This window comes from Rothia sp. HMSC066G02, from assembly GCF_001813145.1.
Classification (GTDB): domain Bacteria; phylum Actinomycetota; class Actinomycetes; order Actinomycetales; family Micrococcaceae; genus Rothia.
Window position 1 is genome coordinate 250,568 of record NZ_KV811593.1, and the last position, 57,671, is coordinate 308,238.

The 57,671-nt window shown below is 61.3% G+C and carries 40 protein-coding genes, 3 tRNA genes and 1 pseudogene (1 of these 44 cut by a window edge); 8 read left to right on the plus strand and 36 right to left on the minus strand.

The window, feature by feature from the left end:
- Nucleotides 1–299: 299 nt before the first annotated feature.
- From HMPREF2894_RS05450 to glnA, 7 genes are all read right to left on the minus strand, one after another.
- On the minus strand, nt 300–1,673 hold the full coding sequence (locus HMPREF2894_RS05450) for a hypothetical protein (protein WP_070678138.1): 1,374 nt from the start codon (nt 1,671–1,673) through the stop codon (nt 300–302).
- Nucleotides 1,674–1,836: 163 nt separating this feature from the next.
- Nucleotides 1,837–2,829: an HNH endonuclease gene (locus tag HMPREF2894_RS05455; protein ID WP_070678140.1), complete on the minus strand. Its 993-nt coding sequence runs from the start codon at nt 2,827–2,829 to the stop codon at nt 1,837–1,839.
- 629 nt (nt 2,830–3,458) lie between these two features.
- Nucleotides 3,459–3,530: transfer RNA gene (locus tag HMPREF2894_RS05460), tRNA-Val, on the minus strand.
- A gap of 24 nt (nt 3,531–3,554) precedes the next feature.
- A tRNA-Cys gene (locus HMPREF2894_RS05465) sits at nt 3,555–3,625 on the minus strand.
- 47 nt (nt 3,626–3,672) lie between these two features.
- Nucleotides 3,673–3,745, minus strand: a tRNA-Gly gene (locus HMPREF2894_RS05470).
- A 356-nt stretch (nt 3,746–4,101) separates the two neighbouring features.
- Nucleotides 4,102–7,455, minus strand: a complete 3,354-nt coding sequence (locus HMPREF2894_RS05475; RefSeq protein WP_210399403.1) for a bifunctional [glutamine synthetase] adenylyltransferase/[glutamine synthetase]-adenylyl-L-tyrosine phosphorylase — start codon at nt 7,453–7,455, stop codon at nt 4,102–4,104.
- Between the two features lie 159 nt (nt 7,456–7,614).
- Nucleotides 7,615–8,955, minus strand: a complete 1,341-nt coding sequence (gene glnA, locus HMPREF2894_RS05480) for a type I glutamate--ammonia ligase (protein ID WP_012903787.1) — start codon at nt 8,953–8,955, stop codon at nt 7,615–7,617.
- 432 nt (nt 8,956–9,387) lie between these two features.
- Here glnA and HMPREF2894_RS05485 point away from each other — a divergent pair, with 432 nt between their 5' ends.
- Both HMPREF2894_RS05485 and panB read left to right on the plus strand, forming a co-directional pair.
- Entirely contained in the window at nt 9,388–11,229 is a 1,842-nt protein-coding gene (locus HMPREF2894_RS05485; protein WP_070678141.1) for a geranylgeranyl pyrophosphate synthase, read from the plus strand.
- Between the two features lie 66 nt (nt 11,230–11,295).
- Entirely contained in the window at nt 11,296–12,210 is a 915-nt protein-coding gene (panB, locus tag HMPREF2894_RS05490; protein WP_070678143.1) for a 3-methyl-2-oxobutanoate hydroxymethyltransferase, read from the plus strand.
- A gap of 167 nt (nt 12,211–12,377) precedes the next feature.
- Here the strand turns inward: panB and HMPREF2894_RS05495 are convergent, their stop codons facing one another.
- Entirely contained in the window at nt 12,378–12,635 is a 258-nt protein-coding gene (locus HMPREF2894_RS05495; RefSeq protein ID WP_083309910.1) for a hypothetical protein, read from the minus strand.
- 281 nt (nt 12,636–12,916) lie between these two features.
- Here HMPREF2894_RS05495 and map point away from each other — a divergent pair, with 281 nt between their 5' ends.
- Together map and ppgK are read left to right on the plus strand one after the other, a co-directional pair.
- Nucleotides 12,917–13,828: a type I methionyl aminopeptidase gene (gene map, locus HMPREF2894_RS05500; protein WP_005506520.1), complete on the plus strand. Its 912-nt coding sequence runs from the start codon at nt 12,917–12,919 to the stop codon at nt 13,826–13,828.
- Between the two features lie 145 nt (nt 13,829–13,973).
- Nucleotides 13,974–14,825 (plus strand): polyphosphate--glucose phosphotransferase, encoded by an 852-nt coding sequence (gene ppgK, locus HMPREF2894_RS05505; RefSeq protein WP_049340710.1) that lies wholly within the window; start codon nt 13,974–13,976, stop codon nt 14,823–14,825.
- A 176-nt stretch (nt 14,826–15,001) separates the two neighbouring features.
- Here the strand turns inward: ppgK and nrdR are convergent, their stop codons facing one another.
- The 24 genes and pseudogenes from nrdR to dinB form a co-directional block, all read right to left on the minus strand.
- A complete protein-coding gene (nrdR, locus tag HMPREF2894_RS05510; RefSeq protein WP_005506525.1) occupies nt 15,002–15,457 on the minus strand; it encodes a transcriptional regulator NrdR in 456 nt (151 codons plus the stop codon).
- Nucleotides 15,458–15,632: 175 nt separating this feature from the next.
- Nucleotides 15,633–19,175, minus strand: coding sequence for a DNA polymerase III subunit alpha (gene dnaE, locus HMPREF2894_RS05515; protein WP_070678145.1), 3,543 nt, complete (start codon nt 19,173–19,175; stop codon nt 15,633–15,635).
- Nucleotides 19,176–19,302: 127 nt separating this feature from the next.
- Nucleotides 19,303–20,289, minus strand: a complete 987-nt coding sequence (locus HMPREF2894_RS05520; RefSeq protein ID WP_070678146.1) for an RluA family pseudouridine synthase — start codon at nt 20,287–20,289, stop codon at nt 19,303–19,305.
- A gap of 88 nt (nt 20,290–20,377) precedes the next feature.
- Nucleotides 20,378–20,980: a signal peptidase II gene (lspA, locus tag HMPREF2894_RS05525; RefSeq protein ID WP_141754530.1), complete on the minus strand. Its 603-nt coding sequence runs from the start codon at nt 20,978–20,980 to the stop codon at nt 20,378–20,380.
- Nucleotides 20,981–21,268: 288 nt separating this feature from the next.
- On the minus strand, nt 21,269–21,811 hold the full coding sequence (locus HMPREF2894_RS05530; protein ID WP_049352995.1) for a DivIVA domain-containing protein: 543 nt from the start codon (nt 21,809–21,811) through the stop codon (nt 21,269–21,271).
- Between the two features lie 461 nt (nt 21,812–22,272).
- On the minus strand, nt 22,273–22,572 hold the full coding sequence (locus tag HMPREF2894_RS05535) for a YggT family protein (protein WP_070678148.1): 300 nt from the start codon (nt 22,570–22,572) through the stop codon (nt 22,273–22,275).
- Between the two features lie 10 nt (nt 22,573–22,582).
- Nucleotides 22,583–22,891: pseudogene (locus tag HMPREF2894_RS09250) on the minus strand (cell division protein SepF); the annotation flags it as partial.
- A 792-nt stretch (nt 22,892–23,683) separates the two neighbouring features.
- Complete coding sequence (locus HMPREF2894_RS05545) at nt 23,684–24,517, minus strand: YggS family pyridoxal phosphate-dependent enzyme (RefSeq protein ID WP_070678150.1); 834 nt, start codon at nt 24,515–24,517, stop codon at nt 23,684–23,686.
- Between the two features lie 36 nt (nt 24,518–24,553).
- Nucleotides 24,554–25,402 carry a purine nucleoside phosphorylase YfiH/LACC1 family protein gene (locus tag HMPREF2894_RS05550; RefSeq protein WP_070678152.1) on the minus strand — a complete coding sequence of 283 codons (849 nt, stop codon included), beginning with the start codon at nt 25,400–25,402 and terminating at the stop codon, nt 24,554–24,556.
- A 149-nt stretch (nt 25,403–25,551) separates the two neighbouring features.
- Entirely contained in the window at nt 25,552–26,736 is a 1,185-nt protein-coding gene (gene ftsZ, locus HMPREF2894_RS05555) for a cell division protein FtsZ (RefSeq protein ID WP_049354877.1), read from the minus strand.
- 196 nt (nt 26,737–26,932) lie between these two features.
- Entirely contained in the window at nt 26,933–28,549 is a 1,617-nt protein-coding gene (locus tag HMPREF2894_RS05560; RefSeq protein WP_246827023.1) for a cell division protein FtsQ/DivIB, read from the minus strand.
- A 9-nt stretch (nt 28,550–28,558) separates the two neighbouring features.
- The gene (murC, locus tag HMPREF2894_RS05565; RefSeq protein ID WP_070678156.1) at nt 28,559–30,058 is read right to left on the minus strand and encodes a UDP-N-acetylmuramate--L-alanine ligase; all 1,500 of its coding nucleotides are present in this window, start codon (nt 30,056–30,058) and stop codon (nt 28,559–28,561) included.
- The gene (gene murG, locus HMPREF2894_RS05570) at nt 30,058–31,158 is read right to left on the minus strand and encodes an undecaprenyldiphospho-muramoylpentapeptide beta-N-acetylglucosaminyltransferase (RefSeq protein WP_070616581.1); all 1,101 of its coding nucleotides are present in this window, start codon (nt 31,156–31,158) and stop codon (nt 30,058–30,060) included. The genes murC and murG overlap by 1 nt, the downstream gene beginning before the upstream one ends.
- A gap of 210 nt (nt 31,159–31,368) precedes the next feature.
- Nucleotides 31,369–33,525, minus strand: coding sequence for an FtsW/RodA/SpoVE family cell cycle protein (locus tag HMPREF2894_RS05575; RefSeq protein WP_070678158.1), 2,157 nt, complete (start codon nt 33,523–33,525; stop codon nt 31,369–31,371).
- A gap of 149 nt (nt 33,526–33,674) precedes the next feature.
- Entirely contained in the window at nt 33,675–35,261 is a 1,587-nt protein-coding gene (gene murD / locus HMPREF2894_RS05580) for a UDP-N-acetylmuramoyl-L-alanine--D-glutamate ligase (protein WP_049337565.1), read from the minus strand.
- Nucleotides 35,261–36,466 carry a phospho-N-acetylmuramoyl-pentapeptide-transferase gene (gene mraY / locus HMPREF2894_RS05585; RefSeq protein ID WP_005507747.1) on the minus strand — a complete coding sequence of 402 codons (1,206 nt, stop codon included), beginning with the start codon at nt 36,464–36,466 and terminating at the stop codon, nt 35,261–35,263. Before mraY ends, murD begins: the two co-directional genes overlap by 1 nt.
- Before the next feature lie 6 nt (nt 36,467–36,472).
- Nucleotides 36,473–38,092: a UDP-N-acetylmuramoyl-tripeptide--D-alanyl-D-alanine ligase gene (gene murF / locus HMPREF2894_RS05590; RefSeq protein ID WP_070678160.1), complete on the minus strand. Its 1,620-nt coding sequence runs from the start codon at nt 38,090–38,092 to the stop codon at nt 36,473–36,475.
- Nucleotides 38,085–39,830 carry a Mur ligase family protein gene (locus HMPREF2894_RS05595; protein WP_070678164.1) on the minus strand — a complete coding sequence of 582 codons (1,746 nt, stop codon included), beginning with the start codon at nt 39,828–39,830 and terminating at the stop codon, nt 38,085–38,087. Before HMPREF2894_RS05595 ends, murF begins: the two co-directional genes overlap by 8 nt.
- A 168-nt stretch (nt 39,831–39,998) precedes the next feature.
- Nucleotides 39,999–41,864 (minus strand): peptidoglycan D,D-transpeptidase FtsI family protein, encoded by a 1,866-nt coding sequence (locus tag HMPREF2894_RS05600; protein WP_049345236.1) that lies wholly within the window; start codon nt 41,862–41,864, stop codon nt 39,999–40,001.
- Nucleotides 41,865–41,926: 62 nt separating this feature from the next.
- A complete protein-coding gene (locus tag HMPREF2894_RS05605) occupies nt 41,927–42,934 on the minus strand; it encodes a cell division protein FtsL (protein ID WP_070678166.1) in 1,008 nt (335 codons plus the stop codon).
- A 20-nt stretch (nt 42,935–42,954) separates the two neighbouring features.
- Nucleotides 42,955–44,019 carry a 16S rRNA (cytosine(1402)-N(4))-methyltransferase RsmH gene (gene rsmH, locus HMPREF2894_RS05610; protein ID WP_070678168.1) on the minus strand — a complete coding sequence of 355 codons (1,065 nt, stop codon included), beginning with the start codon at nt 44,017–44,019 and terminating at the stop codon, nt 42,955–42,957.
- Nucleotides 44,020–44,123: 104 nt separating this feature from the next.
- Nucleotides 44,124–44,555: a division/cell wall cluster transcriptional repressor MraZ gene (gene mraZ / locus HMPREF2894_RS05615; RefSeq protein ID WP_005507741.1), complete on the minus strand. Its 432-nt coding sequence runs from the start codon at nt 44,553–44,555 to the stop codon at nt 44,124–44,126.
- A gap of 529 nt (nt 44,556–45,084) precedes the next feature.
- Nucleotides 45,085–45,486 carry a DUF3040 domain-containing protein gene (locus HMPREF2894_RS05620; RefSeq protein WP_049350360.1) on the minus strand — a complete coding sequence of 134 codons (402 nt, stop codon included), beginning with the start codon at nt 45,484–45,486 and terminating at the stop codon, nt 45,085–45,087.
- Nucleotides 45,487–45,725: 239 nt separating this feature from the next.
- Complete coding sequence (dinB, locus tag HMPREF2894_RS05625) at nt 45,726–47,135, minus strand: DNA polymerase IV (protein WP_070678170.1); 1,410 nt, start codon at nt 47,133–47,135, stop codon at nt 45,726–45,728.
- 185 nt (nt 47,136–47,320) lie between these two features.
- Between dinB and HMPREF2894_RS05630 the strand changes: the two genes are divergently transcribed.
- Complete coding sequence (locus tag HMPREF2894_RS05630; RefSeq protein ID WP_070678172.1) at nt 47,321–48,553, plus strand: polyprenyl synthetase family protein; 1,233 nt, start codon at nt 47,321–47,323, stop codon at nt 48,551–48,553.
- 112 nt (nt 48,554–48,665) lie between these two features.
- Here HMPREF2894_RS05630 and HMPREF2894_RS05635 read toward each other — a convergent pair whose 3' ends face one another.
- A complete protein-coding gene (locus tag HMPREF2894_RS05635; protein WP_005506572.1) occupies nt 48,666–49,034 on the minus strand; it encodes an Rv2175c family DNA-binding protein in 369 nt (122 codons plus the stop codon).
- Between the two features lie 248 nt (nt 49,035–49,282).
- On the opposite strand from HMPREF2894_RS05635, the gene HMPREF2894_RS05640 reads away from it, so the two are divergent.
- On the plus strand, nt 49,283–50,971 hold the full coding sequence (locus HMPREF2894_RS05640; protein ID WP_239669200.1) for a serine/threonine protein kinase: 1,689 nt from the start codon (nt 49,283–49,285) through the stop codon (nt 50,969–50,971).
- Between the two features lie 149 nt (nt 50,972–51,120).
- On the opposite strand, the gene HMPREF2894_RS05645 is transcribed toward HMPREF2894_RS05640, so the two are convergent.
- Nucleotides 51,121–52,485 (minus strand): class II 3-deoxy-7-phosphoheptulonate synthase, encoded by a 1,365-nt coding sequence (locus tag HMPREF2894_RS05645; protein WP_070678174.1) that lies wholly within the window; start codon nt 52,483–52,485, stop codon nt 51,121–51,123.
- Nucleotides 52,486–52,789: 304 nt separating this feature from the next.
- Nucleotides 52,790–53,539 carry a lysophospholipid acyltransferase family protein gene (locus HMPREF2894_RS05650; protein WP_070678176.1) on the minus strand — a complete coding sequence of 250 codons (750 nt, stop codon included), beginning with the start codon at nt 53,537–53,539 and terminating at the stop codon, nt 52,790–52,792.
- 225 nt (nt 53,540–53,764) lie between these two features.
- On the opposite strand from HMPREF2894_RS05650, the gene HMPREF2894_RS05655 reads away from it, so the two are divergent.
- Nucleotides 53,765–54,631 carry an alpha/beta hydrolase gene (locus HMPREF2894_RS05655; RefSeq protein ID WP_070678180.1) on the plus strand — a complete coding sequence of 289 codons (867 nt, stop codon included), beginning with the start codon at nt 53,765–53,767 and terminating at the stop codon, nt 54,629–54,631.
- A 151-nt stretch (nt 54,632–54,782) separates the two neighbouring features.
- A complete protein-coding gene (locus HMPREF2894_RS05660) occupies nt 54,783–56,951 on the plus strand; it encodes an AMP-dependent synthetase/ligase (protein ID WP_049340757.1) in 2,169 nt (722 codons plus the stop codon).
- A gap of 127 nt (nt 56,952–57,078) precedes the next feature.
- Here HMPREF2894_RS05660 and HMPREF2894_RS05665 read toward each other — a convergent pair whose 3' ends face one another.
- Nucleotides 57,079–57,671: the final stretch of a mycothione reductase gene (locus HMPREF2894_RS05665; RefSeq protein WP_049340759.1), read on the minus strand. Its footprint extends 865 nt past the window's final position; 593 of the gene's 1,458 nt are visible here — the last part of the coding sequence; the start codon falls outside the window, past its right edge; its stop codon occupies nt 57,079–57,081.

The following is a 57,671-nucleotide window of genomic DNA, read 5'->3' on the forward strand; positions in this document are numbered from 1 at the left end:
TACGCAGGGGCACCCGTCACCCGGACGCTCCGTCCTCTCCTTGCTTCGCTGTGGAGAGCGTCCGGGGTGACACCCTGAGGGCGCTTCCGGAAAACACGGCTGCACCTGCAGCACAAGCAAAGAGCCCCCACACGAGGTAATCGTGTGGGGGCTCTTTGCCGTTCACAGCGCAAGCTAAGCCGGGAACCTAGCGCGGAAAGGCGGTGTCGTCCGTAGCGACATCAGGGTGCCCGAGCTCTGCGAGGGCGGGTGCCCCTGTAGGAGCGAGGACGAACACCGCCTCTCAGCGTGAGAAACGGTTAGGCAGCCGCCTCGCAAAAGGTCACCGTCACGGAGCCGTTACCGCGCTCGCGCATCCACTGCGGCGCGTTCTCAGCCGAAACAATCGCACCCTCACTCACGGACGGGGCGATGTACGAGCCGCCCGCGCCACCGGCGCCGCCCTGCATCGTGTAGCCCAGGCCCTGGCGCACACCGGTCGCGGTCGGGCTGTTCAGCCACTTCTGGGTCAGCACAATCGAGGAAACGGACTGTGCCGCGCCGGAACCGCCGCCTCCGTAACCTGCGCCGCCACCGCCGGACACCACGGACTGGTAGCCGTTGAAGTTCTGCGCGTACGCACCCTCATCGTTGTAGATGTCCAGGTCCCAGCTGCGGTCCTCGTAGGTGCCCTTCTCGTGCACGCTGGCGGGGTTCTCATCCAGCTGGTAGGAGTATGCGCCCGCACCATCGCCGCCGTTGCCCGCGAAGCCGCTCGTGCCCGCGTTACCGGCAACAAACTGGCTGAATAGCACCTGGTTGTTGGTGGTTTCAAAGCCGATGATGGGGCCGCTAGCCGGCAGAGTGCCTGCCGCGCCGCCTGCACCGCCTATACCCGCTGCGCCGCCGAAGCCGGAGTTGTAGGTCAGGACCTTGGAACGTTCCGCATTGTAGACTTCGTAGCCGGGGGTGCCGTTGGAGCCCGCCGCTGCGGAGGCGCTACCCGCCGCATCGAACTGCGGGGATGCGTCCGAGCCGAGGGGCGCCACACCGGCGTCGATCTGGCCGTTGAAGTTGGAGTACCAGGGGTCTGCGTAGGACACGGCGGAGGTGGTCATGCCCGCGCCGCCACCGCCGCCTGCTACAGCTACGACGACGCCGTCGATGAGCAGCGCGGAGGAGCCGCCGCCGGATGCAGCGTACACCTGGCTCTTGGAGTTTGCCGGGTCCGCATACTTGGCGTCGACCTGCGCGGTGATGGTGGCGGGGATGGTGTAGGCGGGTACGGAGCCGCCGTTGCCGTATCCTTCACCACCTGCGGTGGGGGTGAGGGAGCCGTCACCGATACCGCCTGCCGCGGCGATAATCTGCACGGTGGAGCCGGGGGTGACGGCGATGATGCCGCTGACCTTCGCGCCGGAGCCGGCGGGGGTCATGCGGTTGTTGGTGCCGCCTGCGCCGCCGACCAGCTCGAAGCGGAGCTTGTGGACGTTGTCGGGCACGGCGAAGCTCTGAACGGTCTTGGTGCCTTCTTCGGTGCCGGAGATGTTGTACGCCGGGCTAGCTGCCAGGATGCAGTCGTTCGTAGCGGCGACGGACGCTGCGTAGGAGGGGATGGTTGCGGAGGCTGCGACGACGGGTGCCGCCCAGGCTGCACCAGCGACGAGCTTGCGGCGGGTCAGGGATGTAGACATGGTATGCCCTTTATTTAGGTGGGGTGATGTGTTTGCGGCGCGGCGATATTTGATTCCAAACAAGCCTCGAATTGCTTGCTGTGGAAAGAAAATCGGCGCCGCTCAAAAGAATACCCTGAACCTCAGCTTTAACGTAAATTTCACCGATTATCGCTCAGTGGATCTATGCGAGCCGCAGGTTCCGTCCGCGCACGCAACGCCAGCAGAGGGTCTGCAGGTTTTCGGGCTCGTTGTTACCGCCTTCGGATAGCGGGACCTTGTGAACGACCTCGAGGATGAGGATTCGTTCACGCATGATAGAGTTGCCGCATCCGGGGTTTTGGCAGGTGTAGTTGTCGCGTTCTTTGATGCGTTGGCGTAGCTGCGCGGTCAGGAGGGTGCGTTCGCCGCCTTCGGGCCATGCCCAGCGTATTTTGCGTTCGAGGGTTTCGGAAAGCGCGTCGAGGGTTGGGGTGTCGAGGGTGACGGTGACAGCGCGGTTTTCTTTGCCTCCGATCGAGGTGTATTCGAAGCGGTAGACGGGGTACGGCACGGTCAGCCCCACGTGGCAGACGTTGAGTTTGTTCCAGAACTCGTCGGCGTAGTTCTTGGTGATAAATTGGGGCGGGCTGATATGTGCAATCATGTCCTCTTCGCGGCGTCGCACGTTGTCGATTGCGGTTTCGAGGCGCGCGATATCGTCGGAGAGGCGCTGTACGTCTTTGAGGGTTTGCAGGTCGGCTTCGATGTGGAAGTATTTGGTGAGGCTGCCGATGGGGTCCCGTTCGGCTTCGAGAACGACCTGTTGGGAGGAGTTATAGACGTGCGGGTGGCGTTCTTCGGGTTTCTTCCGCAGTAGCGTCTGCCAGGTTTTGGGTTGTTGAACTTCGACGGTGGCGAGGTGGCCATACATGCCGTTGGTGGAGGTGCCGAGTTCGAAGATTCCGTGGGTGTAGATGTCGTGCACGTAGCTGGCGACTTCGTTGTATTCGCTGGCGAGTGTGGCGGTGCGTTGCCGGTGCGTCTGGAATTCGGGGGATGCGAAGTACCGGTTTTTGCGGATGGTCAGGATGATGCCCACGATGAGCACGATGATGGCGGCGCCGAGGATGACGTACCAGAGGGAGAAGGCGAGGCATACGGCGAAGAAGATGCCGAGCCCTTTGAGGAATTTCATGGGTGTTCCTTTGTGATACGGCGGTGTATCTGTGAGTGATAGATTTCCTCCATTAGGGTATCGGAGGTATTCGCGGCGTGCAAAGCGTTTGGTCACGTTGGAGGTGTATAGGCTTCCGCACCGCTCCCTTCCTGCGCTCCTGCAGGGGAACCCGCCGCACCCGGACGCTCCGCTCTTCCTTGCTTCGCTGCGGAGAGCGCCCGTGCGGGCACCCTGATGTCGCTTCCGGAAGGTGCGGCGCTGAGCCGCAATTTCAACCCACCTATTTGGCGGAGCCAGCAAAAGATTGAGAGGGCGACAGCCCCTCCCCCTTAAGTTCGTTATGCCGGTATCGCGCGCACAAGCCCTGCGCTTACTGAACCGGGGTCGAGTGTTTTACCTACGGGGCAGAGGGATGGTGTCCTCCGCAGTGACATCAGGGTGCGGAGCGGTGCACGTATTTTCCGGAAGCGCCCTCAGGGTGCCCGAAGCGGAGCGAGGGCGGGTTCTCTGCGACGGCGCGGAGGAAACATACGGAGCGCCGCCTCCAGAACAAACACGAGTCAGCAGAGGAGCACCATTCCCTCCTAAACCAAAACCAAAAAGTTAAACACAAAAGCCCTGATTCCGAAGAATCAGGGCTTCATTTGTGCGCGATACTGGGATCGAACCAGTGACCTCTTCCGTGTCAGGGAAGCGCGCTACCGCTGCGCCAATCGCGCTCACAAAACAGTTGTTTTGTTGCGAGGTGAGGACGGGATTCGAACCCGCGTACACGGCTTTGCAGGCCGCTGCCTAACCACTCGACCACCTCACCGCATACGCTCCACGAGGGAACGCGTTCGAACTCTTGGAGTCCTTACGAGCGGTTGACGAGACTTGAACTCGCGACATCCACCTTGGCAAGGTGGTGCTCTACCAACTGAGCTACAACCGCATATCAGCGTATTCAATTTGAATCATTCCGTTGGAGTTTTTCGCTCCGTCGTGCTGACAGGTAAATACTATACGGGGTTTTTGAGTGTTTGCCAAATCCCTTGTTGGACACCCAGTGTTCCGCGTGTTTCCGGGGCAGAACGGGGTATTTTGTCTCTTTTTTGAGACATGTTGACAAAATTTATTTTCATGGTGCCGGTCACATTTTCGGGGTTTTGGGGTGGATATGGCTCTGGTTGGGGTGAGGTCCGGGAGGGCGTTGCCCACAAAAAAAATTTCGATAGGGCACGGAAAAGAGGGGCGGGGAGCCACAATTGGTTCCCCGCCCCTCCCCTATGAAATCCGCGCCTGTGATTTTTAGAGTTCTTCGAAGAAGAGTCGCTCGTAGACTTTGCGGGCGTTGCGGGTTTGGCGCAGGTAGTCCTCTTCGAGGGCGCGCGCGCTGCCGGCGGGGTATCCGCACCAGCGGGCGATTGCTTCCAGGTCGGCACGACCCGAGGGCAGGGTGTCGGATTGGCGCACACCGCGTAGCACGTTGCCGCCGCGGATCTTGGTGGCGAGCAGCCAGGCGCCGCTGAGGATTTCCGCGTCGGCAGCATCAACCAGTCCCGCTTCGACCGCCGCATCCAGCGCCTTCAACGTGGAGGTGGTGCGTAGCCCCGGCACGGCGTGTGCGTGGCGCAGCTGCACGAGCTGGACGAGCCATTCCACGTCGGAGAGGCCACCGCGGCCGAGCTTGAGCTGGCGGGTGCGGTCGGCACCGTGCGGCATACGTTCGTTTTCCACTCGCGCCTTCATGCGGCGAATCTGCTGCACCTGCTCGGGCGTGAAGGTTACCGGGTAGCGGTACGGGTTGATGAGCTCCACAAAAGCCTCGCCAAGCTCCTCGTCGCCGGCGATGGGGCGGGCGCGGGTGAGTGCCTGGAACTCCCAGGTTTCAGCCCACCGCTCGTAGTAGGAGCGGTAGGAGTCCAGGGAGCGCACGATGGCGCCCTGCTTGCCTTCGGGGCGCAGGTCGGCGTCTACTTCGAGGGGGCGCTCGGCGCGAATCGGGGGCTTGACGGGCTGCTTGAGCAGGGCGAGGGTGCGGTTGACGATGCGCGCCGCCTGTTCCTGCGCGGCGTCTTCGTCTGCGCCGTCGAGGGGTTCGTGCACGAACATGACGTCCGCGTCGGAGCCGAAGCCGTTCTCAGCGCCGCCGAGGCGGCCCATGCCGATGACGGCGATGCGGGTGAGCAGCTTCTCCCCCGTTGCTTCCTCAGCTTCCGTACCCTCAGCGCCTTCTGCCGGTCCCTGGAGCTCACGCAGGGCAATCTGCAGCGCCGCACCGATCGTGCACTCGTCAATGGCGGCAAGACCGGCGCAGGTGTCTTCAATGTCGACGATACCCAGAGTCCAGCCCATGGCGGTGCGCAGGGTTTCGCGGCGGCGCAGGTAGCGCACGGCGCGCATCGCCTCGGCGGCGTCCTCGTGGCGTGCCAGCAGGGAGGAAACCTCGGAAGCAAGCGCCTCCTCCCCCAGCGGTTTGAGGTCGGCAACCTTGTCCAGCCAGGCGATGGAGGCGGAAGCGTCCTCGAGCAGGTCGGTCATGGGGCGTGAGCTGGAGAGCAGCTGGCTGAGGCGTTCGGCGGCTGCGGGCGAGTCGCGGAGCATGCGCAGGTACCAGCTGGTGCTGCCGAGCGATTCGGAGACGATGCGGAATCCGAGCAGACCGGCGTCCGCGTCCACGCCGCGGGCGAACCAGCCCAGTAGCACGGGCATGAGGTGCCGCTGAATGTCTGCGCTACGGGAAAGTCCCGTGGTGAGTGCCTTGATGTGGCGCATGGCGCCGCGCGGGTCGCGGTAGCCGAGGGCGGCAAGACGGTCCTGTGCCGCCTGTTCGCTGAGCACCACTTCGTCGCGGCTGAGCGTGGAGACAGCGGCGAGTAGCGGGCGGAAGAAAATCCGCTCATGCAGTGAACGGACGTTCCGTTTAATTTTCTGCCATGCCTTGAGCATCTGCTCGGCGGAGAGCGTGCCGTTGCGTTCCGGGGACAGGATCGAGCGGGCGAGGGCGCGCTGTTCGGCATCCTTCTCGGGCATCAGGTGGGTGCGGCGCAGCTGCTGCAGTTGGATGCGGTGCTCCAGTACGCGCAGCTTCTTGTAGTCGCGGCTGAACGCTTCGGCGTCGGTGCGGCTAATGTAGCTGACGGCGGTCAGCGCCGCGAGAGAATCCACGGTGGACTTGGTGCGCACGGCGGGGTCAGTTCGACCGTGCACGAGCTGCAGCAGCTGCACGGTGAACTCAATATCGCGCAGGCCGCCCGGACCCAGCTTAATCTGGCGGTCTACCTGGTGTGAGGGAATGTTGTCGGTCACGCGGGCGCGCATCGCCTGCACGGATTCCACGAAGGATTCACGGCCGGCGGACTCCCACACGAAGGGGTCAATTGCGCGGGCGTAGCGGGCACCCAGCTGCGCCGAACCGGCGATGGGACGCGCCTTGAGAAGTGCCTGGAACTCCCAGTTTTCTGCCCAGCGCTTGTAGTACTGAACGTAGGATTCGACGGTGCGAACGAGCGGGCCGTCCTTACCTTCGGGGCGTAGGTTCGCGTCGACCTCCCAGAGGGCGGGTTCGGGTGCGGGGCCCATGATGGCGCGGGTGAGGGCGTGCACGAGCTCCGTGCCGATGGTGGAACATTCGTTCTCGGTGAGCTTGAGCGGGGCGCTCTCCCCTTCTGCCCCGGCGCTGGGTGCGGTGCCAGCGGCGGCGGGTTCCACGGGCGCAACCACGTACACCACGTCAACATCAGAGATGTAGTTCAGCTCGCGGGCACCGCACTTACCCATGCCGATAATCGCCAAGTCCAGGGCGTCTACGGCTTCACCTCGGCGAGGAGCCGCCAGTCCGGGGCCCAGCCCCTCCGCCACTTCGGTGCGGGCAATGGCAAGCGCACCCTCCAGCGCGGCGGCAGCCAGATCGGCGAGGTGACGACCGATGGTGGGCATCATTTCGACCGGGTCTTCGCAGCATACGTCGAGCAGGGCGATGCGCGCCAGGGCGGCACGGTAGGCGACGCGCAGGGTCACGTAGCCGTCTTTGCCGGTCTGTTCGGCGGCAGCGCGCGGACGCTCCGCGTGGGGGTCGGCGCCGAGGGCGGTGAGGATGTCACGGCGGTAGGGGGTGTCCAGCGGTGCGATGGGGGTCAGGAATTCCCCGTCGGTTTCCGGCAGAATCGATGCGGGGTGCTGGGAGCGAATCAGCGCGCTCTCCGCCGGGTACACCTGCGTGTCGAAGAGCGGGTCAATGTGTTCGGGGCGGCGATAGAGAAAATCGCCAATCGCCTGGGATGCGCCGAGCAGGCGGTACATGCCGAATTCTTCTTCGCCGCGGTTGGCGCGTTCGGCGACCGCCGGGTGCTTCTCGATGAGACGCACGAGGGCGGGCAGGGCAATATCCGGTGAGGGTGCGAGGCGCAGCCCGGCAAAGAGCGCATCCTGCGAGACGTGCTTCAGTTCGGGTGCGTTGAGCCAGCGTTCTGCCTTGGACGGGTCGTGGAAGCCGGTGGCAATCATGCGGGTGTGCAGGCGCAGCTGTGCTTTGCGTTCGGCTTCGGCGCGCTGTTCGTCGTCGAGCGCATCGGGGGCGATGTCGGTCAGCGGCTTGGGTTCTTTGGCGGGGTCAACAATGCGGATGAGCCCGGTGACCGGGTAGTGAGAGCTGTCAGTCATAGCGTGAGAACTGTGGGTAGAGAGTATAAATTTCGGCGGGATAAAAAGCGATGCTGATACACCTGTGGGCGGTACCCGCCGGCGTGTTACCGGTAGCGGGTACCGCCCTGAGGCTGTCAGCGCTCACTCATCCTGTGAGGAGGTGAGAGGATCCAGCCGTTAGAGGATTCCGAGGTTGTGCTTGAGCTCGTAGGGGGTCACCTGAGCCTGGTACTGGTCCCAGTCGGCGCGCTTATTGCGCAGGAACTGCTCGAAGACCTGCTCGCCCAGAACCTCCGCCATGAACTCGGATTCTTCGGTGATATTGATGGCTTCACGCAGGGACGCGGGCAGCGGGTTGTAGCCCATGGCGCGGCGTTCGGCGTTGGTCATGGCGGCGAGGTCTTCGGTCACGGCGGGCATGAGCGGGTACTCGTTTTCGATACCCTTCAGACCGGCGGCGAGAATCACCGCGTAGGCGAGGTACGGGTTCGATGCCGAGTCCAGGCCACGGTACTCGATGCGGGCGGACTGCATCTTGTTCGGCTTGTACAGGGGCACACGCACGAGGGCGGAGCGGTTGTTGTGGCCCCAGGAGACGTAGGAGGGTGCCTCGCCGCCGCCCCAGAGGCGCTTGTAGGAGTTGATGAACTGGTTGGTGACCGCGGTGAATTCGGGGGCGTGCTTGAGCACACCGGCAATGAAGTGGCGTGCGGTCTTGGACAGCTGGTATTCGGCACCGGCTTCGAAGAATGCGTTGGTGTCGCCTTCGAAGAGGGAGAAGTGGGTGTGCATGCCGCTGCCGGCGTACTTGGTGAAGGGCTTGGGCATGAAGGTTGCGTACATGCCCAGCGAGTAGGCGACTTCCTTGATGACGGTGCGGAAGGTCATGACGTTGTCGGCGGTCTGCAGGGCGTCGGCGTGGCGCAGGTCGATTTCATTCTGGCCGGGGCCGGTTTCGTGGTGGCTGAATTCGACGGAGATGCCAACTTCTTCGAGCATGGTCACTGCCTTGCGGCGGAAGTCCTGCACGATGCCGCCGGGGGTGTGGTCGAAGTAGGATTCGTAGTCCACGGGCACGGGGAATCCATCAGCGCCGAGCTTGGAGGATTCGAGCAGGTAGAACTCAATTTCGGGCGAGGTGTAGCAGGTGAAGCCCATCTCCGCTGCCTTGTTGAGCACGCGCTTGAGCACGCCGCGGGTGTCGGAGGCGCTAATCTCACCGTCGGGGGTGAGCACGTCACAGAACATGCGGGAGGTGTAGTCTTCCTCGCCGCGCCAGGGCAGGATCTGGAAGGTGGAGGGGTCCGGCTGCAGCAGCATGTCAGATTCGTAGATGCGGGAGAAACCCTCAATCGAGGAGCCGTCAAAGCCCAGGCCCTCATCGAAGGCGCTTTCTACTTCAGCCGGTGCGAGCGCAACGGATTTGAGGGTGCCGACCACGTCGGTGAACCAGAGGCGGATGAAGCGGATGTCGCGCTCTTCGATGGTGCGCAGTACAAATTCCTGTTGGCGGTCCATGAGTTGCCCTCTCGGTGCGGGCGCGCATCCGCGTGGTACCCGTCTGCGGGTGGCGGAGGCGCGCTAAATTTGCTGCCGAGGTGAAGAAGACCCTGTTGCGGAAGGCCCTGCATGTCCCTTGGGGTTCCAAGGGGGTTGCGGCGGGTTGTGTACCAGCGGTGCTGGCGCCTCCTTGCCCCGGCGTGTGTCCTGTTGTTATCTAGCCTATCGGGTTCTGCTGTGCGTCGCGCGGGTGGAAGGTTTCGTTTGTGTAAATTCTCGCTCGTGTCTCGCTCGTGCGCCTCGGTAGATCAGATTCTGGGCGATGCGAGGAGGGGCGCTCCCCCACTTTTTCTGCGGTGTGGGTTTTACTCAGATGCCAAGCAGGTTCAGATACCTAGCATATGACGGTTCTCGGGGCGGGGAGCGGGGTCGCCTTGCGATAATGGGAGTATGCTACATTCCATTCTTCCCTCGACTGTGCAGTTTCCGTCGGAGCAGTTTCCATTGGCGCAGCTTCCGTTGGCGACCAGCATCGTGGCGGCTGACCCCACCGGTTTAGAGTGGCTGCTACTCATTGCGGCACCGGTTGTTTTCTGCGTTGTTTACCTGGCGTGCATTATGGCGATTGCGGCATTTGGCCCGCTGGTCATGAGGAACAACAAGTCTGGCGGCACAACCTATCTGCTGGACCGCCCCTCCCGTGTGGCGTTTAGGACTCGCACCGTGGCGCTCTTTGCGGTGGTGGGTGCGTTTGTAGAGCTTCTTTGGCTCGGTTATACGGGTCGTTTGGGGTCGAGCGCGGCTATTCCGGTCATTATTTTTAGCTGGTCGTGGAAGTACACTTTCTTCTTCTTGCCGCTTCAGGTAATTCGTTCCTGGTATGTTCACGCAAGCCGCGGCAAGTATGATGCGCTGTCGGCTGAGGGTGCTCAGCGCCGTGAGAAGCTGAACCGTAAGAGCGCCTACGAGGTGTCGAAGATGATGCAGCGTAACCCGCAGCAGTTCGCGATGAGCAAGGAGCTGCATACGCTGGCGCGCGGTCAGAAGATTGCGGGTGTACGTCCGTTCCAGAATCTTGACGAGGCGGGCAAGAAGCGCCGCACGAACTATACGGTGGAGCTGGCTGTGGCGCTCATGCAGGCGCGTGCCATGAACCCCGGCAAGCTTCCTTCGGAGGCGTTCGGTGAGAGCATCCTGGGTATGGGCGTTGGCATTGCTTCTAATCGGGCGGTGGAGCAGACCTGGCTGACTCTGTGCACGGAGCGTGTCAACGCGCCGGATGCGCCGAATTACCCGGATTCGCTGTACCCGGTGGCGGCTCGTTTTTCGCTGTTTACCACGATGTCGCTGTTGCAGCCGGTGATGGGCCGCCCCTATTCGCCGTTTACTGCACCGGATGCGCGCCGTTTCGTGCCGCGTGATTTCTCAGCGGATACTGTGCTGTTGAAGACTGAGGAGCTGGGCAAGAAGGCTCTGACGCAGAGCGCTATTTTCCGTCAGATTCATGAGCGTCTTCTGCCGTTGCATCGGCAGCAGCCTCAGCTGGTGGATGGCCGCGCCCTGGCGTATTGCGGTGCCCTGCTGGTAAGCGTGGCGAAGGCGGAGGCGGAGAGCCAGCGGTTGACGAGCCAGATTCTGGCGACGGCTGCTTCGGAGCGTGGCGTCCTGTCCTTTGGAGTGTTCTCGCAGATCTCTGAGGATTATCAGTGTGTTCAGCGTCTGCTGAATCTGATGGTGAAGGCGACCGCCGACGTTGAGCGTTTCATCAACGCGGTGGAGGCGCTGGTGCAGATGCATTCTGGTCCGGTTCAGCCTTCCGGCATTGCCTACGAGAAGGTGCAGATGGAGTACATCGCTGCTCTTCTGGACGTTATTGTCTTCTCTTCGCACGCCCCGCTCGCCGGTTCTATTCAGGCGTCTTACGCCCTGCTGAAGGCAGACTATGAGGCGTTTACTTTCAACACCACCGATGAGCTGAGCCGTAGCTACTGGTTGCAGTACGCGAAGAACGCGGTGAACGCCTGCGATACGGGCCTGTCCCAGGGCTATGAGGGGTTCTTCGATAACGATGCGGCACTCCCGGCGTGGGAGTCCTACGCGGAGGACGTCGTGAAGGAAGTCTGCACCTATTCAATCATGCAGCTGTACTGGGATGCTCTGGTGCAGCAGGCGCTCATTCAGCGCGATTTGCCGCGTGAGTTTAGTGATGCTTCTTCCGCTGTTCCGGAGCTGATGAATAAGAACGCCGCTGCGTCGTTCCCGACCTACTACATTAACCTCATCTGGAACTAGGCATAGTTGTTCCCTCGTGGTGAGCGGTACGCCAGCTTGGAGCCGTGCAGGGTTAGAATAGTCAGCATGACTACTGAGCGTTCTTCCGAGATCTCTTCGCCCTACGCGGCACAGCCTGCCGCTACCTCCGCGGCTGCTCCCGCGACTGCTTCTGCATCGAAGCCTTTTGACCTGGACACCGTCAAGAAGGTGCGTACCGTTCACCTGGCGCAGGCTAAGGCGACCGGGCAGAAGTTCTCCATGCTGACCTGCTATGACGCCCTGACCGCGCAGATTTTTGATCGCGCGGGCATCGACATGCTACTGGTTGGCGATTCCGCGGCGAATGTGGTGCTCGGTTACGAATCGACCCTGACCATTACCCTGGATGAGATGATTCCGCTGGTTGCGGCGGTTTCTCGCGGTGCTTCCCGCGCCATGGTGGTTGCCGATCTGCCGTTTGGCTCTTACGAGCAGTCCCCGCAGCAAGCGGTTGCGAGCGCTGTTCGCCTGATGAAGGAGGGCGGCGCGCACGCGGTCAAGATTGAGGCGGACGCTTCGATGACCGAGTGGGTTCGCGCCCTGGTGCGTACCGGTATTCCGGTGGTGGCTCATGTTGGTTTCACCCCGCAGTCGGAGCATGCCCTGGGCGGTTTCCGTGTGCAGGGCCGCGGCGATGCCTCTGAGCGTGTTCGTGAGGATGCGGTGGCGCTAGCTGAGGCTGGCGCGTTCTGCGTGCTCATGGAGATGGTAACCACCCAGACCGCACAGCTGGTGGATGAGGCTGTGGGCGCCGTGCCGACTATCGGTATTGGTGCCTCGAATGCGACGACCGGTCAGGTGCTGGTGTGGCAGGACATGATGGGTGTTCGCACCGGTCGCGTGCCGCGTTTTGTGAAGCAGTTTGCGCAGGTTGGCCAGGTCATGGAGGACGCTGCGCGTGCTTATCGTGAGCAGGTTCGTTCGGGTGAGTTCCCGGCGGCTGAGCACACTTTTGAGTAGGCTTTAGGCTGAGAAGAAAAGCGTGAGAAGAAAAGCTTGATGAAGAAAGACCCCCGTATCCGGTGCTCCGGGTGCGGGGATCTTTCGTCTCAGACTGTATGTCTATTGGGCGGCGTGCGCCTTGAGCAAGGCTGAGGGCGTTGGGCAAGGCTGAGGGTGCTCGTTCTTTAGAGCCAGCCGCCGTCCTTTTCCCAGGCGTCGTTGCGTTCGCGGGCGCGGTCCATGGCGTGTGCCGCCTCCTCGTAGGTTTTGAAGGGGCCCCACAGGGAGGTGACGGCGCTCTGCTGGCCGCGTTCAACCTCGCCGGTTTTGAGGTTGTACCAGTACTCTTCGGGGTGCGGGCTGGTGGATTCAGTCGCGGAGTTCAGGGTCTTTTCGACCGCCGATTCGATGGCTTCGCTCAGGCGGTGCTTGTGGTGGCTCATGGTTCTCCTTCGACGGTGAGGGGTTGGTGTTTCTAGCTTCTCACGCGCGTAGGTTCGTGGCAATGAGGCGGGCGGAGCTTCTCACGGCGTTTCCCCTCCACGGTCTTCCGCCCCGGTCTTCCGCCTCTGCCTTCCACTCCGGCTTTTCACCCGCGTAGTTTTGCCGCTAGCGTGCATGAAATTTTATTCACAATCTGGGAAAAAGGTACGGCTTGTGTATCCGCCGCTTTTTAGCGCCTGAGCAAGGGACACAACCCGCCCACGCCCGGTAAGATGAAACTATGTCTTCAACCAAAACGAATACTTCGCACAATCTTCCCGCAGAGCCCGGTCGAGCACCCGTGGGTTGTCTGACCCCCGGACGCATCACCCCCATGCGCCCGGTCCCCTCGCACATTGTTCGCCCCGAGTACGTGGGTAAGCCCACCGCCAACGAGGGTAACGACTCGAACATGTACACCCCCGAGGAAGTTGAGCGGGTTCGCGCAGCCGGCAAGATTGCGGCAGGCGCCATCGTTGAAGCATCCAAGATTTGCGTGCCCGGCACCACCACCGACGAGATTGACGTGCTGGTCCACGAGTACATTTGCGACCACGGCGCGTACCCCTCCACCGTGGATTACCGCGGCTACCCCAAGTCCGTGTGCACCTCCCTGAACGAGGTCATCTGCCACGGCATCCCGGACTCCACCGTGCTGGAGGACGGCGACATCCTCAACCTGGACGTCACCGCATACCTGGACGGCATGCACGGCGACACCAACAAGACCCTGCTCGTCGGCAACGTGGACGAAGAGTCCCGCCTGCTGGTTGAACGCACCGAAGAGTCCCTGAACCGTGCGATTAAGGCTGTGAAGCCGGGCCGCCAGATCAACGTGATTGGTCGCGTCATTGAGAAGTATGCGGCACGTTTCGGTTACGGTGTGGTTCGCGACTACACCGGTCACGGTGTGGGCCGCGAGTTCCACTCGGGCCTCATCATCCCCCACTACGATGCGGCACCCGCCTACGACACTGAGATCCGTGAGGGCATGATTTTCACGATCGAGCCCATGCTGACCCTCGGCACCATCGAATGGGACCTGTGGGATGACGACTGGACTGTGGTCACCCGCGACCGCAAGCGCACCGCGCAGTTCGAGCACACCCTCGTGGTGACCGCTGACGGCGCGGACATCCTGACCCTGCCCTAAGCGCAGCCCTCTGGGTTTCCTACTTGTGCAGGTATTGTGCAGGTACGAGCCCAGCACCTCACTTTTATATCAATTCACCCACTGACAAGCCCGCCCACTCCCCTAGGTTACACGGCAGTAGGCGGGGCGAAAGAGAGAGAAAACCATGAGCGAATACGCAGAACCCGGCGTCATCAACGAGCTGCCCGCCCCCACCCCCAAGGACCTGCAGATTGGTGTGGACATTGGAGGTACCGGCATTAAGGGCGGTATCGTCGACCTGCGCACCGGTAACCTCGTGTCCGACCGTTTCCGCATTGACACCCCCAAGCCTGCAACCCCCGAGGCTGTGGCTGAGGTTGTACGCCGCGTAGTGGATGAGCTGCAGGGCCGCGACCTGGCACCGGACCCCGAGTCCGCTGTCGGCATCGACTTCCCCGCAGTGGTGAAGAACGGCATGGTCTTCTCCGCAGCGAACGTGGACGACTCCTGGATCAACACCGACCTGGAACAGGTCATGAGCGAGGCTCTGGGCGGCCGCACCGTCTACGGCCTCAACGACGCTGACGCAGCCGGTCTGGCTGAGGCAACCTACGGCCAGGGCCGTAACCGTGACGGCCTGATCGCTGTCATCACCCTGGGCACCGGCATTGGCTCCGCCCTCATCAACGACGGCGTGCTGATCCCGAACACCGAGCTGGGCCACCTGGAGATCGACGGCCACAACGCCGAGTCTCAGGCTTCTGCCCGTGCCCGCGAGGTGCACGAGCTGTCCTGGAAGAAGTACGGCAAGCGCCTGTACCGCTACTTCGAGCACGTTCAGATGCTCTTCTCCCCCGACCTGTTCATCATCGGCGGCGGCATCTCCAAGAACCCGGAGAAGTTCATGCCCTACTTTGAGGACCAGATTCGTACCCCCATGGTCATGGCTGCCCTGCGTAACAACGCGGGTATTGTGGGTGCGGCACTGTGGGCTGGCGGCATGCTGCAGGAACGCAAGCGCCGCGGCGAAGCGTAAGGGTTTGCTTCCTGCTATCCGCCTCGGATAGCGCTTCACATACGTACGAAGGGACCGCCTTCCGAATCATTCGGAAGGCGGTCCCTTCTGTATGCCGCCGCTCATGTAGCGGCGGCCGAGCTCATTAGCTACTGGGTTAGCTAGTGGCTGTGCTAGTCAGTTACTGTGCTAGCTAGTTACTGGGCGATGCGGTCCTCACGCAGACGCGCAATCGCCTCCTCAAAGTCTTCAAGGTTCTCAAATGCCTGGTACACGCTCGCAAAACGCAGGTAGGCGACCGCGTCCAGCTTCGACAGCGGCTCCAGGATGGTCAGACCCACCTCGTGCGCGTTAATCTCTGCCAAACCGCGGGCACGAATCAGCTCCTCAACCTCCTGGGCGAGCTTCGCCAAATCGTCCTCACCCACGGGGCGGCCCTGGCATGCCTTACGCACGCCCGCGGCAATCTTCGAACGGTCGAAGGGCTCGGTCACGCCGGAACGCTTAATCACCGAAATGGTGGTGGTTTCAACGGTCGTGAAGCGGCGAGCGCAGGAGGTGCACTGGCGGCGGCGGCGAATTGCGGCGCCGTCATCGGTGGTGCGGGAATCCACCACGCGCGAGTCGGTGTGCTTGCAATAGGGGCAGTACATTGTTTCTCCTTGGCTGGGCACTAGCGCCCGCGTATACAGCGCTCAAGAATATTTATACCTATTCTACCGTGATATACAGCGGATACACCGTATGGTGTGAGTGAATATACGCTCAGGGTGGACTCTGCTATGCAGAATCCACCCTGTCATTCCCACCTTGCGGGGTTATATATGTTTAGCGTCGAATGCAGCTCGGACCGAAAATCGTCTTGATTTCACCGAAGAGGCTCGGGTTCGGTTCCACGCGCACACTCGGGTCCAGCAGCACCAGCTGCTCCTTATCGCGGGTGCGGATGAGCATGCGCACATCCGCGGTTCCCTTGTGGTCGCGCAGGGTCTCCTTCAGCTCCTTCAGGTTCGCCTCGGTCACCAGGTACTCGGGTACCACGATGGTGATGGGTGCGGCGCGGCCGTCATCGCTGATTTCCAGGATCTGCATTTCCTGCGCGCTCATGTTCACGCTGCCGTCGTCACGGCGCTGCACGCGGCCACGAATCGAACAGATGAGGTCGTCCGCCAGGGCGGCGCCCATCGTCTCGTAGGCGCGGGAGAAGAACATGACCGTAATGGTTGCGCCCGAGGGGTCTTCCAGCTCCACGGAGGCGTACTGGTTACCGCTGGACTTGGCGATACGGCGCGAAACGCCGGTGAGCATGCCCGCAATGGTGACGGTTTCGCCGTCGCGCACATGCGAATCTTCACCGATGATGTCGTGCACCGAATGGCTTGCAGCATCCGAGAGCGCACGCTCCAGGCCACGCAGCGGGTGGTCCGAAACGTACAGGCCCAGCATGTCACGCTCAAAGTTCAGCTTCTCACGGCGGTCCCACTCGGGCACGTCGGGGATGGTCACGGTCAGCTCATCACCCAGGGCGTCATCCATTCCGAGGGAGCCGAAGAGGTCGAACTGACCCGCCGCTTCCTTACGTTTGACCGCCACGGCCGCGTCCACTGCCGCCTCGTGAATGAGGGACAGCGAACGGCGGGTGTGGCCCAGGTCGTCGAAAGCGCCCGCCTTAATGAGCGACTCGATGGTGCGCTTATTGCACACCTGCAGCGGCACCTTCTTCAGGAAGTCGTTGAAGGACTCGTAGCGGCCCTTCTCCTCGCGGGCGGCAATCATGCCTTCGACCACGTTCGCGCCCACGTTACGGATCGCGCCCATACCGAAGCGGATATCGTCACCGACAGGGGCGAAGGTCAGGGTGGACTCGTTCACATCCGGCGCGAGCACGGTAATGCCCATGGCGCGACATTCATTCAGGTACAGCGCGAGCTTGTCCTTGTTATCGCCCACGCTGGTCAGCAGTGCAGCCATGTACTCCTGCGGGTAATGCGCCTTCAGGTACGCCGTCCAGTACGACACCAGACCGTACGCAGCCGTGTGCGCCTTGTTGAACGCGTAGTCAGAGAACGGCAGCAGAATATCCCAGAGCGCCTTAATAGCGCCCTCAGAGTAGCCGTTAGAAATCATGCCGTCGTGGAAGGTAGCGTACTGCTTATCCAGCTCCGCCTTCTTCTTCTTACCCATCGCACGGCGCAGCAGGTCTGCCTCACCCAGAGTGTAGTTCGCGACCTTCTGGGCAATCGCCATAACCTGCTCCTGATACACAATAAGGCCGTAGGTGGTGTCCAGAATATCCTTCAGCGGCTCTTCCAGCTCGGGATGAATCGGCTCGATCTCCTGCTTACCGTTCTTACGCAGAGCGTAGTTGGTGTGCGAGTTCGCGCCCATCGGGCCGGGACGGTACAGCGCCAACACTGCCGAAATGTGCTCGAACTCCTCGGGCTCCATAAGCTTGAGCAGCGAGCGCATCGGGCCGCCATCGAGCTGGAACACGCCGAGGGTATCGCCGCGCGCCAGCAGACGGTACGATTCCGGGTCGTCCAGCGAGAGGGATTCAAGGTCCAGGTCGATGCCTCGGTTAGCCTTAATGTTCTCCACCGCATCAGAGATGATGGTGAGGTTACGCAGACCCAAGAAGTCCATCTTGATCAGGCCCAGGCCCTCACAGGTGGGGTAATCGAACTGGGTGATGACCTGGCCGTCGGCCTCGCGGCGCATCACGGGGATCACGTCCACGAGGTCCTTGCTGGACATAATCACGCCTGCAGCGTGCACGCCCCACTGACGCTTCAGACCCTCCAGGCCCTTCGCGGTTTCGAACACCTGGCCGTAGATCTTATCGACCGGGTCCTCGATGAGGGCGCGCAAATCTGCCGCCTCGGCGTAACGCTTATCCTCTTCGTTGTACACGTTCGCCAGGGCGATGTTCTTACCCATGACGTCCGGCGGCATCGCCTTGGTGAGGCGCTCGCCGACCGAGTACGGCTGGTCCATCACGCGGGAGGCATCCTTGAGCGCCTGCTTCGCCTTAATGGTGCCGAAGGTGACGATCTGCGCGACCTTCTCTTCACCGTACTTTTCGGTCACGTAGTCGATGACTTCGCCGCGGCGACGATCGTCAAAGTCCACATCGAAGTCGGGCATGGAGACGCGGTCGGGGTTGAGGAATCGCTCGAAGATCAGGTCGTGGTCGAGCGGGTTCAGGTCGGTAATACGCATCGCGTACGCGACCATGGAGCCTGCACCGGAGCCACGGCCCGGACCCACGCGGATGCCGTTGCGCTTTGCCCAGTTGATGAAGTCGGCGACCACGAGGAAGTAGCCGGGGAAGCCCATAGAGGTAATAACCCCCACCTCGTACTCTGCCTGCTTGCGCACGGTGTCGGGAACACCCTGCGGGAAGCGGTAGTGCAGGCCCTTCTCGACCTCCTTCACGAACCAAGATTCCTCGTTTTCGCCCTCGGGCACGGGGAAGTTCGGCATGTAGTTCGCCTTGGTATTGAACTCCACGTTGCAGCGTTCAGCGATTTCGAGGGTGTTCTCGCACGCGCCGGGAATGTCGCCGAACAGGGCGTACATTTCTTCAGCCGAGCGCAGGTAGAAGTTATCCGCGTCGAATTTGAAGCGCTTGGGGTCAGTGAGGGTCGAGCCGGACTGCACGCACAGCAGCGCCGCGTGGGCGGTGTGGTCTTCCTGGCGGGTGTAGTGCAGGTCGTTGGTGGCGACGAAGGGCAGGTTCAGCTTCTTGGCGAGGCGGTGCAGATCCTCCTGGACGTTACGTTCAATGTCCAGTTCGTGGTCCATGACCTCGCAGTAGAAGTTATCTTTGCCGAAAATATCGCGGAATTCACTCGCCGCCTGAACCGCCTCGTCGAACTGACCCAGGCGCAGGCGCGTCTGAACCTCACCGGAGGGGCAGCCGGTGGTCGCAATCAGGCCCTTCGAGTAGGTCTGCAGCACCTCACGGTCCATACGCGGCTTGTACAGCTGACCTTCCAGCGACGCAATCGAGGAGGCACGGAACAGGTTGTGCATGCCTTCGGTGGTTTCAGCCCACATGGTCATGTGGGTGTACGCGCCACCGCCGGAGACGTCGTCGCGGGAGCCGTCGCCCCAGCGCACACGCGAACGGTCGGTGCGGTGCGTGCCGGGGGTCAGGTACGCCTCCACACCAATGATGGGCTTGATGTCGTGCGCTTTAGCCTGGCGCCAGAAGTCGAAGGCACCAAAGAGGAAGCCGTGGTCACTAGTCGCCATGGACTTCATGCCGAGTTCTTTAGCGTGGGTGAACAGGTCACCCAGGCGCGCGGCACCGTCGAGCATGGAGTACTCGGTGTGCACGTGCAGGTGCGTAAATTCTTTGGTTGCCACGGGAATCTCCTGGAGGTGTGGGCTGGAGGATAGGCGGTGAATGTGAAGCTGTGTGCGGCAGCCCGCAGGCGGCTCTACCTAGCTGGGCTGTCTAGCCGAACCGAGCTGTCTAGCCGAACCGAGCTGTCTAGCCGAGCTGAACCTTACCCTCGCGCAGAGCGGTCAGCGCGTAGGACAGGTCGAGCGGGTACTCGCTGGTGAAGGTCACGCGCTCGCCGGTGCCGGGGTGATCGAAGCCCAGGCGGTGCGCGTGCAACCACTGGCGGGTCAAACCCAGTTCGGCGCTAAAGCGCGGGTCTGCGCCGTAGGTCAGGTCACCGCAGCAGGGGTGGCGCAGCGCGGAGAAGTGCACACGAATCTGGTGGGTGCGCCCGGTTTCCAGGTGTACCTCCACCAGGGATGCGGGACCGAACGCTTCGAGCACATCGTAGTGGGTGATGGAGTTGCGTCCGTCTTCGACCACGGCGAACTTCCATTCGTTGCCGGGGTGGCGGCCGATGGGTGCGTCGATGGTGCCACGCAGCGGGTCGGGCAGGCCCTGCACGAGGGTGTGGTAGATCTTGTCCACGGTGCGTTCCTTGAAGGCTCGCTTGAGTTCGGTGTAGGCGCGTTCGCTGCGGGCTACGACCATCAGGCCGCTGGTGCCCACGTCCAGGCGATGCACAATGCCCTGGCGCTCTGCCGCGCCGGAGGTAGCAACCGAAATGCCCTCACCCATGAGCGCGGAGATGACGGTGGGACCGTGCCAGCCCGGCGAGGGGTGTGCCGCCACGCCTGCGGGCTTGTCCACCACGACGATGTCGTCGTCCAGGTGCACGATGCGGAAGCCGTCCACCTTTTCGGGGCGGATGTCCGCCAGATCGCGCGGTGCGGGTGCGTCCACGACGACCTCGTCGCCCGCGGAAAGCTTGTAGGACTTGCCGATCTTCACGGCCTTGCCGTTGTTGGTCACGGTCACGTGGCCGTCAAGAATCCACCCGGAGGTGCGGGTACGCGGCGCGTCGAGGGCACCGGCGAGCGCGGCGTCCAGGCGCATACCGGCAAGCGCGCCTTCAACGGTGAATTCGGCGCGGATGCGTGCCGAGTCTTCTGCGGCGTTGGTGGTTTCGCTCATGCGGCTCTCCTTCGGGTGGTGTTTTCTTAGGTTGTCTGTGTGAGAACGTCTGTAGGCGCGTATAACGGTGATGTAGCCGGGCTGGGAGCTATTCAGCGCTCTTTTCGTCGGTGTTCTTGTCCTCAGCCTGCACGCGGGTTCCGTTGAGGTTCAGGCCCTTGAAGTTCAGTAGCACGATGAATGCCATGCACACGCAGATTGCGGAGTCTGCAATATTGAAAATCGCGAAGTTCGGCACGGAAATAAAGTCGACCACGTGGCCGGAACCGAAGCCGGGCTCGCGGAAGAGACGGTCGAAAAGGTTGCCGCAGATACCGCCGAGCAGACCGCCCAGCGCGAGGGTCCAGGACAGTGCGCGGGTGCGGCGCAACAGGTAAAGCACCACAGAGGCGGCGGCGACCATAACAAGCGTGAAGATCCAGGTGACGTTCTCGCCCATGCTGAATGCGGCGCCGGAGTTACGAATCGAGTACCACCACAGCAGCCCGTCAATAACGGTGATGCGCTCCCCCAACTGCATCTGGGTGACGACCAGGTATTTGGTGCCCTGGTCGATAGCGAACACGACGGTGGCAAGCACGAGCGCGAGGATGCCCGCAGAGCGAGCCGAGAGGATGCGCACGCGGCGTCCGTCAGCCTTTGTAGCGGTGTGTGAGACTGAGGATTCAGCAGTCTTGGGGGTGTTGGTCATAGCTCTCCTCTAGTCTGTGCCGGTTGCTACGCGCCCGAACGCAAACCTGGTGCGGTACCGTTCGATAGTGCCCCTCTAGCTTAGCAAATAGGGGTAGCGCATCGAGTATTCGGCGGTGATGTGGCGGGTGCTCTCCCCCGCTTTGCACGCTGGGTTTTTAGGCCGTGCCGGGCGGGCATGAGAATACCGCCCGGTTCTTTCGATCTTCCCCGGTGAATAGCGGTGGAAGAGAAAGAATCCGGGCGGCATACGCTTCAAAGCGTCGTTAGCTTATTTAGGCACGCTGATTTATGCGGAAGCCTCGATGGACTTGAGGTTCTTCAGCTCCTGAACCTGTGCATCCAGGTGCTGCAGCAGCTTGGAGCGGTAACGGCTCTCGAAGCCGCGCAGAGCCTCAACAGCGATCTCCAGCTCTTCCTTCTCGTCGGTGAGGCGAGAGAGAACCTCTTCGCGCTGCTGCTGAGCTTCGCTCACCATAGCGTCTGCCTTCCTCTCTGCCTCTTCAATCAGTTCAGCCTTAGCCTTCTCGCCCTGTGCCACGTAGTCGTCGTGAACCTTCTGTGCCATAGCAAGCAGTGCTGCTGCATCCTGAGGTGCTGCTGCCGGCGCTGCCGAGGACTGTGCGGGTGCCACAGCCGCTGCGGGGGAATCGGGAGCGTTTGCGGAGAGCTGCTCGACCTGACGCTCCAGAGCGTCACGCTCGGAGTACAGTGCGCGCAGTTCGACAACGAGCTCGTCCAGGAAGTCGTCGACCTCGTTGCGGTCGTAACCGGACTCTTCGGTGACGATCTTGAAGCTCTTAGTGATCAGGTCTTCGGGGGTGATTGCCATGGGCTTCTCCTCTGGGTATCCCTACGGGGTTTGGTGGTGATGTTGAGTGCCGCGGATTCACCAGCCAGATAGGGCGTGGCCCCAATATTTTAGGGTCCCGATGATTCAGGGCATGGTTATGCCGCGATGCAGTCGTTGGCACCAATTCTACTATTCTTTGGTTTCTGTGCCCGGTTATACGTCGGTTGAATCGTAAAATATTCGCTCTGCGCAAGGGTGGGATTCACCACGCGCTGCGTTTATCCCTATCCCCGCCGTAATCAAGCTCGATATCTGCTCGCGGGTGCATTTCGCATGATTCGACGCCGGCTGTATTCGTCTCTCTCCCCTCGCGGGAGGTTCTTCTCGGCCCAGAAATTGGGTACAGAAAACCCCGCCAGCACGTCATCCCATGTCAGGATGCCAAGCGCAAGCGGGGCTCTCATGCCTAGTTCTCGTATCTCTCCGATGGAGGGGCTACGTTAGGACAGCTTCGCGGTAATCGTCATCATGATGTTCAGCAGGAAAGACAGCAGAACAATCAGAATCAGAAAACCGGTATCCAACGCAACGTTACCCACACGCACCGGCGGAATCAGACGACGCAACAGGTTCATCGGCCAGTCCGTCACCGCGTACACGCCACTGGCGAAGAGCAACACAATGCCCTTGGGGCGCCACTCCGGAGCGAACATGCGTACCCAGTCAAAGAGCATGCGCAGCAGCATCGCAATGTAGAGAACGTAGACAACGATCGTAATGAGGGCGAAAATATAACCCATCTATCAGTCCTTAGCCCTGGTCGAAGGGGAATTCGCCGTCGGTCTCAAAGCCGGCGGGAACCTCGGAGTTAGCCACACCCAGAACCTCCAGGTTGGAGGGGGTCAGCAGGAACACCTTAGCGGTGACGCGCTCAATGCGGCCCTCCAGTGCGAATGCCAGACCGGATGCGAAGTCCACCAGGCGCTTTGCGTCTGCGTCAGGCATTTCTTCCACGTTCATAATCACGGGGATGTTCTCGCGGAATGCCTCACCAATGATCTTTGCGTCATTGTAGGAGCGGGGGTGGATAGTGGTGATGCGACGCAATTCGTCCTCTTCTTCCTCGTAACCGTAGGTGTATCCGTTGGTTTCTTCGGGCTCGTAGCCCTGGTCGTAGTAGCCGTCGTTGGAGTACGTCTCGGCGTACTGCTCGGTGTATTCGGTATTCGGCACCGGGGTGTCCTCCCAATTGTCTGCGCTGGCGTCGTCCCAAGTCTGCTCGGTTTCTGCCAGGTCAGCTGTGGTTTCAGGTGTATGAGCGGTGGCGTATGCCGCTGCATCTACGGTTGCTCGTCCGTCGGCAGATTCTTCTGCGTCCAGATACTCGGTTTCTGTACCGTCATCGTAGCTATCAGCCTGCAGGTACTCTTCCTGTTCAGTATAGGCGGGTTCGTCCTGCAGGTGGTAGGTTTCGCTCTGCGACTCGGCAACGCTGTACTGTGCCGAACCGGGCAGTGCTGAAAGCCTGTGAGAGCTTTCGGTCTTCTGCGCTGTAGCAGCCTGCCCTGCGGAGGCGTTTGCCTCCCGGCGGGAGTCAGCCTGCACAGCCTGCGGGGATTCTTCCGGCGTCGTCTCAGCGCCCTGGTATCGTTCCAGGCCGAGGAAACCCGCCAGACGGCTTTGTTTCGCCATGATTCTCTCGCTGTTCTTTCACGTTGGTGGTGTACAGGTTCTGCCGTAGTGCGTCATCAGAAGGTGTGTGCGTAACGGTACGCCATGCACCGGCATGTATATATTACCAGCGCCCACCCCGCGCAGGCGGTCAAGGGCACCGATGATTATGCCGCCGGTCCGCACCGAAAGCAGTCCAGAGCTCGAAGAGACAACGCACGGCGCGTAGCTTAGGCGAGGCTAGAGCGCCGGGCGCTTACCCATAATGTCGCTACCCACGCGCACGCAGGTCGAGCCCCAACGCACCGCCGCCTCCAAATCCCCGCTCATACCGGCGGAAATCTCGGTCGCGTGCGGCACCTGCTCACGCACCAGCGACGCCAAACCGTAGAGCTTCTCAAACGCCGCATCCGGGTTCATGCCCAGCGGCGCCACCGCCATCACGCCGCCACAACGCAGATGCTCGTGGTTCTCGATGCGTTCCACCAGCTCCAGCAGCTCGGAGGCGCTCGTACCACCGCGCGCGCCTTCAGCGGCGTGCCCAGCCGTCGCAACCTCCGCCAGGGACACCTGCACCAGGCAGGTCAGCGCACCATGCTCCGCCGCCGCGGGTGCGGGCGCCTCCCCCGCTTCAAAGCGGGAGAGCTGGTTCGCGTATGCCTTCGCCAGCGCGTCCGCCAGGGAGGGACGGTCCACCGAATGCACGCTGGAGGCGTACTTGACCACAGACTTCGCCTTGTTCGTCTGCAACTGGCCAATAAACGCCCAGTGCGGGGGCTGCACCTCACGCTGAGCACAGTATGCGGCAAGCTCGCGAGCCTTCGCGCTCGCCTCCTGGTCGCGGTTCTCACCGAAGAGGGTCACTCCCCCATCCAGCAGTGCCGCCGCGTCGGAGGCGGGGAAGAACTTCGTGACCGTCACCAGCTGCACCGGGGCGCTCTCCTCGGTACGCACGGCGCTGTGGTCCTGCTCCGCGGTACGGATACGCTCAAGCACGCGGCGGTAGTTCTGTAGCAGCTGCTCGGCACGTTCGGGAGTGTACTGCAGGTTCTCTTCTACGTTCATTTCAGACATCTTCTCTCCTTCAGCGGCTTTCTATCTTTAGCAGCTCTAGGCGGCGGGCTCTGGCGCCTTCTCAATCCACACCAGACCCGCGATGCGGCCCGGCTTCTCACCGCGGTTCGTGAACCCGCGATGCGAATACACCTCGGGCTCCTCAAACGTGCACTGCGCACAGTCCATGCTCACCTGCACGCCCGCCTCCTCCAGCACGGCGCGGGCACCGGCGGGCAGATCCAGGCCGGGGGTCTGCTGGCTGGTCACCGAATGCACCTGCGGAATCAGTTCGGTGGACTCGGTGCGCATCGCCTCGGGCACCTCGTAGCAGCTACCGCAAATACTCGGACCCAGCCAGGCGGTAATTTTCTCCGCGCCGAGCTGACGCATCCGCTGCACAGTCTGCTGAAGCACGCCATCAAGCAGGCCGCGGCGGCCAGCGTGAGCCACCGCCAGGATTGGTTGCCAGTTCGCGACCCGCTCACCCACCAGCACCACGGGAATGCAGTCCGCCACCATAATCGCCAGGGGCACGCCCTCACTGCTAATCGCCGCATCGGCGACCGGGGAGTTCTCCAGCACCGCGCGGGCACGCTCAGCGGTACGCTCCTCGGGTGCACCGGGCGCGTAGGATTCCACCGCGTAGTCTTCCGGGTAGGCAATCTGCACACCGTGCACCTGGTTCAGGTAGAAGAACGGGTCGGTACCCAGCGCCTCCTCCAGGGCGGCACGGTGGTTGAGGGTGCGCACCAGGGAGGCGTCCATGCCGCCGCCGAGCTCATCGTCCACGTGCAGGCCCAGGTTGCCCGCCGCGCGGGAGGTAAAGCCCACCCGCACACGCCAGGGGCCCAGGGTGCGGGTATCGGCAGAGGCAAGCAGCGAAGTTTTGGGGTTATCGCTCATCTTCTATTCCTTCATCAGATGTCAGCAGGTATAACGGCGGGTATAGCAAAGGGGAGCCGAGAACAGCACAATGTGCGTGTTTCTCAGCTCCCCTATAGCTTCATAAGACTCTCAGCCGTGCAACGCCTATGCGTTCACAGCCGGGCAGACTACTTCAGGAAGTCAGGGACATCCAGGGTGTCGCGGCGAGCCGGAGCTTCCTCCACAACCGGGGGAAGGTCAACGTCGAAGCCAGCAGCGCCGGTGGAAGCCGGAGCAGCAGCGGGTGCGTTGTAGCCGTAGCCGTTAGCAGCCGGAGCAGCGGTGGAACCGCCGAAGGATGCCTGGGTGCGCTGAGCCTGAGTAGCAGCAGCAGTGGAAGCGTTGGAGTTGGTCTCCGGGTTCACTGCGTCGAAGCCAGCAGCAATCACGGTCACGCGAGCCTCATCGCCCAGTGCGTCGTCAATAACAGCACCGAAGATGATGTTTGCGTCGGGGTGAGCAACTTCCTGAACCAGGCGTGCAGCCTCGTTGATCTCGAACAGACCCAGGTCGGAGCCACCCTGAATGGACAGCAGAACGCCGTGTGCACCGTCGATGGATGCTTCCAGCAGCGGCGAAGCGATAGCCAGCTCAGCTGCCTTCACGGCACGGTCCTCACCGGATGCCGAGCCGATGCCCATCAGAGCCGAACCTGCACCCTGCATGACGGACTTAACGTCAGCGAAGTCAAGGTTGATCAGGCCGGGGGTGGTGATCAGGTCGGTAATGCCCTGCACACCGGAGAGCAGAACCTGGTCAGCGGACTTGAATGCGTCCAGCATGGAGACGTTGCGATCCGAAATCGACAGCAGTCGGTCGTTCGGAATAACGATCAGGGTATCAACCTCATCGCGCAGAGCAGCGATACCGGTCTCAGCCTGGTTGGAGCGGCGACGACCCTCGAAGGTGAAGGGGCGGGTCACCACACCAATGGTCAGAGCGCCGAGGGAGCGGGCAATACGTGCCACGACGGGTGCGCCACCGGTACCGGTGCCACCGCCCTCACCTGCGGTCACAAAGACCATGTCTGCGCCCTTGAGGACTTCCTCAATTTCCTGCGCGTGATCCTCGGCTGCCTGACGGCCAACCTCGGGGTTTGCGCCCGCGCCAAGACCGCGGGTCAGCTCACGACCAACGTCCAGCTTAACGTCTGCATCGGACATGAGCAGAGCCTGAGCGTCAGTGTTGATAGCAATGAACTCAACGCCGCGCAGACCAACCTCAATCATGCGGTTGACTGCGTTGACGCCACCGCCGCCGATACCAACGACCTTGATGACTGCCAAGTAGTTCTGGGGAGTTCCAGCGTCCATGTATTCCTCGATTGTTCCGTGTTCCAGCTTCGGAAGACCCGCAGCTTAATCTAAGCCTGAAGGTTTCCTCTAAAGAATGACTTTATCTGCTAGGATACCAAACTGTTTTTGTTGGTTCCTAGTCACACAGCGCAATTACCCCCTCTTTTTGCGGATTTCACACAAAAAGGGAGGATAAAGCGCCTGAATGGTTCCCCTAACGGGTCACCGGTACGCGCGGGGCAGACACGTCATAGACGGTCACCTTCTGCGTCTGTGCCTCGGAGGAGGTCTCCTCCTGGGCACGCTTGGCAATAGCCTGGCGCAGGGAGAGAAGAACCTTAGCCTTCAACTCGCTCTCTTCAGCGGTTCCCCACTGCACCGTAGTATTATCCCTCAAGGTTAGAGTGATACTTGAGGTTGAGGTAGCGCTGGCTTCCTTAACCTGAGCTAGAAGTTCAGAGGGCATCGCCGAAAGCGCCGTAGAAATGGTGCGGAACTCAGCCGAAGTCTGCGGGTCATCACCGCTGAAACGAACCAGCGGCACCGACGTATCGGGCTGAGTTGCCGACTCCAGAAGGCTCACACCATCGCTATCAACAGTATGGTACGTATCGCCCTGCTTCACAACCGCAACCGCGGTACGCTCCTTCAGAGTCACCACCAGCTCATGCGGCGGACGGCTCTCCACCTGCACGCTACGAATCACATTATCCTGCCCGATCAGCTCACGCACCTTCTTCTCATCGATGCGAGTGAGCGGAACACCGCGCAGAGGCTCAAGCTTCTGCTCCACCTGGGTGGTTTCCAGCAGGGACGCGCCGCGCACCGTGATCTTCTGAGTCGCCAACAGGGGCGAGAAGAAGACCAACACCACATACAGCACCGCGATAATAGCCAGTGCCGAGGCAGTGTACAGCAGCTTACGGGCACGAGTCAGAGGCGCACGCTCCTTACGGGGGCGTTCCTCAGCACGCAGGCCGTCCAGGCCCGGATCCTGACGCAGACGCTCACGGTGAGCCTGACGGCTCGCACGCTCGCGCTCCTTCTCAATCTCCGCGGCACGCTGCTGTTCACGCTCGGCACGCCAACGACCAAAACGACTCGTGGGGCGAGGCTCTTCAGCAGCCTTCTCCCCCGCCTTATCAGTGCTCTTGGCGTCGGTCTTGTCCGCATTCTCAGCGGCAGAATCTTCACCAGAGCCGGCAGCATCAGACTGGGTAGATGCCTTGGCGGAGGTGGACGCAGACTTCTTGTCGGCACCCTTATCGCTATCCTTGCCGGAACTCTTCTCAGCCTGAGAGGATGCAGTCTTAGCGGATTCAGTCTTAGACGAAGAATCCTCAAACGCCTCAACATCAAACAGCTCGGGCGCGTGCTCAACCTCAGACACGGTACGACCGGTCATCAGCGCAGAACGCACCGAATCCTTCAAAGACTGCGCCGAAGAATGAACCGCCGCCGCGCTCTTCTGAGCCGAAGAATCAGCACCGTTCTGGGCGTGCGACTTATGCACCACCGGCTTACGCGGTATGTGTCGAACGGAGCTCGAAGACTGGGTAGCGGCAGACTGGGCAGAAGCCTCCGAGGATGCAGCCCCGGCAGGCTTCACAGCTTCCGCAGACTTCGCAGATTCCGCGGGCTTCACAGCCTCAGCAATTTCTGCGCTCTTTACAGCCTGCGTCTGCACAGGCTTAGCATGTACCGCCTCAGCCTGTGCCGCCTCAACCTGCACATTCTCAGCTACCTGCTGAGCACGCAGACGAGCACGCGAACGCGGAGCCTTCGGCGCGCGCGAGGAGGAATGCCCCTCCGAAGAGAGACCAGAACTCATCGGCACAGCCTAAGCCTCCGACTTCTTCGACTCGCCACCGTGACGGATTTCCAGGGACTCCAGCAGACGCGCACCCAAAGCGGTCACATCGCCAGCGCCAACGGTCATCACGATATCGCCATCCTGAGCGCAGGTCACAATATCCTCAATAGCGTCCTCAGCGGTAGCGTAACGAACCTCAGAGAAACCAGCGCCGGTAATCAGCTCACTGGTCACGCCCTCAATCGGCAGCTCACGAGCCGGGTAAATATCCAGCACATGAGCACGGTCAGCCATCGACAAGGCCTCTGCGAACTCCTTTGCAAACTCGCGAGTACGAGAGAACAGGTGCGGCTGGAAAATCACGTACAGGTTATGGCCATCAGCCACGGTACGACCGGTCTCCAGGGCACGGAACACCTCGGTCGGGTGGTGCGCATAGTCATCAAAGACCTTCACGCCCGCAACCTCACCACGCAGGGTGAAGCGGCGGTCAGCGCCCACGAAATCAGCCAGAGCGCGAGCAATATCGGCAGCCTCGTAACCAGAGATCAACGCCGACGCAAAAGCAGCCGAAGCGTTCAACTGGTTATGAATACCGGGCACCTTCAGTGCAAGATCCTGCTCACCCTCATAACGCACACCGCGGCGCTCAAAAGACCACGACAGGTGCGACGACGAGGAAGAACCCGCGCTGGTAATCTCACTAATGCGCAGGTCAGCATCCTCAGACTCGCCGTAAGTCACCACGGGCACACCCGCCGCACGAGAACGAGCCGCCAAATCAGCCGCGCCCGCATCATCAGCACAGGTCACCACAACACCGTTAGGTGCCAACGAACCCACAAAACGGTTGAACGCCTCAAAGACACGCTCATCCGTCTCATAGAAATCCAGGTGGTCCGGCTCAACATTCGTCACCACAGCAATAGCCGGGCGGTAACGCACAAACGAGCCGTCCGACTCATCAGCCTCAGCCACAAAAATCGACTCCGGGCCCTGAGCACCCAGGTGAGCGTTCGTGCCGCGACCAGCAATCACAGTACCCACCGCAAACGACGGGTCAGCACCCAGCTGATCAAACATCACAGAAATCATGGAACTGGTCGTGCTCTTACCGTGAGTACCGGCAACAGCAACCACCTGAGCCTCACCCATCACAGCGGCAAGCGCCTCAGAACGATGCAGCACACGCAGACCCTGCGCACGAGCGGCAACAAGCTCCGGGTTATCCTCACGAATCGCAGTAGAAATCACCACGGTATCAACATCCACAATGTTCTCAGCCTGCTGAGGAACACCCACACGAGCACCCGCAGCACGCAAAGACTCAACAGTAGCCGACTCCGCACGATCAGAACCGCTCACCGTCACACCAGCCTGCAGCATCAGAGCGGCAATAGCACTCATACCAGCGCCACCAATACCGATGAAGTGCACACGGCCCAACTCGCTCATCTTCGCACGCTCAGGAAACGGCGGGTTCAGCGGTGCCGGCAACACCATCTCAAGATTCATCAATTCAGTCATTACTTCTCAGCTGCTTTCAATACTGCTTCAGCCATAACGCGTGCCGCGTCACGGATACCAAGTTCATACGCCGCAGCGCCCATGCGCTCCAGCTCCTCCGGGTTCGCCATAAGAGCCGGAATCTCACGGGCAAACCACTCACCGGTGACCTCTGCATCCTTCACCAGCAGAGCCGCAGACGCCTCCACCAGAGAACGAGCATTCAGAGCCTGCTCACCATTACCAATAGGAAGCGGCACAAAAATCGCGGGAACACCCACCGCAGCAACCTCACTGACGGTCGCCGCACCCGAACGCACCAGCAGAAGATCAGCGGCAGCATACACATCCTGCATGCCGTTGCTGAACTCAATCTGACGGTAATTCGGGGCGCTCAGCGGCTCACCATTCTCATCCAGAACAGCCTTACCCTTGCCGGTAATATGCAGAATCTGGAAGTCCCACTCCGCAAAGTGGTCACGGCACGCCGCCACCGCATTATTCAGGCTCAACGCACCCAGCGAACCGCCCGTCACAATCACGGTCGGCTTCTGCGGGTCCAAGCCCAGGTTACGGCGAGCCTTCGAACGGTGCGCTTCACGGTTCAGGTAGGCAATCTCATCCTTCATCGGCATACCCACCAGGGTTGCACGCGGGAAAGGAGTATTAGGGAACGCCACACCGGTGAACTCCGCAAACGTACCACCCAGGCGGTTCGCCAAACCGGGCTTCGCATTCGCCTCATGAATCACCACGGGAATCTTAGCGCTCAACGCCGACAGGTACGCCGGCGGGCACACGTAGCCACCCACGCCAACAACCACGTCTGCATCTGCTTCTTTGAGGATGCGGCGGGTCTTCGACAGGCCACCAAAGAACTTAGCGGGGAAAGCCAAAGCGGCACGGTTAATGCTACGAGGGAACGCTGCACGAGGGATGAACTCAATATCGAAACCAGCTGCCGGAACCAGCTCGGCTTCCATCTTATCCGCAGTGCCCAGCATCAGAATCTTAGCGTTCGGTTCAAGATCACGAACCGCACGCGCAATCGCGAGCATCGGATTAATATGACCGGCGGTGCCACCACCGGCGAAGACTATAGAGGGCGCCTTCTTCGTCATAGGTCTTTCTCCCAACACATCGGTACAGCATCATTTTACGCTATCGCACCTGTTCAAAAGAGCGCCCCCGCCATTGAGCTACAACTCAACAGCGAGGGCTTTATCTTATATTCAGCACATATTCATCACGGGTAGAGGCACGAACCGCAGCTCACTCCCCCGAATGTCAGCCCCCGATATGCAGGCTTCACGGAGCGGGTTCCGCGGGGTTTAGCCCTGCTTACGGGTGCCGCGCTGATCCGAGTTCCGAGCCGCGCCCTGAGCCGGACGCTGCGCCTGCTGAGCGCTGTTCTTCGGAGCGCCCTTGGCCTGAATACCCTTTGCCTGGGTGCCCTGTCGCGGCGCTACCTGACGTTGAGCGCCCTGTCGAGGATTACCCTGTCGAGGATTGCCCTGTCGCTGGGCACGACGCTGACGATCCTCAGGATGCAGCGGCTGCAGACCCGCAGGTAGCGAACCCGACGGACGGTGCTGTGCGCTACGGGGCTGAGCACCACGAGCCTGCTGCACTCGCTTCTGAGCAGCAGGTTTCTGAGCAGTAGGCTGCTGAGCGGTACGGGGCTGAGCAGTACGAGGCTGAGCAGGCTTACCCTGTGCCGCTCGAGTAGAGGCAGTACTCTTCTGGGCAATACGAGTCTGCTGACCGGTACGAGGCTGAGCGGGAGCCTTCTGCGGAGCTGCCTTCTGCGGTGCAGGTTTCTGCGAGGCCTTCTGCTTCTGAGCTTCAGCCTTCTGCTCCGCCTTCACACGGGCAGCTTCCTCACGAGCCAGACGCGCTTCCTCACGAGCCAGACGCGCCTCTTCTCGAGCCTGCGTCGCCTCCTGGCGAGCCTGTTCCTCCTCACGACGAGCCTGCTCCCGGGCCTGGCGCTCCTGCTCACGAGCCACACGAGACAACTCGCGCTGCTGATCCGGCGCAAAACCCAACCAACGGCGCAACGTACTCTCCGGACCGAAAACAACCTTCAAAGGATTATGTTCCTTCAACAGGTGGCCACCAGCAGCCGCACGAGCAGCCTCTTCCTGATTCAGCACATCCTGCAACGGCGTACGACGCTGCCATTCAGCATTCTCACGACGAACCTCACGCGCGCTCTGGGTCTCAATATTCGACGGTTTCGTCGCGCCACGCAACGGAGTCTGCCGCGCAAACGCCAACAACAAACCCGCCGCAAACAACGAGGACAACAGCGACGAACCACCATAGGAGACAAACGGCAAAGGCACACCAATCACCGGCAAAATACGGGACACCATGCCCATATTGATAATCGCCTGAGAGGTCAACCAAATCATGATGCCGCCCGTAGCCAAACGCACCAGCGGATCAGTAGTACGCAGCATAATACGAACCGCGCAGTACACCAGGCCCACATACAGCAGCAGAACCGCCAGCGTACCCAGCAGACCCAGCTCCTCACCAATAATGGCGAAAATATAGTCGTTATGCGCCTCAGCCAGGTAGTTATACTTCTGGCGCGACTGGCCCAGACCAACACCCAAGAAGCCACCGGTCGTCAGCGCCACCTCACCAGAATTCGCCTGGTCACAGTTAGCGTTCGTGCACGAGCCCCAAATACCGAAAATACGAGCCACACGGTTCGCGCTACTGAGCACACCCACCAGCGCCAACACCGCAAACGCGCCGCCAATCTTCAGCAGCGAGCTGCGAGAAGCACCCGCCAGCCACATCATGCCCACAAAAATGAAGCCATACACCATGGCGGTACCCATGTCACCACCGAGCATAATCAGCAGCACCAGGGCACCCACACCATAAATCGAGGGGAACAGCGTGCGCCAAATACTACGAGAAATATCGCCGTGACGGCTGTACACCCACGCCAGCCACATAATAATCGCCAGCTTCGAAAACTCCGACGGCTGGATCTGTCCGATGCCGGGGATCTTCAACCAGTTACGGTTACCGTTCACCTCAACGCCAACGACCACCACAGCAAGCTGCATGACCAACGCGACAATCAGCATCGCGTACACCACAGACTTCTTGTGGTAATACCCAACAGGGATACGCGTAATACCCGCCATCGCGAGAACGCCCACGACCAAGAACATAATCTGAGACGAAACCTGCGAGAACGGCGACTGCCCCTGCGAAATCATGGTGACGCTCGACGCCGACAGCACCATAATGCAGCCAAAAATAGCCAGACCCAGGGTCGTCACCAGCAGCATCACCGGCACATCCCACAGGTCAGCCTTCAAACCACGACGGTACAGCCTATCGGCACGAGCACGGAACGGCGCAGAGAAATCCTCCCAACCGGCTCGCAAAGACGCCCAACGACCACTCGCGGTCGAACGCGCCGAAGAAGCCGAACGCTCCGAAGATGCGCTGGTACTCACATGCCCTCCTATAGGCCTCAACTGCCACGGATTCGTCGTGGCGACTACACGAAAAAGGTTCAGGGGTGGGACACCATTACCATCCCACCCCCGAGAAGAACCCGCAAAAAGCACCCCGGTCACCCGAGACACCCCCTGCAGGTAGCGTCCTAAGAGTCAGCCAGCTGGGCGGCGACAGCGTTCGCAAACGCATCACCGCGCACCGCATAATTCTTGAACTGGTCCATCGACGCAGACGCGGGAGCCATCAGCACGGTATCGCCCGGATGCGCCAGCTCAGCAGCCTTCGCAACGGCCGCGTTCATCACGGCAATGCCGTCCGAAGAATCAGCCACAGCGGCGGTCATATTGTAGGTCGGAACCTGCGGAGCGTGGTTAGCCAACGCCGACTTCAACGCCGCAGTATCAGTACCGATAATCAGTACAGCCTTCAGGCGCTGAGCGTGAGCAGCAATCAGCTCATCGTACTCAACGCCCTTCGACAGACCACCGGCAATCCACACCAGCGAGGGGTAACCGCTCATCGACGCATTCGCGGCGTGAGGATTCGTAGCCTTCGAATCGTTCACCCACATGATGTCGTTCGCATAACCCACCAGCTGGTTGCGGTGCGCACCGGTCTTGAAGGAACGCAGGCCCGCGCCCACAGCCTTCGGGTCAATATCAGCCGCACGGCACAGCGCCGCAGCCGCCAGAGCGTTCTCCACGGTGTGCTTCGCAGGCATCTTACCGGGAGCCGGAGCCAAATCCTCCAGAACCGCCAGCTCATACGCCTCGTTGTAACGGTTCTTCAAGAAGGCGCGGTCCACCATAATGTCCTCAGCCAGGCCGAGCATCGACACGGCGGGCATCTCAGTGGAGCTGAAGCCAATCGCGCGAGCGCCCTCAATAACGTCCGCGTTCTCAACCATGCGCAGGGTGTCCACGTGGTCGGTGTTGAAGATGCAGGCAACCTGAGTGTGCTCGTACACGCGAGCCTTATCAGCCTTGTAACGCTCGAACGAGCCGTGCCAGTCCACGTGATCCTCAGCGATGTTCAGAACCACCGAAGCGTACGGGGACATCGAGTAGGTCCAGTGCAGCTGGAAGCTGGACAGCTCCACCGCGAAGAACTCGTAGGGCTCATCGTCGGCAATGGCGTACACGATGGGCATGCCCACGTTGCCTACCTGAATAGCCTTCTTACCGGCAGCCTTCAGGATGGAATCAACCATGCCCACGGTGGTGGTCTTACCGTTCGTACCGGTCAGGCACAGCCACTTGGGGGTCAGGCGGTCGCTACGCTCATTCAGGCGCCACGCCAGCTCCACATCGCCCCAAATCTGGATGCGACGCTCGTAAGCGTCCAGCATGACCGGGTGGTCGGGACGCACGCCCGGGGAGGTCACCACAAGCTCGGGTTCCTGACCGTCTACCAGGGGCAGTGCACGCATGTGCTCGGGACCAAATAGGCCCTCAACGTTGCCGTAGGCGTTAGCGTACAGGTCGATGCGTTCACGCTTCTCCGGGGTATCAGCCCCGTCGATGACAACGATCTTCGCGCCCAGCTGGGCAAGCACGTCGGTCACAGCGTCGCCGCTGGTGCCCATACCCACCACGACCACGCGCAGGTTAGCCCAGGGCGCACCCCAGTGAGTCAGCTCCGCGAGGCGCTCGTTCTCGTACACCGGGTTCACCGCAATAGCGGCGGCGTTCGCTTCAATGCGAGCTGTATCCGGCTGTTCAATAGTTGACATTAGTGAATCACTCCAGAAGTCTGCGAGAACCAGTCACCGAAGAACAGCGCCAGGGCAACGAGCACGCAGAGGGCGTTAACAACCCAGAGGCGGAACACGGAGTTCACTTCGCCGCTGCTGACGGTACCGGGGGCAATGCCTCGCTTATCAATTGAGTATTTGCCGTTGACGCCGACCTTCTCCATGTGGTGGTGGAAGGGGGTCATACGGAAGTAACGGTGCGCGTGCAGGGGCTTCTCCCCCGCTGCGACCGAACGCTTACGGCTGGTCTTGAACACGAACTTCTGCACGATCACAGAGAACACTTCCAGCACGGGAATCAGGGCGATGACCAGCAGGAGCAGCTCGGTGCGGGTGAACAGTGCGAAAGCAACCATTGCGCCACCAAGTGCCAGGGAGCCGGAGTCGCCCATAAAAATCTGCGCCTTCGACACGTTCCACCAGAGGAAGCCAGCCAGCGAACCCACCAGGGAGGCGGCAATCAGCGCCAGCGAACCGGGGTCGCGCACATCGTAGCAGGCGGTGCCGGCACCAGCGGAGCAGGCGTGCACGTACTGCCAGATGCTGATGGTCAGGTAGCCGGAGAAGATGGTCATCATGATGCCGCCAGCCAGGCCGTCCAGACCATCGGTGAAGTTCACGGCGTTCGTGCCGGACAGGGAGATGAGGGTAATCCAACCAACCAGCAGGATGGAGCCGAAGACCGCGCCCGCCGCGAACAGGTCGATGGGCAGGTCACGCACGAACGAGATAGCGGTCGACGCCGGACGAGCACCCGACTCATTCGGGAACTGGAACGCCAAGTACGCAAAGGGCAGGGTCACACCCAGCAGGCCGATGGTCTTCTGCTTCTCGGTCAGACCCTCGTTGCCCTTATTGCGGAACTTCATGATGTCGTCCGCCGCACCCACGCCGAGCATACCCAGGGTGAAGGCGATGGTCAGCCACGCGGTAGCGGTCGGTACCGGCGCGGTACCAAAGAGCAGGGCGCTCACCGCCAGGGTCAAGAAGTAGGCGAGAATCGCCGCGGGGATGAAAATCAGACCCGCCATGGTGGGGGTGCCCGCCTTATGCTGGTGGGCCGCCGGGCCTTCCTCACGGATGAGCTGGCCAAGCTTGAGGGACTTCATCTTCTTGATGAACACCGGCAGCGCGGTGAGGGAGATGAGGAATCCGAAGATTCCAGCAATCAGCACGGTAATCATAAAGCGCTACCCTTCGTTCGTGGTCTGTTCGGTCGAAGTACGGTCGCCATTAGCGGTACCGTCCAGGTGAGCGGCAAGGTGGTCGCTCAAATCGGTGGTTTCAACAAAGTCACCGGCAGAAAGCCAGGTCGGTGCCTGCTCTTCCTCAGCGCCGAAGGTGTACTCGGCGAAAGCAACCTGGTCACCCAGAATGCCCAGCTTCGCGCCGTTCGAGGACTTGAAGAGCACAATGTCGCCGGGGTGAACCTCGGCGCGCAGAATCTGCTCTGCCTCCTCCGGGGTCTTCACCCAGGTCGCCTCGTTACCCCAGGAGCCTTCCAGGTGAGCCGCATTGTAGGTGGGCTTCGTCTCGTCGCCCACAGCGATCAGCTTGGAAATGTTCATGCGCACCACGAGGCGGCCGATGCGGTCGTGCTCCTCCAGGGAGGCGTCACCGAGCTCCAGCATGGCGCCCAGAACAGCCCAGGTGCGGTGCGGCTGACCGGTCGCCGGGTCAACGGTGCGGCCCAGCTGCGCCAGAGTGCGCAGCGCCGCAGCCATCGACTCGGGGTTCGCATTGTATGCGTCGTTAATGACGGTCACGCCGTCGGCACGGTCGGTGCGAGCCATACGCCACTTCGAAGCTGCCGCCGCTTTGTTGAGCGCGCGAGCAATCTTCTCACCCGAAATACCGCTGTTGTAGGCGACAGTCGCCGCAGCCAGCAGGTTGTGCACGTGGTGCTCACCGATCAGCTGCGAGGAAATCTCGTACTCGCTACCGTCGGGCAGGCGCAGAGTGAACTCGGGGCAGCCAGCGTCGGTGGTGCGCAAGTTCAGCGCCGCCACGTAGCGTTCGTAGGGCTGACCGTTCGCGTCGGTCTTCTCGCCCACGCCGAAGTAGGTAATGGGTGCAACCGAACGCGACGCCATGCGCAGCACGCGCTCATCGTCAGCGTTCAGCGCCAGGGAACCGGTCGGCTGAACGCCCTCAGCCAGCTCGCCCTTGGTGCGCTCAATATTGTCCACGCCGCCGAACTCGCCAGCGTGCGCGGTACCGACCTTCAGGATTGCACCGTGATCGGGGTGCGCAATATTCGCCAGGTACTCGATGTTACCCACGTGGTCCGCACCCATCTCAATGACCAGGTAGCGGGTGGACTCATCCGCACGGAAAACGGTCAGGGGCACGCCCACCTCACTGTTGTAGGAACCAACCGGGGCAACGGTCGGGCCCTCCGGGGTGAAAATGGCGGCAAGAAGGTCCTTCGTCGTGGTCTTACCGGCAGAACCGGTAATACCGATAACGGTCAGCTCACCCTGAGCGCGCATCTGCTCAATGGAATAGCGCGCCAAATCGCCCATCGCTAGCACCACATCGGGCACCTGGATGCTCGGGTAGGGCACGCCCTGCTCATCGAGTACTTCACGCTCGACCAGAGCCAGGGTCGCGCCCCGCTCAAACGCCATGGGGATGAACCTGTGACCGTCAGTGACCGCACCGGGCTTCGCCACGAACAGGGTGCCGGTCTGCACCTCACGGGAGTCGGTAGTGGCGAAGTCTGCGTGCACCTGCTCCTCACGGCCCTCCAGGCCGATAGCGGTGCCGCCGGTTGCCTCAATAATCTGGGCGGCGCTGAGCTTAATCATTCTTCACCATACCTTCAGCGGTCTTAGAGTCACTTTCTTCGAGCATGCGCTGGTAGTCAGGCAGAATCTCGAAACCGTGCGCACGCAGGGCACGGGCGGTTTCAACGCGGTCGTCCAGGGCGATATCCACGCCGTCAACATCCTGTTCGGTTTCGTGGCCGCGGCCAGCAATCAGGATGGCGTCATGCTCGCCCGCCAGGGCAATTGCCGCATCAATAGCGGCGGCACGCGGAGAAATATTCAGGATCTGGGTGGCTCGGCGGTTCTCAGCCTTCTGCGCGCCCTCCTCAACGGCGGCACGAATCGGCTCGGGCGCCTCACCGTGCGGATCGTCATCAGTCACAACCACAATATCTGCATACTGTGCCGCAATCGCACCCATAATCGGGCGCTTGAGCTGGTCACGCTCACCGGTCGCACCGAAAACAATCATGACCTTGCCGTCTCCGGGGCGGTCCATCGCCTCCAGGGCACGGGTCAGGCCGTCAGGGTTGTGGGCAAAGTCCACAATCGCGTGCGGAGCCAAAGAAATCAGCTGCATACGACCCGGCACCACCGGAGTCAGAGCCGAACCGGACGCCAGCTCGGGCAACAGACGCTCACGCTCAGCGGAGTCAGTGTCCAGGTACGCCATGAGCGCCGCCAGCGCAGCATTCGAAACGTTAAAATCAGCGGGCAGACCGGTGTAGCATTCAACGCTCTCACCGGTGCCGTTAGCCACGTGGAAGCGGTGGCCCAGACCCTCACGCTGAACCTTCACCACAGCCCAGTCGCGGGCACCAAACTCTGCGGGCACCTCAGCCAGACCGGCACCGCGCGCAGTCACCAGACGGTGCACCTGCTGCGCACCCATCTGCTCGCAAGCGGCGGAGAACATCTTCTCGCCCCACTCGTCATCAGCAGTAATCACAGCCAGCTCGGCACGTTCGGGGGTGAACAGCTGAGCCTTCGAGTCGAAATAATGCTCCATGGTGCCGTGCAAATCCAGGTGGTCCTGGGTCAGGTTCGTGAAGCCAGCAACCGCATACTTCACGCCGTCCACACGGTGGTAATCAATCGCGTGCGAAGACACCTCCATCGCCGCGCAACGCACCTGTTGCTGACCCATAATCGTCAGCAGAGAATGCACGTGAGGAGACTCAGGGGTGGTCATCTTCGAAGGAACCGACACACCATCAATCAGAATCTGAATAGTGCCAATCAGACCGGTCTTCACACCCAGGCCGGTGCGGAACACCGACTCCAACATGTAGGTGGAGGTGGTCTTACCGTTCGTGCCGGTCACCGCGTAACGGTGGGTAGCGGGGAACGACGCCGAACCATAAATCAGCGCAGCCAACGGACCGACATACTCGCGCAGGTTCTCAGTCACCAGGACAGGCACCGGCGCCTCACCCAGCAGCTGCGCACCGGCAGCATCCGTCAAAATAGCGGAAGCACCCAGCTTCAACGCAGCCTCAGCAAACTGCGCACCGTGCACCTTCGCACCGGGCAGAGCCACGTACAGGTCCTGCGGGCGAACGCCTCGGGAATCCATGCTAATACCGGTGACCTCAACAGAATCACCGGATTCAGAGCCCTGAACGCCGCTAGCCGGCTGGGCACTCACCTGAGCGCCCAAGCCCTGCAGATGTTCGCGAAGGTGCGCCAAACTCACCGGGCGCACAGAATTCGGGCGCAGAGTCTGAGCGTCGCCGCCCAGCAGGTTCTGGCCGGGTGCGTGAGATGCGGTATCCATCGTCCTTCTTTCCTCTCCGCTGTCCGAAGCGGTGAGCTCTGTATGGTCAATGCGCTCAAGGCACACAGGGTCATTCAATATTCTACGGGCTTTAGGCTTCGACAGGTGTTCAGTCCCGGGGCTTCTTCATCACGAATCAGCTACCGGGAACCTCTCCCCCGCTCGCCTTTAGCTCGTCTTATTGGGGCTATCCTCAGCAAAAAGCGGAATCAACTCCGGTTCACCGGTAGAACGCGGCACATTATAGGTGTGCAGGGTCTTCTCCATAATCTTGGAGAACTCAGCCGTCGTACCGTTCGCACCCACGCTACCCTCAGGACGCTGCATGGTCACCGCCACCAAGAACTGCGGGTTCTCAATCGGCGCCACACCAATAAAGGACGTCGTGTTGCCGTCGTAGCCGCCCTTCTCACTCGGAGTTTCCGCAGTACCGGTCTTACCGCCCACGCGGTAGCCGGTCACCTTCGCCGGACGGGCGTGGCCTTGCTCCACCACATTCTCCATGAGAGTCAGGCAGGAAGCGGCAGTCTCCTCGCTGACCATGCGTTCGCCAGGCTCTACGGCACGCTTATGTTCGGTACCGTCGGCGTCAATGATCGCGTCCACAATGCGCGGCTTCAGACGAACGCCCTTATTGCCCAGCGCCTGGAAAATCATGGCGGTCTGCAGCGGAGTCTGCGCAACACCCTGACCGAACAGCACAGTGTACTGCTGACGGCCATCCCAATCACGCCAATCAGCGATTATACCCTGCTCCTCACCGGTCAGCTCAATGCCGGTAAACTCGCCGACGCCGTACTTCTTCAACCAGTTGTAGCGCTCTTCCTTGCTGAGCTTCTGACCGACCAGCACCGTACCGGTGTTCATCGAGTCATGAATAATGCCCGAGAAAGTACGCCGCTGCGCCCCGTGCTCAAACGCATCCTTGAAAGTCTGGCCGTCAATCGTGAGGGTCGCGGGCACGTCATACACGCTCGTCGGGGTGGTCAGGCCCTGCTCAATCAGCGCCGAAGCAGTTAGCATCTTCTCGGTCGAACCGGGCTCCACGCTCTGCGAAATAGCGCGCGGGGTCATGTCCGCCGCGTCCTCAATGGTTGCCGCGCCCGGGTCCATCGTGGAGGAATCAGCAAGAGCCAAAATGGAGCCGTCACGCACATCCATAACAATGGCGGTACACCATTCAGCTTTCAGCTCCTCGGCGCGGGCACGCACCACCTGCTGCGCAAAATACTGCACATCACGGTTAATGGTTAGGCGAATATTCTTACCGTCCACCGCCAGGCGCTGCTCTTCCTTCGCTACGGGGATACGCACGCCATCAGCGCTAATCTCGTAGGTGCGCTCACCGGGGGTACCGGCAAGCTCCTTCTCAAAGACACGCTCAATGCCCACGGAGTAGTTACGGGACACCGTACCGCCCGTACCGTTGCCGTCTGCCTCTTCAACAATGTTGTACTTACCGACCACGGAACCGCCCACACTACCGTTGGGGTACAGGCGCTGAGAGAACGCCTCACCGTAGATGAAGGGCGCACCCAGGGCATCAATCTTATTGAAAATTTCCGGGGTGATATTTGCTTTGATCACCGAGTACTTTGAGGTGCCGTCCAGCTTGGACTTGATGAACTCGTCGGTAATGCCCGGGTCAACGGTCTTGAGAATATCGACCATCTCGTACACCAGCTGGTTGGGGGTGACCTCAACCTTCTGGGTGCGATCCTCGTTGTAGCGTTTGAAGGTCGCCACGGCGCTCTGGTCAGCAGTCAGGTTATAACGCTGCACAGTACGCGCCATGACGTTGCCGTTGATATCGAGAATCTGACCGCGCACAGCAGGCAGCACCTGGGAGCGCAAACGCTTCTGACGGGACGCATTCGCCACCGCACCGGGATCAAAGCCCTGGCGGATAAACAGATTCGCACCAATGACGCCCAGAGCACAGGTGGCAGCGGCGCCGGCGACAAAGCCACGGCGGGTCAGGTCCGGCTGACCGGATGCCGATTCGTTCGCGTTCTTACGCGCGTCGGAGCTCATGCGGTGGTCCTTTCGCTGGTCTGGTCTATCGGTGATGATACGCATCCTGTGGTCAATGTTGTTTATCGTGCGGGCTGGCTTGCCGCGGGGCTAGCGGCAGGGCTGGACTGCTGAGCGGCGCTCGGGGCGGCGGAAGCAGCCGGGCTAGCAGGCGCGCTCGGTGCAGGGTTGGCCTGCTGAGCGGGGTTGGCCTGCTGGGCGGGGTTAGCCTGCTGCGCGGGGCTTGCCGAGGCGCTTGCAGATGCCTTTGCCGTAGCGCTCGCCTGGCTGTGTCGCTGCTGAACAGACTTGTCAGCATCCACAATGCCCTTGGCGTAGCTTTCTTCCGAACCCGCTGCCGGCGGCGAAATCAGGTTCTCCTGCTTGGATCCTTCAATACCGGTGGGGCTTGCAGCCGGGGCGGGGGTGCCCTCAATCGTGGAAGTCTGCAGGTTCAGGGTCGCCTGCGAAGAGCTCACAAACATGCCCAGGGTACTGGCGCGTATCGCCAAATCCTGCGGGGCTTCCTTGAAACCAATCTCCTGCTGCAGCGCCTGGTTCTCCTGCACGAGGCGCTGTTCCTGCGCGCGCAAATCCACCATGTCGTACTGTCGGGTCACAATCAGCACGTTAAGCAGCAGAATAAAAATCAGGGTCAGCGGAATTGCCGCAAAAACAGCGAGCATGGTGGGCGGGCTGAGCTTACGGGCTCGGCGGCGCACAGTGGACAGCGGGTTACGCTGCTTGGGCTTCGTTTCGCGTGCTTCTTCGGTGCGTGCTGCCGCACGGACGCTCGAGGGGACACGGCTCGCGTTCGTTGAGGTGCGCTTACCGCCGTGCGAAGCAGCGGTACTGGCGGGGCGGACCGCCGGTTGGGAGGCGGTGACCGGCTCCAGACGCGCGGCGCGGGTACGGCCGGAGTGGGCTCGGGTGGAGGCGCGGCTCGCCCCGGTGGAGCCACCTGTAGAGGATGCGCGGGTAGAGCCAACGGCGCCGGGGGTGCCGGCGGCAGGGCGCGAGGAACCGGCGCGTCGACTCCGCGGGGCGCCCTGGGTGCGGGTGGGGCGCGGGGATGCGTGCTGGGTGCTCACTCTTCTTCGCTTTCTGTCTTCTACTTGGCGGGGATGCGGATCTTCTCGGCGGCGCGCAGCTTGGCGCTGGCGGCGCGAGAGTTCTGTTCGATTTCCTCGTCGGTAGGCGGTTCGGCGCCGCGGGTAATGATTTTGACGGTGGGCTTGTGCTCTTCAAGCTCTACCGGGAAGCCCTTGGGCGCCTTGGAGATTGCCTCTGCGGTCAGTGCCCTCTTGACGATTTTGTCTTCGAGGCTGTGGTAGCTCATGGCGACGAATCGGCCGCCGAGGTTGAGCGCCTCCAGGGCCGCCGGTACGGCGCGTTCGAGGGCTTCCAGTTCGTGGTTCACTTCGATACGCAACGCCTGGAAGGTGCGCTTGGCGGGGTGACCGCCGGTACGCTGCGCGGCGACGGGCACAGCCTTCTGGATAATGCGCACGAGCTCACCGGTAGTTTCCAGGGGTGCGTTGGCGCGGGCGGTGCAGATGGCGCGGGCGATACGCGATGCGAACTTCTCTTCGCCCCAGTTGCGGATAATGCGGCGCAGCTGGTCTTCGCTGTATTCGTTGACGACGATGCGGGCGGTGAGCTCGTCTTCGGAGTTCATGCGCATGTCCAGGGGTGCGTCGTAGGAGTATGCGAAGCCGCGGGTGCGTTCGTCCAGCTGCATGGAGGAGACGCCCAGGTCCATCAGGATGCCGTCGATGCCCTGCACGCCGGCGGTTTCCATGGCGCGGTCAATTTCGTCGTAGACGGCGTGCACGGGTACGAAGCGGTCACCGAAGCGCGCCAGGCGTTCACCGGCGATGGCGTGCGCCTGCAGATCGCGGTCAATGCCGATGAGCACAAGGTTCTCGAAGCGTTCAAGCAACGCCTCGGAGTGGCCACCCATACCGAGGGTGCCATCAATAACGTAGGCGGTGCCGCGTTCCTCGACGGCGCGTTCAATGCCGGGTGCCAGCAGGTTAATGCAGCGGTCCAGCATCACGGGCACGTGGCGTTCACTCGCTTCACGCTGGGAGAGGTTCTCAATGGATGCGCCGGTCACCTTGGCGGCAGCGCCGGATGCGGTCGTACCGGTTTCGGGGGCGTGGTCTACGCTCATGGGTGCTCCTGTGAGAGTTTGTCCTGCGGGAAGGTTTACGGAAGAGTGGTGCGGTAGTGGTAGAGAGATGCCGGGCGGTAGCCATCGCACCGGCGGGGTGCCGGCTAGAGTAGCGGGCTGAACGGGTCCTCGTCGAGGGAGGCAAATTCAGCTTCGGTGCGGGCGAGGTATTCCTCCCAGGCGGCTGCATCCCAGATTTCTGCGCGGGTACCGGATCCGATGACGACGAGGTTGTCGGTCAGTCCTGCGTATTGGCGCAGTATCGGCGGGATGGTGATGCGTCCCTGCTTGTCGGGCAGTTCGTCTGAGGCTCCTGAGAGGAAGACTCGCAGGAAGTCTCGGGCGGCTCGTCCGGGCAGGGGCGCGGTGCGCATCCGTTCGTGGATGCGTTCAAATTCTGCGGCGGGGAAAACGTACAGGCATCGTTCTTGACCGCGGGTCAGAACGAGGCCTGCTGAGAGTTCCTCACGGAATTTGGCGGGAAGGATGATGCGTCCTTTGGCGTCCATTCGTGGTGAGTAGGTACCTAAGAACATTCACTTCACCTCCCCGATGTGTGCCCCTGATGTGTGCCGTTGTGCTGAAGCCTGCGGGAGCGTGGTTGCTCCACACATCCTGTAGGTGCCGGTGGCGGGGTGTGCCGGGCCGACGCCTCCGCCGTCTGTTTGAGGGCACGGCGATAGGACTGACTTTCAGCTTTCCCCTCCACTTTACCCCACTTTCCACCACCTACCCCACCCGGCAGAGTATCTTTTAGTGTTTTTATGCTCTCTTCTGCATTTTTAACGCTGCCGCACAGCTTCTACACAGCTTCGGGCGTATTCCCGCTCAGTGTGCAACCCTCAGATTGCCTGCTTCGAGGGGGCTCAGGTCTGTTCACCGTTCGGGTCTGTTCACGGTTCGGGGCACAACACCCGGCACCGGGAACTGAGTGCAGAAAATGGGCACAAGAAAGCGGAGGTAAGAGAATTCTTACCTCCGCTTAATCAGTCTTGAGTTTTGAGATGTTCGCATCGGGGGTCAGCTCTATGAGCTAAGCCGCGAAGCTTCTGCACCCTAAATGCTTTAGAGCTGGCCGTTATTACGCTCGTCCCAGCGGTTCTCCAGGCGGTTCATGAAGGAAGACTGATCCTTCTGCTCGCGCTGACGCACACGGGCTGCGCCTTCTGCCTTACCGCCGAGGAAGGAATCCACCGGGGTCTTCTTGCTGGTGGTTGCGAAGTACACGCCACCGGCCGCGAAGAGGAAGCCGAATACGCCCAGCCAAATCATGTTAGATGCGACCGCGCCAATAATGATGCCCAGGCCGATGAGAACGAAGAGAATACCGAGAGCCAAATGGCGAGCACTAAAAACCGGCGCAGTATTGCCGGTTGAAGACATGGAGGAGGCAAAGTGCGGATCCTCATTGCTCATGAGTTCTTCAAGCTGGTCCAGAACCTTCTGTTCGCGCTCGGACAGTGCCATCGTTTTCTCCTTTGAGGTGTCTCTGCTCAAGATGACGTCGGTATCAGCCGGGTTAGCTAGTGCATCAGCTGGCGCGGTGAGCGCTTCTTCCCGTCGTATGCTTCCCATGGTACCGCGCCGGGTGGGGTTGGCGCATTCTTTTCAGGCAGAAGCGCCTTAAGGTCTTCTGCGGAGGGTGCCATCCTTTCGGCGGAGCTTTCCTCAGCATAGTTCCCTTCCTCAGCCTTTTGCCCAGTCTTTTACTTGGCTTTTTGTCCAGCCTTTTCCTCGGCTTTCTGTTCCGGCCCAGCCACCCCGGAGGCGGGTTTGAGGCTTTCGCGGCTGTACTTGCGGTGAATGGCGTCCATGACATGCTCCACCTCGGACCATCTGCCGCTTTTCACGAGGCGCGCGCCAGATCCCAAGTGAATACCAGACCCCGAGTAAATACCAGCCCCTGTGCGAGTACCGTTCTGCGGACTATTACCAGCTCCCCCGCCGCCTCGTTGTTGGGAGGCGGTTCTGGCGGAGCGTGAGCTTGCCGCGTTCTCGATGGCATCAAAGAGGGTCTGCTGCACCCCGTCTTCGGCGCGGGCGAGTTTTTCGGCGCGCACTCCGATGAGCCGCAGGGCGCGTGGCGCCTCCTGACCCACCAGAATTTCATCTGCTCGCAGGGCTTCCAACGCCAGGGAGGCAATCTGCATACCGGAGTCCACGGGCACGCTTAAGGGGATAGCGCGAGTGTGTGTTTCGAAGGTACTGTAGCGGATTTTGAGGCTAAGCCCGCCGGCGAGTTTCCCCGCGGATCGCAGGCGCTTTCCCAGCTTGAGGCTCAGCTCCCGAATAGCAGCGCTCACCTCCTGGGCATCGGTCGTATCCGTCTCGAAGGTGTGCTCGCCGCCCATGCTTTTCTCTTCACGTTCGGTCACCACGGGGCGTTCGTCAATGCCGCGCGCCATGGCCCAGAGATGCTCACCCTGGGCAGTGCCGAAGCGTTCTTTGAGCCAGTCCAGGCTCATGGACCTCATCTGGGCAATGGTGTGAATACCGTATCGGGAGAGCTGCTCGGTGCTTTTCGCACCCACTCCCCACAAGTCGGAGACTTTTCTCGGGTCAAGAAATTCTTGAACGCGCTCGGGCGGAATAACCCACAGCCCGTTCGGCTTGCTACCGGTGGACGCCATTTTGGCGAGTAGTTTATTGGGCGCAACCCCCGCGGAAGAGGGCAGGGAGAGTTCCTGCGCGATGCGGTCGCGAGCGCTCTGCGCCAGGGCGACGGGGTCTTGGCCGTGCAGATAAGCGCCGGTTAGGTCCACGAAGGCTTCATCCACGCTGACCTGTTCAACGTAAGGGCTCAGGTCGTTCAGGATCGCCATGACGGCGCGGGAGTAGTGCCGGTAGTCGCCGCGCAGCGGCAGGACAGTCGCGTTGGGGCTGAGGTTTCGGGCGCGACTGAGCGGCATGCCGGAGTGCACTCCGTGGGCGCGCGCCTCGTAGGAGGCGGAGCAGACGACCGAGCGGGGGCCCAGGGGCGCCACGATAATGGGTTCGCCGCGCAGAGCGGGGTTTTCGAGGAGTTCGACGTTGACGAAGAAGGCGTCCATGTCCAGGTGCATAATGACGCGGCCGTTCCTTGAGCCGCTGTTCTTGCTGGTTCGCGCCTGCCCCATGTCGCCTCCTCTCATAGCTTCTACGCCTACCTACCGAAAATATAGCACATTTCTACGAAAAATAGAGGCAACTTACCGTAAACATGTTCGCAAATGCGTTCTCTTGGACTTTTCTCCACTAAGCTAGAAGAAGTGCACACCGCACCGCATCAGGACCGTACACAGCGACCATCAGCGAGGATAGTATGACTCCCCCTTCTCCTTCCGGAGCACACACTCCCCAGGCGACCGAGAGCCTCACCGTAGCGGCGCCGAATATCCCGGCGGATTCTGCGCACCTCGCTGAGCGTATTGCTGAAGAGCAGCGAGCCTACCTGCACGCTTTTGACACTCTCATGGCTGAGTTTTTTGCCCGCCAGCGCGAGCTACTCGAGGGTATTTCTGCCGAAACTCTACCCCTACTTGAGGCTATTGAGTCCCTCTCCACCGGCGGCAAGCGCCTGCGTGCCCTGCTGAGCTACTGGGGCTGGCGCGGTGCGGGCGGCGCTCCCGTAACCGAGAACCGCGCATCCTGGTCCATTGTGAAGGCCGGCATGGCGGTAGAGCTGTTCCAGACCTCCGCACTGATTCACGACGATATTATCGACCGCTCCGATACCCGCCGCGGCGCTCCCTCCGTGCACAAGCGTTTCGAGGCGGCGCACGAGCAGAATAGTTGGCGCGGTGATGCTTTCAACTACGGTCTGACCGGCGGCATTCTTGCTGGCGATCTGACCCTGGCGTGGTCTGCCGAGGTTTTTGCGTCCCTGGGTGAGGGAGCAATCTATGGCGCCCCTGCGCGCACTATTTTTGACCGGATGCGCACCGAGGTTCTGGCGGGTCAGTACCTGGACGTCTACTCCGAGGTTCTCGAAACCGAGGACGCTCAGGCGGCTCTGCAGCGTGCCCTGAACGTGATTCGTTTCAAGTCCGCCAAGTACTCGTGCGAGCACCCCTTCACGATTGGTGGCGCTCTGGCTCTGCAGGCTGCCGCGCTGGAGAGCGGTGCATGTGCCGTGAGCGAGCAGCACCCGGTACTTGCCGGTTACCGTGCGTTCGGCCTGCCGCTGGGTGAGGGCTTCCAGCTGCGTGATGACGAGCTGGGCGTCTTCGGCCAGCCCGAGGTGACCGGTAAGCCCGCTGGCGATGACCTGCGTGAGGGTAAGCGTACCGTGCTGGTGGCGCTCACCTCCGCCGTCCTCGACGAGCAGGATGCGGCGCTTCTGCACAATAGCTTGGGTGACCCCGAGCTGAGCGATGAGCAGGTGGAGCGCATCCGTGAGCTGATGGTTTCTTCGGGCGCTTTCGCCAAGCATGAGCAGCTGATTGAGCAGAAGTCTCAGGCTGTGTTTGAGGCGCTGGAGGCGATGAACCTGGACGAGCTGACGCATGCGGCACTGACCGATATTGTGGGCCGTGCGCTGCGTCGCAAGGCATAGATGCGCTACGTCGCAAGGCGTAGAGGTCCAGCACATATAAACGTTAAATAGGTTGAGGCGGCATACCGAAGTATGCCGCCTCAACGTATTTAGCTATAGTTCTGAGCCGCTATTACCAAGCCAGTGCCTGCGCACGGCGACGGATCTCAGTCTTACGACCGTCAATCAGTGCGTCGATGGGACGGCCGGGCAGGGACTCGTCGCTGGTGTACAGCCACACGATAGCTTCTTCATCGCTGAAGCCGGAATCCTTCAGGACAGCGAGGGTGCCCTTGAGGGATTCGAGTACTCGCGAACCGTTCATGAACAGTGCGGGTACCTTGCGCACGTTGGTTTCCGGGTCGCGCAGAGCGATGAGCGTACCGTCAGAAATCAGGTTGTGAACGCGGGTCACCTTCAGGTCGAGTGCCTGCGCAATTTCGGGGATGGTTACCCAATCGCCGACGAGGGCGAAGGTCTGAGCAATATTTTCGTTAGTCACCTTTTAAGAGTGCCAGAGCTGGCACGTATTTACCACTTTTGACCCGCCGCAGGTTCGCTGCCCCTCCCGGGTTCTTTCGTTCTTGTACTTTGCCCGTTGTTCTTGCGTTGGAGTCGGGTCCACCGGCACTTTGTAAGAATTCGCTGAGTGTTCACCTGCCCGGCGCCCTCTAGTATCGCTTCTGCCCAGGTGGGCGGGCTAAAATGTTGAGACGTATGAATACTCCCAGCCCACGCCGGATTTCTCCTGTGACCCCTCGTTCTTCTGCAAATACTTCTGTTCCTCCCGCCACTCGCCCCGCTGCCCCGGATACCGCTATCGGTTCTTCGCAGTGGCTCAGTGGCGCCATTATTGAGGGTCATTACCAGGTGGGTTCGCTCATTGGCCGCGGCGGCATGAGCGAGGTCTATTATGCGCTGGACCTGTGGTCGAATAACCCGGTCGCGCTCAAGGTCCTCTCCCCCACCCTGGCGAAGGATGCGGCGAACCGCCAGAAGTTCCACCGTGAAGAGCGTTCGATGCGCCAGGTGGGCGGCGGCGGGCATACGGTGGGTGTGATTTCTTCGGGTACCGAATATTTTTCGGGCGAGATGGTCATGTACATCGTCTTGGAGTATGTGCACGGTTGCACCCTGAGCCAGCTGTTGCGTGTGCGTAATGCCCTGTCCCTGGGTGAGGCTCTGGATATTCTCATTCCGGTGGTGGAGGCGCTCTCGGAGGTGCACGCGAACCGCTACCTGCACGGCGATATTAAGCCGGGCAATATTCTTCTCGACGCTAACGGTCAGGTGAAGCTCACGGACTTTGGTCTTTCCCGCCGTGACGATCAGGTGGATGCGGGCGCACCCATGGGCACCCCCGCCTACGTTGCGCCGGAGGTCCTGGATCCAAAGGTGAAGGTCGGCGCGCAGGCTGATATTTTTGCGCTCGGTGTGATGATGTACCGCATGCTTTCGGGTCGTCTGCCCTTTGTGGGTCTGGAGAATGACCAGCAGGTGCTCTACCACAACGCCAACATTGAGATGCCCGCGCTGACCGATGTGGCGCCGGGTGCGGACCGCGATATTGCGGGGCTGATTTCGTGGTGTACCCGCAAGCAGCCTCACGCCCGCCCGGAGGATGCGACCGAGCTGTTTACGGCTCTGCTGGAGATTTCTGAGTCGCTGGGTGAGGCTGAGCGCGCCTGGCGTGCCCCCTCGTGCCCGGAGCCGGAGCTTCCCCTCTGGGAGGCTGTTGCCGATATTGCGGAGCGTAGCGGTGCCGCGCAGATGGTGCGTAACACCCCGATTAGTGCGTTTAGCGATGCCCGCGATCTGCTGGCGTACGATGTGTACTCCCCCGACAGCCTCGTGTACGATGCCTCGGCAACCGGTCAGGGCGTGCACCTTGCCGACGTGGACGCTGAGGACTCCGTGCTGAACCGCCAGGGCATTCCGCCGCTGGTGAGTTCTGCCTCCGATGCTGACGACTCTGAGGATGAGCCGGACGGCGCAAAGGGCAAATCCGGCAAGCGCGGCCTGGGCTCGTTCATGGGCCGCCGCGCCGCAGCTGCGAAGGGCCCGCTCACTCAGTCCGTTGGTATTGGCCCGCAGACAGAGCAGGAGTTTATCTCAGCTCACGGCGAGTACGCACCGATTCATGCCGAGCGTTCGTTGAGCCCCTCGGGTTCGCGCCGTTCGAAGGCTAAGAGCTCGGCGAGCGCTTCTGAGGCTGAGGAGTCTGCGGGTATTTCTGATGATTCCGCTCAGTCTTCGAAGAAGGATCCTCGCCTGCCCGCTAAGCAGTTTAGGACTCCGCCCTCCGGTATGGCGGTGGGCGGTTGGGCTCTCGCGCTCATTCTGCTGGGTATGGGTTCGAGCTTTACCGGCTGGTGGCTTGCGACCTCGCTCGTGCAGTCTCAGTGGTGGCGCAATATTGAGGCGTTCCTGACCTTCTAGCAGCGCGCCTTCCTGAGCGTCTTTTCCCCGTTTGTACCGCGCGCTACTTAAACGCACGTGCCCGGGTCTTCACTCAGTGTGAGTGAAGACCCGGGCATTGTCGCGTCTGCTACTCTCCGCCACCTATCGCGGCGAAAAGCGTGAGCGTTTTATGCGCGGTTCTTGAGGTACTCGGAGACCAGGAACGCGATTTCCAGGGACTGCGAGTGGTTCAGGCGCGGGTCGCACAGGGACTCGTAGCGGTCTGCCAGTGCTGCCTCGTCGATGGCGTCGGAGCCACCCAGGCACTCGGTCACGTCGTCGCCGGTCATTTCCACGTGGATACCGCCGGGGAACGAACCCAGAGCCTCGTGCACCTCGAAGAAGCCGCGAACCTCGTCGAGCACGTCGTCGAAGCGGCGGGTCTTGTAGCCGGAGGGCACGGAGATGGTGTTGCCGTGCATCGGGTCGGTTACCCAAACAACCTTCGCGCCTTCAGCCTGCACGCCCTCAACGATTGCGGGCAGCTTCTCGCGGATGTTCTTCGCGCCCATGCGGGTGATGAAGGTCAGGCGGCCGGGCTCGCGGTTCGGGTCGAGCTTATCGATCAGTGCGAGTGCATCCTCTGCGGTGGTGGTCGGGCCCAGCTTCACGCCGATGGGGTTGCGGACCTTGGAGAGGAAGTCCACGTGTGCATCGTTGACGCCGCGGGTGCGCTCGCCAATCCACAGGAAGTGTGCAGAGGTGTCGTAGGGCAGCTGGGTGCGCGAGTCGATGCGGGTGAGGGCACGCTCGTAGTCCATTACCAGGGCTTCGTGGCCGACGTACATGTCGGTGGTCTTGAGTGCTTCGAAGTTAACGCCGCAGGCTTCCATGAACTTGAGGGCGCGACCAATTTCGCTGGCAGTCTTCTCGTAGCGCTCATGCGCGGGGTTGGAGGTGAAGCCGCGGTTCCACTGGTGTACGGCGCGCAGGTCTGCGAAGCCGCCCTTGGTGAAGGCGCGCACCAGGTTCAGGGTGGAGGCGCTGGTGTGGTAGCCGCGCAGCATGCGCTTGGGGTCGTGTACGCGGGCTTCGGGGGTGAAGTCGAAACCGTTGACGGTCTCGCCGCGGAAGGAGGGCAGGGTGACGTCGCCGCGGGTTTCCATGTCTGCGGAGCGCGGCTTGGAGAACTGACCCGCCATGCGGCCCATCTTCACCACGGGCATGGAGGCACCGTAGGTGAGCACAGCAGACATCTGCAGGATGGTCTTGACGCGGCCGGAAATCTTGTCGGCGGTTGCACCAGCGAAGGTTTCTGCGCAGTCGCCGCCCTGCAACAGGAATGCGCGGCCTTCAGCAACCTCACCGAGTGCCTGGCGCATGGCGTCGACTTCACCGGCGAAGACGAGCGGCGGTACCGAGTTCAGCTCGGCGATGGTGCTCTCAAAATCTTCGTGCTCGCTCCAGGTGGGCTGCTGGTCAATGTGCAGCTGACGCCAGGTGTCTAGGCCGTGGTCGGTGGCCTGCGAGGTGTTGAGGTTTTGATTGCTCATCTTCACTCCATCGGGATGGTCTTGTGCGTTTTCTGATTCAGCCGCGTTTCGGGTGCTCGGTGCGCCGTGTTCGGCGTACGTGCACGTGGTTCTCAGGGGCGAATAGACTAATTGTACTCTTGCTCCCTTCAACGCCTAGCCGTCTAGTCAGGTACATCTCATATGTTTAGATAGAGCTATTCAAAATCAATGATTCGGGCATGGGAGATTAACTGCGCGGAGGGGACGCGAAAGGGCGAGACTCGGGGTATCACCCCTTATCCCGCCCTTGGCGTAGTCGCATACCCGCTTGGGCAACGTATAGTTAGTTCTGTAGCTGTGCGACTGCCTCATCAGCGCTCATGTTCTTATCAGCCATGAGCTTCTTGACGCGGTCGGCGTACACGTCCACGTATTCCTGGCCGCTGAGGGCACGGATCTCGGAGCCAATACGGTCGGCGATTTCACGCTGAACGCGGTGGCTCAGGTCTGAGCCGTCGGTGTATTCCTCGAAGGTGAGGGGCTTGCCGATAATGGTACGCACCTGGATGGGCTTGCCGTCATGGCGCAGACGGATACGGTTCGAGCCGGAGGGCTGAATCAGGTCGGTACCGATCTGTCCGACGGGCACTACGGGCACGCCTGCTTCAACTGCGAGGCGGGCGACACCGACCTTGGGGCGGTAGCCGCGTCCGTCGGGGCTACGGGTGCCTTCGGGATAGATGCCGATGATGCCGCCGTCCTTGAGGACCTGCGCGCCGGCATTGAGGGATTCCTGGCTCTTCTGGCCGCCGGAGCGGTCCATGGGAAGCTGGCCGACGCCGCGGAAGAACGCCGCCATGGCACGGCCCTTCACGCCGGGGGTGGTGAAGTAGTCGCTCTTGGCGAGGAAGTTCACGGTGCGAGGCATGGCGAGAGGAATGAAAATGGAGTCACAGAACGCCAGGTGGTTGCTTGCGACAATGTAGGGACCCTCGGGCAGATTCTCAAGGCCCACCACGTCATGGTGGTACAGTCCCTGCAGCAGGGGGGAGCCAAGAATCTTGAGCGTTGAATAGAGGGCGGCGTTAGGCATGGGGTCTCCTCTCTGAATGTTCCCGGCTCAATTCTAGCGTGTCTGGAGAGGCGCGAGAGAACGCGCGATAATTAAAGAAAAGAGAACGATTTTTCTGCGCACCGGTGTATTGGGTGCGCTGGAGGCGATATACCAGCATCGGCGCTGTGCCCGCGGTAGCCGGTCGGGGTACGCTATAGAGCCTGCACCTGCGTTCATATTCGCGCAGGTTGGCTAAGGAGGACCATGAGCATTTTTGATAACTCGTTGGAGCCGCTCAAGCGGATGCGCCGCAAGGCTCGCGAGCGCAGGCTTCTAGCGACCCAAAATGTTAAGGACTCCCTGGCGCGTCGCCTCGAGGGCGACCAGGAAGCATTCGATCACTCCCCCGTTTCCTTTAGTCCTAACCCTGCGCAGCATTCTGTGGGTATTTTGCTGGTGCACGGTTTTACGGGTTCGCCGCACAGTATGCGCCCGTTGGCTCAGCGTTTCATGAAGCTTGGTTATGCGGTGGAGATGCCTGTGCTGACTGGGCACGCGACCCGTTGGCAGGATTTGCGTGATAGCACGTACCGGCAGTGGCTGGCTTCTGCTGAGCGGGGGTACCGCCGCCTGACCGATCAGGGTCTGCAGGTGGTGGTCATTGGCATGTCCATGGGCGGCACGGTGGCGACCCATCTGTCGGCGCGCCTGCCGGTGGCGGGTACGGTGCTGATTAACCCCTATATGGTGGATGTGAACCCGATGATGCGCCACGCCGGTAAGGTGTCGAAGGTTCTGCCGATGCTCAAGGCGATTGGTTCCGATATTGCGGTTCCTGGCGTGAGCGAGGGCGCGTATTCTATCGTTCCGACGGCGGCGGTGCATCAGTTACATCTTTTGGGCGCTGAGACGCGTGCACTGATTCCGCAGTTGAAGGCGCCGGTTCTGTACGCGCGTTCACTGGGCGATCATACTGTGTCGGATAGCTCCCACAAATATTTTCTCGAACATTGTTCAGTTCCTGTAGAATTTAGGTGGCTGACCCGCAGCTACCATGTGGCAACGCTCGACTACGACGCCGAGTATCTTTTCTCTACTGTTCAAGCTTTTGTCGCATCCCTAAACCACTAAATTCTGACAGTTCCGCCCGCTGCACACCGGCGAATGCATCACCCGCCGCGGCGAGCAGAACAACCAGAAAGCCATCACGGCACCTCGAGCATTCGAGGACAGCCCGCGGCCCGGACCGCCCGAGCTTACGCCCTGATTCGAAAGGCGCATTATGAAAGTCTTCTCCACTCCCGCTGAGGTTCTTGTCGACCCCTCACTGAACCTGACAAGCATTGTTGAGCGTCACCGAGCCGACAGCTCCAACCCGGTGCTGTACCGTCGCCAGATGTCTCCGGGTAACTGGCAGCCGATTCGCGCCCAGCAGTTCCACCAGATGGTAACCGACCTAGCTAAGGGCATGATTGCTGCGGGCATCCGCCCGGGTGACCGTGTGGGCATTATGAGCCGCACCCGCTTCGAGTGGACCGTCATTGACTTCGCGATTTGGTACGCGGGCGCCATCTCCGTGCCGGTGTACGAGACCAACGCACCCGCACAGGCGGCGTGGGCGCTCGCCCACTCGGAGGCTACCGCCATCTTCGTTGAGGATGAGAAGCTTCTGGCGCGCATCGCGGAGGCTGAGGAATTCGCCTCCACGACCCAGGAGCCCATGCAGTTGAAGCACCGCTGGGTCATTGAGAACGGTGACCTCGATACCCTGAGCACTCGCGCCTCCGAGGTAAGCGATGAGCGGCTGGAGCAGGTACGTTCCGCAGCCGGTTGTGACGACCTCGCGACCATTGTGTACACCTCCGGCACGACCGGCCGCCCCAAGGGTTGCCCGCTCACCCACGGCAATTTCCTGAACCTGAGCGCCAACACGCGCTTCGTGGAAAGCGAAATTGCGAACCCCCGCAACTCGTCGATTCTCTTCCTGCCGCTGGCCCACGTGCTGGCTCGCCTGATTCAGGTGCTGGCCCTGGACGCCGGTGTGGTTATCGGCCACTCCCCGAACATTAAGAACCTCGCGGCCGACCTTGATAGCTTCAAGCCGACCATGCTGCTGGTGGTCCCCCGAGTCTTCGAGAAGGTGTATGAGGGGGCCAAGGCCAAGGCAGAGAAGGGCGGTTCTCTCAACAAAGCTCTTTTCGACCGCTCGGTGGACATCGCGATTGCCTGGTCGAAGGCGAAGGTCACCGGACATGTATCTTTCAAGCTCGCGGCGCAGTACGCCCTGTACGACCGTCTCGTGTACTCCAAGCTGCGTGCGGCTCTGGGCGGGCAGCTACACTACGCGGTCTCCGGAGGCGGCCCGCTGGGCGAGCGCCTCGCGCACTTCTTCCACGCGGTGGGCGTGCAGGTCATCGAGGGCTACGGCCTGACTGAGACCTGCGCTCCCATCGCGGCCGGGCGTATCACCCCGTATCAGATCGGTAGGATTGGCCCGCTTCTTCCAGGTGCCGAGGGCACCATCGCCGAGGACGGCGAGCTACTGGTGCGCGGTGTGGGCGTCATGAAGGGGTACTACAAGAACCCCGAGGAGGACGCCCAGGCGTTCACCGAGGACGGCTGGCTCCGTACCGGCGACCTGGCCGAGTTCGACGAGGCCGGGTTGCTGAAGATTGTGGGACGCAAGAAGGAAATCATCGTCACCGCCGGCGGCAAGAACGTCATTCCGGGCATTGCGGAGAACCATCTGCGTACCTCTCCCCTGGTCTCCCAGGCCATGCTGGTGGGGGATGAGAAGCCCTTCATCGCGGCCCTCGTGACCCTGGATCCGGATACCCTGCCCGAGCAGCTCGAGCACCTGGGGCTGCCGCGCTCACTGTCCATCCCGGAGGCGGCCGTGCATCCGGCGGTACGCGCCGCCGTGCAGCGAATTGTGGACGAGGCGAATCAGCTGGTCTCGCGCGCCGAGGGTATCCGCGAGTTCCGCATCATGAACCGCGATCTGACCGAGGAGGACGGCTATCTGACCCCCTCGCACAAGATTCGCCGCGCGAAGGTGCTGCAGGATTTCTCCTCCTACGTGGACGAAATGTACGGCAAGGTTTCTGATAGCACGTCGGATTCTTTGGCTCGTCTGCAGGAGTACGCGGCGGAGCAGTCTGAGAAGTTCGCTGAACTGCGTGAGCAGGCTGCCGAGCGTCTGCACGAGTATGCGGACCACCAGGCGGAGCGTCTTGCCGAGCTGCGCGAGCAGGCGGCTGAGAAGTTTGAGGAGCTGCGTGAGCAGACCGCCGAAATGATGCAGAAGCCTCAGGAAGAGAAGGTTGAGGCTAAGGACGACGCTAAGAAGTCCGATAAGTCTGAGAAGGCTGAGGATTCTTCCGCTGAAGCTCCGGCTGAAAAGACAGAAGCTAAGAAGGCTGAGAAGAAGTCTGAAAGCGACAACGCCTAACCGGCTCTAGCTACCGAAACGAGAGGAGGGGGTCGTACCGCTGTGGTACGACCCCCTCCTCTCGTATATTGGCTCGTGTATGTTGACCGCCCATAGCATTCGGCTTCCGGGCGTTATCTAGCCGGCGTTAGTTGGCGGGCTCGTTGAATTCCAGACCGAGCAGCGCGTTCTCAACGATTTCGGTCAGTGCCGGGTGAATCCAGTACTGGCCGCGTGCGAGGGTGCGCGCATCCATGCCGAAGCTCATTGCCTGCAGGAGCGGCTGGATGAGCACGGAGGACTCTTCACCGACCAGGTGTGCACCGAGCAGCTCACCGTTGTCCTTACGGGCAATGAGCTTGCACAGGCCAATCTTGTCTTCCATTGCCCAGCCGTAGGCGGTGTCGCCAAAGTTCTGTGCCTTGACGGTAATCTCAAAGCCTTCACGTTCAGCCGCCTGGCGCGCCTGCTCTTCGGTCATGCCGACCACAGCAATCTGCGGGTTGCTGAAGACGGCAGCCGGTACGTAGCGGTGGTCGCTGGCACGCAGGTCCTCGGGGTGGCTGAGGTTGTGCTGCACAACGCGTGCCTCGTGGTTTGCCACGTGCTTGAGCTGGTAGCGGCTGGACACGTCGCCGAGGGCGTAGACGCCGGGTACGGGCGCGCCGTTGTAGAGCACGCGCTGGTACTTATCGACGCTGAGCTGGCCGCCGTCCTGCACGTCGAAGTAGTTCTTCGCGT

What these genes read in the sequence shown, in the direction of transcription:
- panB (WP_070678143.1), top strand. Translation starts at nt 11,296, where the DNA reads ATGACTACTGAGCGTTCTTCCGAGATCTCTTCGCCCTACGCGGCACAG.
- HMPREF2894_RS05620 (WP_049350360.1), bottom strand. Translation starts at nt 45,486, where the DNA reads ATGGCACTGTCCGAGCGCGAACAGAAGGTTCTGGACCAGCTTGAAGAA.
- HMPREF2894_RS05650 (WP_070678176.1), bottom strand. Translation starts at nt 53,539, where the DNA reads ATGCCTAACGCCGCCCTCTATTCAACGCTCAAGATTCTTGGCTCCCCC.
- murD (WP_049337565.1), bottom strand. Translation starts at nt 35,261, where the DNA reads ATGTCAACTATTGAACAGCCGGATACAGCTCGCATTGAAGCGAACGCC.
- murG (WP_070616581.1), bottom strand. Translation starts at nt 31,158, where the DNA reads ATGACGAAGAAGGCGCCCTCTATAGTCTTCGCCGGTGGTGGCACCGCC.
- HMPREF2894_RS05475 (WP_210399403.1), bottom strand. Translation starts at nt 7,455, where the DNA reads ATGACTGACAGCTCTCACTACCCGGTCACCGGGCTCATCCGCATTGTT.
- map (WP_005506520.1), top strand. Translation starts at nt 12,917, where the DNA reads ATGTCTTCAACCAAAACGAATACTTCGCACAATCTTCCCGCAGAGCCC.
- HMPREF2894_RS05530 (WP_049352995.1), bottom strand. Translation starts at nt 21,811, where the DNA reads ATGGCAATCACCCCCGAAGACCTGATCACTAAGAGCTTCAAGATCGTC.
- HMPREF2894_RS05485 (WP_070678141.1), top strand. Translation starts at nt 9,388, where the DNA reads ATGCTACATTCCATTCTTCCCTCGACTGTGCAGTTTCCGTCGGAGCAG.
- HMPREF2894_RS05550 (WP_070678152.1), bottom strand. Translation starts at nt 25,402, where the DNA reads ATGAGCGATAACCCCAAAACTTCGCTGCTTGCCTCTGCCGATACCCGC.
- murF (WP_070678160.1), bottom strand. Translation starts at nt 38,092, where the DNA reads ATGATTAAGCTCAGCGCCGCCCAGATTATTGAGGCAACCGGCGGCACC.
- murC (WP_070678156.1), bottom strand. Translation starts at nt 30,058, where the DNA reads ATGACTGAATTGATGAATCTTGAGATGGTGTTGCCGGCACCGCTGAAC.
- HMPREF2894_RS05660 (WP_049340757.1), top strand. Translation starts at nt 54,783, where the DNA reads ATGAAAGTCTTCTCCACTCCCGCTGAGGTTCTTGTCGACCCCTCACTG.
- HMPREF2894_RS05535 (WP_070678148.1), bottom strand. Translation starts at nt 22,572, where the DNA reads ATGGGTTATATTTTCGCCCTCATTACGATCGTTGTCTACGTTCTCTAC.
- mraY (WP_005507747.1), bottom strand. Translation starts at nt 36,466, where the DNA reads ATGATTACCGTGCTGATTGCTGGAATCTTCGGATTCCTCATCTCCCTC.
- dinB (WP_070678170.1), bottom strand. Translation starts at nt 47,135, where the DNA reads ATGGGGCAGGCGCGAACCAGCAAGAACAGCGGCTCAAGGAACGGCCGC.
- rsmH (WP_070678168.1), bottom strand. Translation starts at nt 44,019, where the DNA reads ATGAGCGTAGACCACGCCCCCGAAACCGGTACGACCGCATCCGGCGCT.
- HMPREF2894_RS05520 (WP_070678146.1), bottom strand. Translation starts at nt 20,289, where the DNA reads ATGAGCGAAACCACCAACGCCGCAGAAGACTCGGCACGCATCCGCGCC.
- glnA (WP_012903787.1), bottom strand. Translation starts at nt 8,955, where the DNA reads ATGGACCGCCAACAGGAATTTGTACTGCGCACCATCGAAGAGCGCGAC.
- HMPREF2894_RS05495 (WP_083309910.1), bottom strand. Translation starts at nt 12,635, where the DNA reads ATGAGCCACCACAAGCACCGCCTGAGCGAAGCCATCGAATCGGCGGTC.
- ppgK (WP_049340710.1), top strand. Translation starts at nt 13,974, where the DNA reads ATGAGCGAATACGCAGAACCCGGCGTCATCAACGAGCTGCCCGCCCCC.
- HMPREF2894_RS05655 (WP_070678180.1), top strand. Translation starts at nt 53,765, where the DNA reads ATGAGCATTTTTGATAACTCGTTGGAGCCGCTCAAGCGGATGCGCCGC.
- HMPREF2894_RS05645 (WP_070678174.1), bottom strand. Translation starts at nt 52,485, where the DNA reads ATGAGCAATCAAAACCTCAACACCTCGCAGGCCACCGACCACGGCCTA.
- nrdR (WP_005506525.1), bottom strand. Translation starts at nt 15,457, where the DNA reads ATGTACTGCCCCTATTGCAAGCACACCGACTCGCGCGTGGTGGATTCC.
- HMPREF2894_RS05545 (WP_070678150.1), bottom strand. Translation starts at nt 24,517, where the DNA reads ATGTCTGAAATGAACGTAGAAGAGAACCTGCAGTACACTCCCGAACGT.
- HMPREF2894_RS05455 (WP_070678140.1), bottom strand. Translation starts at nt 2,829, where the DNA reads ATGAAATTCCTCAAAGGGCTCGGCATCTTCTTCGCCGTATGCCTCGCC.
- HMPREF2894_RS05560 (WP_246827023.1), bottom strand. Translation starts at nt 28,549, where the DNA reads ATGAGTTCTGGTCTCTCTTCGGAGGGGCATTCCTCCTCGCGCGCGCCG.
- HMPREF2894_RS05600 (WP_049345236.1), bottom strand. Translation starts at nt 41,864, where the DNA reads ATGAGCTCCGACGCGCGTAAGAACGCGAACGAATCGGCATCCGGTCAG.
- HMPREF2894_RS05595 (WP_070678164.1), bottom strand. Translation starts at nt 39,830, where the DNA reads ATGGATACCGCATCTCACGCACCCGGCCAGAACCTGCTGGGCGGCGAC.
- HMPREF2894_RS05450 (WP_070678138.1), bottom strand. Translation starts at nt 1,673, where the DNA reads ATGTCTACATCCCTGACCCGCCGCAAGCTCGTCGCTGGTGCAGCCTGG.
- lspA (WP_141754530.1), bottom strand. Translation starts at nt 20,980, where the DNA reads ATGACCAACACCCCCAAGACTGCTGAATCCTCAGTCTCACACACCGCT.
- mraZ (WP_005507741.1), bottom strand. Translation starts at nt 44,555, where the DNA reads ATGTTCTTAGGTACCTACTCACCACGAATGGACGCCAAAGGACGCATC.
- HMPREF2894_RS05630 (WP_070678172.1), top strand. Translation starts at nt 47,321, where the DNA reads ATGACTCCCCCTTCTCCTTCCGGAGCACACACTCCCCAGGCGACCGAG.
- ftsZ (WP_049354877.1), bottom strand. Translation starts at nt 26,736, where the DNA reads ATGGACGCTGGAACTCCCCAGAACTACTTGGCAGTCATCAAGGTCGTT.